42 protein-coding genes are annotated in these 47,713 nt (G+C 62.9%); 30 read left to right on the top strand and 12 right to left on the bottom strand.

Annotated features, from left to right (window positions below; all coding sequences use genetic code 11):
- The 4 genes from JOZ06_RS15900 to JOZ06_RS15915 all read left to right on the top strand — a co-directional run.
- Positions 1-151 (top strand): ATP synthase delta/epsilon chain alpha-helix domain-containing protein (locus JOZ06_RS15900; RefSeq protein ID WP_293234245.1); only part of this gene is annotated, 151 nt, incomplete at its 5' end.
- Positions 152-268: 117 nt separating this feature from the next.
- Entirely contained in the window at positions 269-1,951 is a 1,683-nt protein-coding gene (locus JOZ06_RS15905) for a sensor histidine kinase (protein ID WP_293234165.1), read from the top strand.
- Positions 1,948-2,673 (top strand): LytTR family DNA-binding domain-containing protein, encoded by a 726-nt coding sequence (locus JOZ06_RS15910; protein ID WP_293234167.1) that lies wholly within the window; start codon positions 1,948-1,950, stop codon positions 2,671-2,673. Before JOZ06_RS15905 ends, JOZ06_RS15910 begins: the two co-directional genes overlap by 4 nt.
- A gap of 103 nt (positions 2,674-2,776) precedes the next feature.
- Positions 2,777-3,961: an MFS transporter gene (locus JOZ06_RS15915; protein WP_293234169.1), complete on the top strand. Its 1,185-nt coding sequence runs from the start codon at positions 2,777-2,779 to the stop codon at positions 3,959-3,961.
- A 286-nt stretch (positions 3,962-4,247) separates the two neighbouring features.
- Here JOZ06_RS15915 and JOZ06_RS15920 read toward each other — a convergent pair whose 3' ends face one another.
- Positions 4,248-6,023, bottom strand: a complete 1,776-nt coding sequence (locus tag JOZ06_RS15920; protein ID WP_293234171.1) for a LysM peptidoglycan-binding domain-containing protein — start codon at positions 6,021-6,023, stop codon at positions 4,248-4,250.
- 412 nt (positions 6,024-6,435) lie between these two features.
- Positions 6,436-7,206: a hydroxyacylglutathione hydrolase gene (gloB, locus tag JOZ06_RS15925; RefSeq protein WP_293234173.1), complete on the bottom strand. Its 771-nt coding sequence runs from the start codon at positions 7,204-7,206 to the stop codon at positions 6,436-6,438.
- Positions 7,207-7,227: 21 nt separating this feature from the next.
- Here gloB and JOZ06_RS15930 point away from each other — a divergent pair, with 21 nt between their 5' ends.
- The 13 genes from JOZ06_RS15930 to JOZ06_RS15990 all read left to right on the top strand — a co-directional run bounded on the left by JOZ06_RS15930 (position 7,228) and on the right by JOZ06_RS15990 (position 18,434).
- Entirely contained in the window at positions 7,228-7,959 is a 732-nt protein-coding gene (locus tag JOZ06_RS15930) for a methyltransferase domain-containing protein (protein ID WP_293234175.1), read from the top strand.
- On the top strand, positions 7,956-8,396 hold the full coding sequence (rnhA, locus tag JOZ06_RS15935) for a ribonuclease HI (RefSeq protein ID WP_293234177.1): 441 nt from the start codon (positions 7,956-7,958) through the stop codon (positions 8,394-8,396). Before JOZ06_RS15930 ends, rnhA begins: the two co-directional genes overlap by 4 nt.
- A gap of 106 nt (positions 8,397-8,502) precedes the next feature.
- On the top strand, positions 8,503-9,744 hold the full coding sequence (locus tag JOZ06_RS15940; RefSeq protein ID WP_293234179.1) for a molybdopterin-dependent oxidoreductase: 1,242 nt from the start codon (positions 8,503-8,505) through the stop codon (positions 9,742-9,744).
- 10 nt (positions 9,745-9,754) lie between these two features.
- Positions 9,755-10,375 carry a c-type cytochrome gene (locus JOZ06_RS15945; RefSeq protein WP_293234181.1) on the top strand — a complete coding sequence of 207 codons (621 nt, stop codon included), beginning with the start codon at positions 9,755-9,757 and terminating at the stop codon, positions 10,373-10,375.
- A gap of 108 nt (positions 10,376-10,483) precedes the next feature.
- The gene (gene dnaQ / locus JOZ06_RS15950; protein WP_293234183.1) at positions 10,484-11,209 is read left to right on the top strand and encodes a DNA polymerase III subunit epsilon; all 726 of its coding nucleotides are present in this window, start codon (positions 10,484-10,486) and stop codon (positions 11,207-11,209) included.
- A complete protein-coding gene (gene ispD, locus JOZ06_RS15955; protein ID WP_293234185.1) occupies positions 11,206-11,889 on the top strand; it encodes a 2-C-methyl-D-erythritol 4-phosphate cytidylyltransferase in 684 nt (227 codons plus the stop codon). The genes dnaQ and ispD overlap by 4 nt, the downstream gene beginning before the upstream one ends.
- On the top strand, positions 11,886-12,368 hold the full coding sequence (gene ispF, locus JOZ06_RS15960; RefSeq protein WP_293234187.1) for a 2-C-methyl-D-erythritol 2,4-cyclodiphosphate synthase: 483 nt from the start codon (positions 11,886-11,888) through the stop codon (positions 12,366-12,368). The genes ispD and ispF overlap by 4 nt, the downstream gene beginning before the upstream one ends.
- Before the next feature lie 103 nt (positions 12,369-12,471).
- Positions 12,472-13,131: a ribose-5-phosphate isomerase RpiA gene (gene rpiA / locus JOZ06_RS15965; protein ID WP_293234189.1), complete on the top strand. Its 660-nt coding sequence runs from the start codon at positions 12,472-12,474 to the stop codon at positions 13,129-13,131.
- Positions 13,132-13,221: 90 nt separating this feature from the next.
- Positions 13,222-13,926, top strand: coding sequence for a phosphate signaling complex protein PhoU (gene phoU, locus JOZ06_RS15970; RefSeq protein WP_293234191.1), 705 nt, complete (start codon positions 13,222-13,224; stop codon positions 13,924-13,926).
- Positions 13,927-14,021: 95 nt separating this feature from the next.
- The gene (gene ppx / locus JOZ06_RS15975; RefSeq protein ID WP_293234193.1) at positions 14,022-15,563 is read left to right on the top strand and encodes an exopolyphosphatase; all 1,542 of its coding nucleotides are present in this window, start codon (positions 14,022-14,024) and stop codon (positions 15,561-15,563) included.
- A gap of 363 nt (positions 15,564-15,926) precedes the next feature.
- On the top strand, positions 15,927-16,751 hold the full coding sequence (locus tag JOZ06_RS15980) for a formate/nitrite transporter family protein (RefSeq protein ID WP_293234195.1): 825 nt from the start codon (positions 15,927-15,929) through the stop codon (positions 16,749-16,751).
- A gap of 66 nt (positions 16,752-16,817) precedes the next feature.
- Entirely contained in the window at positions 16,818-17,846 is a 1,029-nt protein-coding gene (locus tag JOZ06_RS15985) for a patatin-like phospholipase family protein (protein ID WP_293234197.1), read from the top strand.
- A 117-nt stretch (positions 17,847-17,963) separates the two neighbouring features.
- On the top strand, positions 17,964-18,434 hold the full coding sequence (locus JOZ06_RS15990) for a heme-degrading domain-containing protein (RefSeq protein WP_293234199.1): 471 nt from the start codon (positions 17,964-17,966) through the stop codon (positions 18,432-18,434).
- A 16-nt stretch (positions 18,435-18,450) separates the two neighbouring features.
- Here the strand turns inward: JOZ06_RS15990 and hemG are convergent, their stop codons facing one another.
- Positions 18,451-19,017, bottom strand: a complete 567-nt coding sequence (hemG, locus tag JOZ06_RS15995; RefSeq protein WP_293234201.1) for a menaquinone-dependent protoporphyrinogen IX dehydrogenase — start codon at positions 19,015-19,017, stop codon at positions 18,451-18,453.
- Between the two features lie 44 nt (positions 19,018-19,061).
- Between hemG and JOZ06_RS16000 the strand changes: the two genes are divergently transcribed.
- Entirely contained in the window at positions 19,062-19,757 is a 696-nt protein-coding gene (locus JOZ06_RS16000; protein WP_293234203.1) for a dienelactone hydrolase family protein, read from the top strand.
- Between the two features lie 38 nt (positions 19,758-19,795).
- On the opposite strand, the gene JOZ06_RS16005 is transcribed toward JOZ06_RS16000, so the two are convergent.
- Together JOZ06_RS16005 and JOZ06_RS16010 are read right to left on the bottom strand one after the other, a co-directional pair.
- Positions 19,796-20,140: a hypothetical protein gene (locus JOZ06_RS16005; RefSeq protein WP_293234205.1), complete on the bottom strand. Its 345-nt coding sequence runs from the start codon at positions 20,138-20,140 to the stop codon at positions 19,796-19,798.
- Between the two features lie 109 nt (positions 20,141-20,249).
- Positions 20,250-21,719, bottom strand: coding sequence for a TolC family outer membrane protein (locus JOZ06_RS16010; RefSeq protein WP_293234207.1), 1,470 nt, complete (start codon positions 21,717-21,719; stop codon positions 20,250-20,252).
- 101 nt (positions 21,720-21,820) lie between these two features.
- Here JOZ06_RS16010 and JOZ06_RS16015 point away from each other — a divergent pair, with 101 nt between their 5' ends.
- Together JOZ06_RS16015 and JOZ06_RS16020 are read left to right on the top strand one after the other, a co-directional pair.
- Complete coding sequence (locus JOZ06_RS16015) at positions 21,821-22,525, top strand: transglutaminase-like cysteine peptidase (protein WP_293234209.1); 705 nt, start codon at positions 21,821-21,823, stop codon at positions 22,523-22,525.
- Positions 22,526-22,536: 11 nt separating this feature from the next.
- Entirely contained in the window at positions 22,537-24,456 is a 1,920-nt protein-coding gene (locus tag JOZ06_RS16020; RefSeq protein WP_293234211.1) for a LapD/MoxY N-terminal periplasmic domain-containing protein, read from the top strand.
- A gap of 39 nt (positions 24,457-24,495) precedes the next feature.
- Here JOZ06_RS16020 and JOZ06_RS16025 read toward each other — a convergent pair whose 3' ends face one another.
- The 5 genes from JOZ06_RS16025 to JOZ06_RS16045 form a co-directional block, all read right to left on the bottom strand.
- Positions 24,496-29,253, bottom strand: a complete 4,758-nt coding sequence (locus JOZ06_RS16025; protein WP_293234213.1) for a retention module-containing protein — start codon at positions 29,251-29,253, stop codon at positions 24,496-24,498.
- A 110-nt stretch (positions 29,254-29,363) separates the two neighbouring features.
- Complete coding sequence (locus JOZ06_RS16030; RefSeq protein WP_293234215.1) at positions 29,364-30,773, bottom strand: HlyD family type I secretion periplasmic adaptor subunit; 1,410 nt, start codon at positions 30,771-30,773, stop codon at positions 29,364-29,366.
- On the bottom strand, positions 30,770-32,959 hold the full coding sequence (locus JOZ06_RS16035) for a type I secretion system permease/ATPase (protein ID WP_293234217.1): 2,190 nt from the start codon (positions 32,957-32,959) through the stop codon (positions 30,770-30,772). The genes JOZ06_RS16030 and JOZ06_RS16035 overlap by 4 nt, the downstream gene beginning before the upstream one ends.
- 226 nt (positions 32,960-33,185) lie before the next feature.
- Positions 33,186-33,956, bottom strand: a complete 771-nt coding sequence (locus JOZ06_RS16040) for an MBL fold metallo-hydrolase (RefSeq protein WP_293234219.1) — start codon at positions 33,954-33,956, stop codon at positions 33,186-33,188.
- Positions 33,957-34,119: 163 nt separating this feature from the next.
- Positions 34,120-36,021 carry a M14 family metallopeptidase gene (locus JOZ06_RS16045; protein WP_293234221.1) on the bottom strand — a complete coding sequence of 634 codons (1,902 nt, stop codon included), beginning with the start codon at positions 36,019-36,021 and terminating at the stop codon, positions 34,120-34,122.
- Positions 36,022-36,212: 191 nt separating this feature from the next.
- On the opposite strand from JOZ06_RS16045, the gene JOZ06_RS20715 reads away from it, so the two are divergent.
- Entirely contained in the window at positions 36,213-36,446 is a 234-nt protein-coding gene (locus JOZ06_RS20715) for a BrnT family toxin (protein WP_366515101.1), read from the top strand.
- The gene (locus tag JOZ06_RS16050; RefSeq protein WP_293234223.1) at positions 36,430-36,717 is read left to right on the top strand and encodes a BrnA antitoxin family protein; all 288 of its coding nucleotides are present in this window, start codon (positions 36,430-36,432) and stop codon (positions 36,715-36,717) included. Before JOZ06_RS20715 ends, JOZ06_RS16050 begins: the two co-directional genes overlap by 17 nt.
- Before the next feature lie 132 nt (positions 36,718-36,849).
- Here the strand turns inward: JOZ06_RS16050 and lgt are convergent, their stop codons facing one another.
- A complete protein-coding gene (gene lgt, locus JOZ06_RS16055; RefSeq protein ID WP_293234225.1) occupies positions 36,850-37,704 on the bottom strand; it encodes a prolipoprotein diacylglyceryl transferase in 855 nt (284 codons plus the stop codon).
- Positions 37,705-37,914: 210 nt separating this feature from the next.
- On the opposite strand from lgt, the gene ilvD reads away from it, so the two are divergent.
- From ilvD to JOZ06_RS16095, 8 genes are all read left to right on the top strand, one after another.
- Positions 37,915-39,762 (top strand): dihydroxy-acid dehydratase, encoded by a 1,848-nt coding sequence (gene ilvD, locus JOZ06_RS16060; protein WP_293234227.1) that lies wholly within the window; start codon positions 37,915-37,917, stop codon positions 39,760-39,762.
- Between the two features lie 81 nt (positions 39,763-39,843).
- On the top strand, positions 39,844-40,566 hold the full coding sequence (locus tag JOZ06_RS16065) for a transporter substrate-binding domain-containing protein (protein WP_293234229.1): 723 nt from the start codon (positions 39,844-39,846) through the stop codon (positions 40,564-40,566).
- A gap of 541 nt (positions 40,567-41,107) precedes the next feature.
- Positions 41,108-42,151 (top strand): hypothetical protein, encoded by a 1,044-nt coding sequence (locus tag JOZ06_RS16070; RefSeq protein WP_293234231.1) that lies wholly within the window; start codon positions 41,108-41,110, stop codon positions 42,149-42,151.
- A 109-nt stretch (positions 42,152-42,260) separates the two neighbouring features.
- Positions 42,261-43,511 carry a serine hydroxymethyltransferase gene (glyA, locus tag JOZ06_RS16075; RefSeq protein WP_293234233.1) on the top strand — a complete coding sequence of 417 codons (1,251 nt, stop codon included), beginning with the start codon at positions 42,261-42,263 and terminating at the stop codon, positions 43,509-43,511.
- A 180-nt stretch (positions 43,512-43,691) separates the two neighbouring features.
- Complete coding sequence (gene nrdR / locus JOZ06_RS16080; protein WP_293234235.1) at positions 43,692-44,156, top strand: transcriptional regulator NrdR; 465 nt, start codon at positions 43,692-43,694, stop codon at positions 44,154-44,156.
- Positions 44,153-44,707, top strand: a complete 555-nt coding sequence (locus JOZ06_RS16085) for a GNAT family protein (RefSeq protein ID WP_293234237.1) — start codon at positions 44,153-44,155, stop codon at positions 44,705-44,707. The genes nrdR and JOZ06_RS16085 overlap by 4 nt, the downstream gene beginning before the upstream one ends.
- Before the next feature lie 22 nt (positions 44,708-44,729).
- A complete protein-coding gene (gene ribD / locus JOZ06_RS16090) occupies positions 44,730-45,836 on the top strand; it encodes a bifunctional diaminohydroxyphosphoribosylaminopyrimidine deaminase/5-amino-6-(5-phosphoribosylamino)uracil reductase RibD (RefSeq protein WP_293234239.1) in 1,107 nt (368 codons plus the stop codon).
- 24 nt (positions 45,837-45,860) lie between these two features.
- Positions 45,861-46,712, top strand: a complete 852-nt coding sequence (locus JOZ06_RS16095) for a GyrI-like domain-containing protein (protein WP_293234241.1) — start codon at positions 45,861-45,863, stop codon at positions 46,710-46,712.
- A gap of 54 nt (positions 46,713-46,766) precedes the next feature.
- On the opposite strand, the gene JOZ06_RS16100 is transcribed toward JOZ06_RS16095, so the two are convergent.
- The gene (locus tag JOZ06_RS16100; RefSeq protein ID WP_293234243.1) at positions 46,767-47,642 is read right to left on the bottom strand and encodes an alpha/beta hydrolase; all 876 of its coding nucleotides are present in this window, start codon (positions 47,640-47,642) and stop codon (positions 46,767-46,769) included.
- Positions 47,643-47,713: the final 71 nt, after the last annotated feature.

A 47,713-nucleotide genomic window follows, 5' to 3' on the forward strand; every position in this document is an offset into this window, starting at 1 on the left:
TGAAGCGCGCGCCAACGAGGCCAAGCGCAACGCCGAGGACGCGCTGAAAAAAGCCAGCGACGATCAGGACACCGCGCGCGCACACGCCGCGCTGGCGACCGCGATTGCCGAGCTCAAGGCGCTGGACTACCTCCGCAAGCGCCGTCATTGAGCTGTCTGCAGGGCCCTCGGGCTCGACGGATGTAAAGATAAATTGCAGTCACATGGGGCTATCCTTGTTATGGATAGCCCCATCCTGTTTCTCGTTTTCAGTCAGTGGAGCACCGTCATGAAGTCCTCAAATCTACTGCTGCTTGCCGTATTCGAACGAGCGGCGCTCATGTTGATGGTGCTGTTTTTTCTTACACGCCTCCGTCCATTCAGGAATCTGCTCAGCAAACATGAGCATAGTGCCGTGGAGCTGGCAGGGGTTTCCCTGTTGTTCTGCCTGTTTGCCATTTTCAGCACCTATACGGGGATCCCCGTTGCCGGATCGCTGGTAAACGTCCGTACGATCGCCATCATGTCGGGCGGCATCCTGTTCGGCCCATGGGTCGGCATCCTCGCGGGGATCACGTCGGGCCTCCACCGCTACCTGATAGACGTGCATGGCAACACAGCCATACCTTGCCTGATTTCCAGCATATGCGCCGGGCTCTTGTCCTCATACATTTACCTTCATGGCGGCAAATATCGTGGCGGCAAAAAACTGCTTTGGCTCTATGGCATCCTGGCGGGCATGTTTTGCGAAACGCTTACCATGGGGCTCATCCTGCTCCTGACGCCCGCGGGAGTTGGCTGGGATATCGTGTCACAGATCGCCTGGCCGATGATTGCCGGCTCGGTGTGCACCGGTTTGATCATCAAGCGGGTACAGGATCTCGACGACGAGAAAGAGCTGATCGCAGCAAAACAGGCGCGTCTTGCGCTCATCATCGCCTATCGCACACTGCCCTATTTTCAGGACATCAAACACGATGGGTTAAGCAAAGCCTGCGGGGTTATCCGGGAGTTTCTCGGAGCGGATGCGGTGGCCATCACGGACCGTCAAGATGTGTTGGCCTATGTCGGCAAGGGTTTGGAGTATTTCGAAAAAGAAGGACATTACAAAATCGGCGCACTGACGGCCAGCGCCATCGAAAACGAGCAGATCATCGTAGAGAACGACTTGCCGCACTACCATACCGCAGACTTCCGTTCAGTCGCCATTATCCCGCTACTCGAACATGGGCGTGTCAGCGGCACGCTGAAGATCTTCTTCTGCCGCCGCGAGGGTATCAGCAGCTCCATGCGGGAACTGGCGGTTGGCCTGTCGCACCTGATTTCGACCCAGATGGAAGTTTCCCGAGTCAAGCACTTGCAGGAAATGGCGCGCAAAGCCGAATTCAGCGCTCTGCAAAGCAAAATCAATCCCCATTTTTTGTTCAATGCGCTCAATGCGATTTCATCATTGATCCGCCACAACCCCTCGGAAGCCCGCCAGTTGATAGCACGGCTGGCGGACTATCTACGCTACAACCTATCGTTGCATGACGGAATGATCGATATGCAGGATGAACTGAACCAAGTTCAGGACTATATCGCCATCGAGCAGGCGCGCTTCGGCAAAAAGCTGACCGTCACCTATGAAATCGACAAGGTGAACATCCGCATTCCCAGCCTGTTGCTGCAGCCTCTGGTAGAAAACGCCATCATTCACGGCATTCAGCCCCAGCCGGGTCCCGGCGAAGTCCATATAGAGGTCAAACGTATGGCTGACCGGATATATGTCTGCGTTCGAGACAGCGGCCGCGGAATAGATCAAGAGATTATCGACCAGATCGGCAGCAATCACCTGGCCACAACGGGCATCGGCCTTGCAAACGTCCACGAACGATTGAAGCTGTTGTTCGGACAAGGATTGAAAATTCAACGACTCAATCCGGGAACATTGGTCAGTTTTGAACTCCCTTTAACGGAGCCGTCAACATGAGGGCATTGATTGTCGAGGATGAATACCTGGCACGGGACGAGCTTGTCTGGCTGATCCAGACCCATAGCCAGATCGATGTCGTGGCCACGGTGGATGATGGACTCGCTGCGCTCGAGTTCCTACAGCGAGAGGAAATCGATGTCATATTTTTAGACATCAATATTCCATCGATCAACGGCATGCTGCTAGCCAAAAGCTTGGCCAAGCAATCGTCCCCGCCGCGTATCGTGTTCGTGACCGCTTACAAGGAATTTGCCGCGGAAGCATTCGAACTGGAGGTATTCGACTACATCCTCAAGCCCTATAACGAGCAGCGTATCCTGAATGTTCTACACAAAATAGAACACAGTCTTGCCGTGAACGCCCCGGCAGCGCCTGAGGCTCGGGTCAGCCCACGCACGGTCAATCTCGTCAAGGGCGAAAGCTTGATCGTCATGCCTTGCGACCGGATTTATTACGCTGAGGCAGATGAAAAAGTGACTTGCGTGTATACCGAGAGCGAGCGGTTCATCATGTCGATGACGCTGAGTGAATTTATTGCCCGGTTGCCAGCGACGCACTTCTTCCGCTGCCATCGCTCCTGGTGCGTCAATCTCGACAAGATCCGCGAAATCGCCCCGTGGCTCAATGGCACCTACCTGATCAAGCTTCACGATCTGAAAGTAGAGATCCCCGTCAGCCGTTCACACGCCAGAGCATTCAGGCAGTTGATGAAGTTTTGACGGCAACTCATTCCACCGCCACTGCATCTCACGCTTTCGATAAACACATCCGTCGGCACATCGCATAAATTTTCTTTTTTTATAATGTGTTGCGAGGTGTTTGATGGCTACCGACTCTCCCCTTGATCCAATACGTTTCCGGACACTGGTAGGCACGATGATTTGCCAGTTTGGTCTGGGATCGGTTTATACCTGGAGCCTGTTCAATGCGCCACTGTCCCACAAATTGGCCGAGCCCGTGACGAAAGTCGCGCTGACTTTTGGCCTGCTGAGCCTGGCGTTGGCCATTGCCTCCTCGCTCTCCGGCAAGATGCAGGAACGTTTTGGCGTCCGGCGCGTGGCGATCGGCGCGGGCATCGGTCTCGGTATCGGCTTTTTACTGACTTCAATGGCTAACAACCTGGTCACGCTGTATCTGTCCGCCGGTTTGATCATTGGCGTGGCAGACGGCGCGGGCTATTTATTGACACTGTCAAATTGCGTTAGGTGGTTTCCGGAGCGTAAGGGGATGGCCTCCGCCTTGTCTTTAGGCTGCTACGGCCTGGGCAGTCTCGGTTTCAAGTTCATTGACCTGGCACTGTTGTCCCGACTCAGCCTGGAGGGAACCTTTTGCGCTCTTGCGGCCATCATCATGGCGATGGTGCTTATCGGCGCCATATTCCTTGCCGATGCGCCAGCCCAGTCGCCCTCGACAACGAGAGGCGCCAGCCGCAAAGACTACACGCTCGCCGAAGCCGTGCGCAAACCGCAATATTGGGGACTGGCACTGATGTTCCTCACTGCCTGCATGAGCGGTTTGTACGTAATTGGCGTAGCCAAGGACATTGGAGAACGGTATGCACATCTGCCGATCATGGTAGCCGCCAATGCCGTTGCCGTCATCGCAGTCGCCAATCTGCTTGGTCGGCTCGTATTGGGCCTGCTTTCCGACAAACTGCCACGTGGCCGCGTGATCAGCCTCGCCTTACTCTGTGCGCTTGTCGGTATCGCCATTCTGTTGTTCGTTCCGCTCAACGCCACGTTGTTTTTCGCTGCGGTCGCTTGCATTGCATTCAGCTTCGGCGGATCGATCACGGTATACCCGGCACTGGTCAGCGATTTCTTCGGGCTGAGCAATCTTGCGCGCAACTACGGCTTGATCTATCTGGGCTTCGGATTCGGCAGCGTGATTGGTTCGATCGTTTCGTCGGTATTCGGCGGGTTTCTTACCACTTTCTACATGATCCTGGCGCTGCTGGTGGTCTCTCTGCTGTGCTCTATTTCCGTCCGCTCTCATTCCTTGGCCTGACGGGCATGGCCTATATCATCATTCCTCGCTGATGCGGCCAATACGGTAATGAGCCTCGCAAGATATAAAAAACCGGCGATATTCGCCGGTTTGAGGGTGTTGACAAACTCTTGCTCGCGAAGCGAGCGCCCCCTCTCAGGGGGAGAGGGAATCGATGGGCAGGCTGCGAAATCAGTCAGTTGCCACTGAGGCCCGGCTTTGCCGGGCCCTCCGCAACCGCCGCAAACCACTAAATCAACAGCCTGAGGACTGCCGTGGCAGTCCTCGTTGGCGCGCGCCGAAACGCTTATAGATTGTTGATCACCACCACTTGTCCCGGGTGCAGCGAGGCCAATTGCTCGGGGCTGTTAAGCCGCTGGATTTGGCTGCGATCGATGCCGAAGCGACGCGCGATGCTGAAGACCGTATCGCCGCGCTGCACCACGTATTGCGCCGGCAGAGTCGCGGCGGGCGCCGGCGTGGCGACAACGGCGGGCGCATCGCCGCCGGCATCGCTGACTTGCTGCGTGGCGCGGGCTTTAAGCAGCAAGACTTGGCCAACGCGCACGTTGTTGCCGGTCAGGCCGTTGAGCTGTTTAAGCTCGGACACCGAGAGATTATAGCGGCGGGCGATGTTGTACAGCGTATCGCCCTGGGCGACCACGTGCTGTGTGGCCGACGCTTGCGCCATCTGCGGCACCGGATCGGCCATGGCGACCTTGACCACCGCCGGCGCGGCGCTCGCTTTGACGGTATCGTCATTGCCGGCCGGTCGGGGCTGCTGCGCGGCGAGCGAGGCGATCGGGTCGATTTCCGCCGGCGATGCAGGCTGGACGTCGACGGCCTGGGCCGGAACGGCGTTCGCTGCTACCTGCAGTACGGCCTTGCCGGTATCGGGCGCGTCGGCCGCCACCACCTGGGTGTCTGCCGTGGTCAACGGCTTGACGTCGTCAACGCCATTCTTCATCGCCACCAGCACCGGCCGTCCGGCCGGCAGCATGCTGCTGTTGATGTGATTGACGGCGAGTAGTTGCGTGCGCGACATGCCGGTCCGGTTCGCCAAGTCGTCGACCGTTTCTTCTCCGTTCGGCGTATAGACCTGCCAAGTCAACAACGGCTTGTCCCATTTCGCCAGGTTGGCCTGGAAGCGGTCAACCGATTTGACCGGCAGCAGCATCTGGCGACCGGCTTTATAGGCGTAGACGGGCAGGTTGTAGGCAGGATTGAGCGCGGTGAACTCATCCACCGAGATGCCGGCGAGCTTGGCGGCCAGCGCGATATCCATGTGCCGTCCCGGCGAGACCGAGACGAAATAAGGCCGGTTGGGGAATTTGTCGAGCCGCACGCCGAAGTTTGCCGGATCGGCCAGCAGGTCGCGGATGGCGAGAAGCTTCGGCACATAGCTGCGCGTCTCCGCCGGCATGCGCACGTTTTCATAGGTGACCGGCAATCCGGCCGCCTGGGTGCGGGCGATCGAGCGCGACAGGTTGCCCTCGCCCCAATTGTAGGCGGCGAGCGCCAGGCTCCAGTCGCCGAATTGGGCGTACAGGGTTTGCAGATAATCCAGCGCCGCGTTAGTGGCGGCGGTGACGTCGCGACGGCCGTCATACCACCAGGTCTGCTCCAGGCCGTATTGCCGGCCGGTCGTCGGCATGAATTGCCACAAGCCGGCGGCGCCCACCGGCGAGGTGGCCGTCGGAACGAAAGCGCTTTCGACCATCGGCAGTAGCGCGATTTCGGTCGGCATGCCACGGCGCTCTACTTCATTCAAGATATAGAACAGGTATTTGTGGCCACGGGAGAGCGTACGCTTGAAGACATCGGGGTGGCTGGCGTAATAGCGGGTCTGGCGCTGCACCAGATCGTCATTGACGTTCGACATTTGGAAGCCCTGGCGCAAACGCTCCCAGACATTGTCGCCATTACGCAGCAGATTGGCGTTCTGCAGCATCATTTCCAGCCCGGCGGCGAGCCCTTGATCGGCATTGGCAACAAACGTCGGCGCGTCATTAGACGCCTTCGCCGCACCGGAGGCGGCGAAGAGCAATGACAGCGCAAGTGCCAATGGTTTGAATCTTTTCATTTGGCGGGCCCAGAATTCTGATTTTCGGCCGATGCTAACCACCGAAATAGGGTGTGTCAACCCAAAAAACACAAACAATTTCATAAGGTTTTAGCATCTACCGGCGCAATAGCAAGCTAGGCGGGCCTCCTGACTGAAATATTTGTGTATTAAATGGTCAATCAGGTCGTTGCGCGCGGCGCTAATTCGATGACGCGTAGCGAGAATTATTCCGTAAGAGGGGTAATTTACGGTTAGCGAATGCGGAAGGGGGATATGCCATTAATTTGTCCGTTGCCGCTCGGCACACAAAACGGGCGCGCTCAGTGCCGAGTGCGAGGTTCTGCGGGAGGTGGGCCTTGCCTAGCGCGGCTTTGCGGCGATGGCGGCGGCAATGTCAACCACGCCGGCTTGTGCTGGCCCGGCGGGGAGATCAAATATCTTGCGCTTTGAAACCATCTTTCCAACGACGCAGGGCAGCGAATATTTCCACCTCGCTGGAAAAAATCCTTTTCTCTTTTTGCTCAATGACTTGGCGGATAGCCGGTTGATTGCAGCGCAAAAAGGGATTGGTGGCCAATTCCAATGAAAGTTTGCAAGGCAGCGTCGGGTAATGATGAGCCCGCCGGGTTTTGTCGTGTTCAAATCGTTGTTTTATATCGTGATTGAATGGCTCAGCTTGCTGAGCGAATTGCAAATTAGCCAGCGTATATTCATGCGCTGGGCAAACTTGCGTGTCCGGCGGCAAGGTGGCAAGCGCTTGTAGCGAAGCCAGCATTTGTGCCGGGGTGCCTTCGAACAACCGCCCGCAGCCGGCGCCGAACAAGGTATCGCCGCAGAACAGCCACGGCGTGGCGTAGTAAGCTAGATGGTCGAGCGTGTGACCGGGCACGGCCGAGACCGCGAAGTCGAGCCCAAGCGCCGAGACGGTCTGACCGTTGCCGACCGGTTCGGTGGCGATCTCCAGCGTGCTCGGGCCGACGATGCGTAGATGCGGCTGCTGCTGCAACAAGGCGGGCAGACCGCCGACGTGGTCGGCATGGCAGTGGGTAATCAGCACCGCGCGCAAGCGCAGCCGATGAGCATCGAGATACGCGAGAAGCGGCGCGGCGTCGCCCGGGTCGACTGCGAGCGCATCCGACTGATCGTGCAAAACCCAGATATAATTATCAGAAAATGCCGGGATAGGAGTGAGCGTGAGCATGGTGTCGAGAGACCTTCCAAGATGATCGAGTCTTTTTCCCAGTGGCTGACGCAGAGCGCGCTGGGGCAGTATCTGCTGGTGCGCGAACAGGCGTATTTCGATCGCGCCGTGGCCGACGTGTTCGGCTATCATGCCGTTCAGGTCGGGATGCCTCAAATCGATTTTTTACGCGAAAATCGCATCCCTTGGCAATGCCATGCCGGCCGAGGTCCCGGCGCGCAGGTTTACTGCGACCCCCGGCAATTGCCGTTCGCCAGCGCCAGCCTCGATCTGTTGGCGCTGCCGCATGTGCTTGATTTCACCGAGCATCCGCACGTGGTGCTGCGCGAGGCGGAGCGGGTGCTGATGCCGGAGGGACGGCTCGTGTTGACCGGGTTCAACCCGGTATCGCTGTGGGGTGTGCGGCGCATGGTCCAAGGGCGTTTCCGGGCGCCGTGGAGCGGCAATTTTCTGCCGTTGCCGCGGATCAAGGATTGGTTGGCGTTGCTGGAGCTTGAGCCGGACGGCGGGGCCTTTCTGGCTTATGCGCCACCGTTCGAGCGCAGCGATTGGCTGGAAAATTGCCGCTTCATGGAAGCGGCCGGCGATCGCTGGTGGCCGCTGGCCGCCGGCGTTTACGGCATCGAGGCCGTCAAGCGGCGGCGCGGCATGCGCCTGATCATGCCAAAGTGGCGCAAAGCCAAGGCGGGGCTGATCGTGGGCAATAAGGACCACCATCAGCCGGTATCCAAGCAATCTGACAAGACCGCATGACTGAACATCTAGTAGTGGAGATTTACACCGACGGCGCCTGCAAGGGAAACCCAGGGCCGGGCGGATGGGGCGCGCTGTTGCGTTACAACGGCAAAGAAAAAGAACTGTTCGGCGGCGCCGCCGACACCACCAACAACCGCATGGAGCTGCAGGCGGTCATCGCCGGCTTGCAGGCGCTGAATCGGCCTTGCCGCGTCGTCGTCTATACCGACTCGCAGTACGTGAAGAACGGCATCAGCGAGTGGATTCACAATTGGAAGAAGCGTGGCTGGAAAACCGCCAGCAAAGAACCGGTGAAGAACGCCGATTTATGGCAACAGCTCGATCAATGCCGCGAAATGCACGAAGTCGAATGGCGTTGGGTCAAGGGGCACGCCGGACATGAGTTCAATGAGCGCGCCGACCAGTTGGCCAACCGCGGGGTGGCCTCCTTGTAGTCCTTTAGGTCTACGTTTTACTACGTAAGTCATTGACTATCTTGGTTTTTATGCAATAAACATGAAATGCGCCGCCAGCCGGCCTGTTCATTGCAGGAGATCCACGATGCGTGACGATGCCATTCCAAGCCGACGGCGTTTCCTGCGAGACGCCGCGCTGGCTGCGCTGGCCGTTTCCCCCCTGGCGAGATGGGCTGGCGCGGCCGAGTCCGGCGCGGAGGATGCCGGTGAAGGCGTGACCTTCGCGGCCGGGCCCAGGCCGTTGGTGCAGTACCCGCAAAAGCGGCCGCTTTATCTGGTGACCACGCGTCCCCCGCATTTGGAAACGCCTTTCTCGGTGTTCAACGAGGGCCCGATCACGCCGAACGACGCTTTTTTCGTTCGCTACCACCTGGCCGGCCTGCCGACCGCCATCGATCCCGAGACGTATCGGCTGACGGTGAAGGGGCTGGTGAATACCCCACTGTCCTTGTCATTGTCGGCGTTGAAGTCGATGGCCGAGCCGGCCGACATCGTGGCCGTCAATCAATGTTCCGGCAATAGCCGCGGGTTTTCGACGCCGCGCGTGTTCGGCGCGCAGCTGGCCAACGGCGCCATGGGCAACGCGCGCTGGGTCGGGGTGCCGCTCAGCGCGGTGCTGGCGCGCGCGGGAGTGAAGGCGGGCGCCAAGCAAGTCACGTTCCGCGGTCTGGATCAACCCGTCCTGCCGGCGACCCCGCCGTTCATCAAGGCGTTGGATATCGCGCACGCGCTGAGCCCGGAACCGCTGCTTGCCTGGTCGATGAACGGCGCCGATCTGCCGTTTTTGAATGGCTATCCGCTCAAGCTGATCGTGCCGGGCTATTTCGGCACTTATTGGGTCAAGCACTTGAGCGAGATCGAGGTGATCGACCACACCTTTGACGGTTACTTCATGTCCACGGCGTACCGGGTGCCGGACAACGATTGCTTCTGCGTCGAGCCGGGCTCGACCATGGCCCAGTCCCGCCCGATTTCTTCCTTGCCGGTGCGCAGTTTCATCACCAGCCCTCGCGACGGCGACGTGCTGCCTATTGCGCGCACCATCATGCTCAAAGGCATCGCCTTTGATGACGGCGCCGGCGTGAGCCGGGTAGAGGTTTCGCTCGACGGCGGGCAAAGCTGGCGTGGCGCGGTATTGGGGCAGAACCTGGGGCGTTACGCGTTTCGCGAGTGGACGTTGCCGGTGCGCTTCGCCGCCAAGGGGCCGGCCTTGTTGCTGGTGCGCGCGAGCAACCGGGCGGGGGAGACGCAGCCGATGCGCGCGTTGTGGAACCCGGGCGGTTATCGCCGCCATGCTGTCGAATCCTACCGTGTGACCATTGCCTGAGGAGTGCGCCATGAAGCCTCTGACGACGCTGTGGTGCGGCGGTGCGCTGGCGGGCATGGCCATGCTGTCTCAGGCCGCGCAGGTGGCGATCGCGTTGCCGCCCGAGACGGCGGCGCTGCGGCCGTCGCCGTTGCCGGGATATCAGGTGGCGGCACAAAAATGCGCGACCTGCCATTCGGCCGACTATATCAACTACCAACCGCCGGGCATGAACCAGGCGCAATGGACGTCGGAGGCGGCGAAGATGCAGCACGCTTATGGCGCGCCCATTACCGATCAGGATGTGAAGGTCATCGGCGCTTACCTGGCAGTGGCCTATGGCAGCGCTCAAGCCACGGATGCGGATGTGCTGGCCGCCGGCCCCGTCGTTGCTGCGCAGGGGGCGGACGTCATGGCGTTGCTCAATACCCATGGCTGTCTGGCCTGTCACGCGATAGACAAGAAGGTGGTGGGGCCCGCGTATCGCGATGTGGCGGGCAAATACGCGCATGACGCGGAAGGGTTGTCGAAGGTCATGGCCAGCATCCGCCTGGGCGGCAGCGGCAAATGGGGCGAGGTGCCCATGCCGCCGTTTCCCCAGCTCAGCAACGAAGACGTACAGGCTTTGGCGGCCTTCGTGCTGCGTCAATAGTGCCCCGGTTGTCGGCCAGCCATGCAAACCCGTTCTGAGGATTGAGGCGTTGCGGTGGTAGAATGTCCGCCGTGCCACCGCTTAGAGATTCACGGGAAACGACACTTCATGGCTAACCGATCCATTATCCTCGATACCGAAACCACCGGTCTCGAGCCCTCGCAGGGTCACCGCATCATCGAATTCGCCGGCTTGGAGATGATCAACCGCAAGCTGACCGGTCGACACCTCCACCTGTATTTCCATCCCGATCGCGCCATCGACCCGGATGCCGAACGGGTGCATGGCATCTCCCTCGATTTTCTGGCCGACAAGCCGCGCTTCGCCTCCGCCGGGCACGAGCTGATCGAGTTCATCCGCGGCGCCGAGCTGATCATCCACAACGCGCCCTTCGACGTCGGCTTCCTCAATGCCGAATTCGAGCGTATCGGCGCCGAGCCGGTGGCGCGGCTGTGCGACGGCGTCATCGACACGCTGGCGATGGCGCGCGACCAGTTCCCCGGCAAACGCAATAATTTGGACGCTTTGTGCGACCGCTTCGACATCGACCGTTCCAATCGTACGCTGCACGGCGCGCTGATCGACTGCGAACTGCTGGCGGAAGTGTATCTGTCGATGACGCGCGGCCAGGAAAGCCTGGCCATGGACATCGACTTGGACGACGGCCCGGTCGACCTGCAGCAGAGCGCGGGTTTCGAGCGCAAGCCGCTGACCGTGCTCGCGGCCAGCGACGCTGATCTGGACGCGCATCAGCACTACCTGGACGATCTGGACAAGGCCGTCAAGGGAACCTGCCTGTGGCGCAGCCTGGAGAGCGAGGAGGGTGTGGCATGACGCGTCATGTCGCGCTGGTTCCCGCCGCCGGCAGCGGCGCGCGTTTCGGCGCCGCCTGCCCCAAGCAATATCTGCAGCTGTCCGGCCGGCCGTTGATGTGGCATACGCTGTCGACCTTGTGCCAGGTGGCGGCCATCGACGAAGTGGCACTGGTTTTGTCGCCGGGCGACGAGTGGTTTGACGATTATGACTGGACGCTGCCCAAGCTGACGGTGCACCGGGTCGGCGGCGCGACGCGGGCGGAAACGGTGAAGAACGGCATTGCCGCGTTGGGGCTCTCGTCCGAGGACTGGTTGCTGGTGCACGACGCGGCGCGCTGCTGTTTGTCGGTGGCCATGGTCGAGCGTTTGCTGACCGAGGTGGCCGACGATCCGGTCGGCGGCCTGCTGGCCCTGCCGGTGCCGGATACCGTCAAGCGCGCCGACCGCGACGGCCGCGTCTCGATCACCTTGCCGCGCCAGGGCATGTGGCTGGCGCAGACGCCGCAGATGTTCCGTGCCGGCGTGCTGTCTCAGGCGCTGGCTGGCGATTTGACCGACGGCGTCACCGATGAGGCCTCCGCCATTGAACGGCTTGGCCTCAAGCCGCGGCTGGTCGAGGGCGACGCCAGCAATTTCAAGGTGACCTGGCCGCGCGATCTGCCGCTGGCGCGGGCGATTCTGGAGGCAAGACAATCATGACGCAATGGCGGGTAGGCCAAGGTTACGACGTGCATCGATTGGTCGAGGGCCGTCCGTTGATCCTTGGCGGCGTACACATCGCGCATCCCTTGGGCCTATTGGGGCATTCCGATGCCGACGCGCTGTTGCACGCCATCACCGACGCGGTGCTGGGCGCGGCTGGCCTAGGCGACATCGGTCGGCATTTTCCCGATACCGACGCGCGCTTTCATGGCGCCGACAGCGCGGTGTTGTTGGCCCAGGCCTATGCGAGCGTGCGCGCCGCCGGTTGGCAACTGGTCAATGTCGATGCCACGGTGATCGCGCAAGCGCCGAAGCTGGCCGGACACATCGACGCCATGCGCCGGCGCATCGCCGAGATTTTGGCGCTCGATCCCGATTGCGTGAACATCAAGGGCAAAACCAACGAAAAGCTGGGTTATCTGGGGCGGCAGGAAGCCATCGAAACGCAGGCGGTTTGCCTGTTGACCAGGCTCTAATACGGGCTCGGTCGGTCCCGAAGAGTTCTGGGCCTTATTTCATCTATATGGGATAATGAAATCAGGCTCTACACACTATGATCGCAACAGGGGAGATTGTCGTATGTTGACGCAAGACCAGCTCAAGCGGGCAGTGGCCAAGAAGGCCCTCGAATTCGTTCCGGACGATGCCATCATCGGCGTCGGCACCGGCAGCACCGTCAATTTGTTCATCGAGGAGCTGGCGACCATCAAGGGGCGCGTCAAGGGCGCCGTGTCCAGCTCCAACGCCAGCACCGAGCGCCTTAAGGCGATCGGTATTCCGGTGTTCGACCTCAATACCGTCGACCTACTGCCGGTGTACATCGATGGCGCCGACGAAATCAATCATTACCTGCACATGGTCAAAGGCGGCGGCGGCGCGCTGACGCGCGAGAAGATCGTGGCCGCGGCGGCCGACCAATACGTCTGCATCGCCGATGAAAACAAATATGTCGAGATGCTGGGCGAGTTTCCGCTGCCGATCGAGGTCGTGCCGATGGCGCGCAGTTTCGTCGCGCGCGAGCTCGTGCGTCTCGGCGGCCATCCGGAACTGCGCGAGGGATTTGTCACCGACAACGGCAACATCATCCTGGACGTGCATGGTCTGAAGATCGCCAAGCCGGTCGAATTGGAGGAGACGCTCAATCAGATCGCCGGCGTGGTGACCAACGGCTTGTTCGCCAAGCGCCGCGCGGACGTGCTGCTGCTGGGCCGTCAAAACGGCGTCGATGTGCTGAAGTGAACGCGTGCCGGCCAGGATGACTTGTCATCGGACTGTCATCTGGCCGGTTTAACATGCGACTTTTCCCGTTTTACCGTGCAAGAGGCGTAAATGGCAGAACATACTTCCAAGCAGTTTGATCTCGAACTCGAAGGCATCCGCACGCGCGTGCTGCAGATGGGCGGCCTGGTTGAGCAGCAAATCCGCTCCGCCACCGAGGCGCTGATGGCGGGCGATATCGAGAGACTGCAGAAGGTGGTGGATCAGGATGCTCAGGTCAATGCCATGGAAGTGTCCATCGACGACGACTGCACTCATATCATCGCGCGCCGCCAGCCGGCGGCGGGCGACCTGCGCATGATCATGGCGGTCATCAAGACCATCACCGACTTGGAGCGCATCGGCGACGAGGCGCAGAAGATCGCGCGCATGGGCAAGACCATCTATCAGACCGAGCGCTATCAGGTGCCGCGCTTCCGTGAAATCCGCAAGATGGCCGAGGTGGCGCTCGGCATGGTGCGGCGCGCGCTCGACGCGTTCGCGCGGCTGGACGTTTCCGCCGCCGAGGAGCTGGAGCGGGAGGACCGCCGCCTGGACGACGACTTCAATGCCGAATTGCGCCAGCTGATCACCTTCATGATGGAAGACCCGCGCACCATCAGCATGTCGATCGACACGCTGTTGATGGCCAAGGCCATCGAGCGTATCGGCGATCATGCCACCAATATTTCGGAGTATGTGGTGTATCTGGTCAAAGGGACGGATATCCGCCATCTGACGCCTGAAGCGAAGATGAGCGCCGCCAGCGGTTCCTGAGCCGGCTGGCCGATAAGCCGGGAGATGACGTCCCCGGCCAAAGAGCGGTAACATTCTGTTGCCGCTTTTTTTATGCTTATTCGATTTCGATGACCATGCCCGCCACATCGGCGCCGGCCTTCTCCGCCGCCAAAGAGACGATATTGACGACCGAATCCTTGTCCTATGACGTTCTGGCCACTGTCGACCTAGGGTCCAACAGTTTCCGGCTACAGATTTCCCGCCTGGTCGACGATCAGCTCTATACCCTCGATGCCTTGAAGGAGACCGTGCGGCTTGGCGCGGGGCTCGGCGTAGAGAAAGTGCTCGATACCGATACCCAGGAACGCGCATTGGCGTGTCTCGCGCGCTTTGGCGAGCGGTTGCGCGGCTTTTCGCCGGCGCAGGTGCGGGTGGTCGGCACCAACACGCTGCGCGTGGCCAAAAACGCGCCGGCGTTCATCGAGCGCGCCGAATCGCTGCTGGGTTTTCCGATCGAAATCATCGCCGGCCGTGAAGAAGCCCGTTTGATCTATTTGGGGGCGGCGCATTCGTTGCCGGCCACGCGCGAGCGCCGCTTGGTGGTCGATATCGGCGGCGGATCCACCGAATTCATCATCGGCAGCCAGTACCGCGCGCTGGTGACGGAAAGCCTGCCGCTCGGCTGTGTCAGCTACAGTCTGCGCTTTTTCCCCGACGGCAAGCTGGGCAAGAACCAGTTCCGCGACGCCACGCTGGCCGCGCGCAACGAAATTCAGCGCATCCGCACGGCATTCCGGCCGGAGGAGTGGCAATTGGCGGTCGGCACTTCCGGCACCGCGCGCTCGCTGCGCGACATCCTGGAGATCAACGACTATTCGGCGGCGGACATTACGCTTGAGGGCATGATGCAACTGCGGCAGGAGATGGTGCGCCGCGGCCACGTGAAAAACGTGGCGCTCAACGGCCTCAAGACGGACCGCGCGCCGGTGCTGCCGGGCGGACTCGCCATCATGATCGGCATTTTCGAGGAGCTGGAAGTTTCCAAAATGACCGTGGCGGAGGGCGCGCTGCGCGACGGGGTGTTGTACGACCTGCTTGGCCGTCAACGCGAGCACGATATGCGCGAAACCACCGTCAGCCAGTTCTGCCGCCGCTACCATGTCGACCTCGACCAGACCAAGCGGGTGACCGTGCTGGCGGAAAGCCTGTTTCGCAAGGCCTGCGGCGAAGACTTGGACCAGGATTGGCTCAAGCTGTTGATCTGGAGCGCGCGCCTGCACGAAATCGGCCTGTCCATCGCGCATACCGCCTACCACAAGCACTCGGCCTATATTCTGCAGTACGCCGACATGCCGGGCTTTTCCAAGCGCGAGCAAGCCGCGCTGGGGCAGATCGTGCTCGGCCATCGCGGCGACATGGCCAAGCTGCTGCCTTATGTGGCGGAGCAGGCGCTGTGGCGCGCCATCGTTTGCCTGCGTATCGCCGTGTTGTTCTATCGCAGCCGCAACGACGTGACGCTGCCGCCCGCGCTCGACCTGGCGGCTCAGGCGCACGGCTTTACACTGACGGTCAACAGCGGTTGGCTCGGCGCCAATCCGCTGACCGCCAGCGCCTTGCGCCAGGAAGTCAGCCAATGGAAAAACATTGGCTATGCCTTGACGCTTCAGCAAGTGTGAGCCGCCGCGGCGCGCGCGCCGCTTCCTCCCGTGCCCGGCAAACCCAGGATTGTCTACCGATCCTGATCTGCCGGGCCGATTGCCATACCTCCCCCCTTTGTCGACGCGCCTCCCTGACCGCGTGCATTCGCGCAAACGGATGTTCTTATACGAAAAAAATGTTTGAAAACGAACGTCATTTTTGTCGAATGTCAAACTGACAGCGTCCGCTCTCCGTTAATCTTGCATCTTAAAATCTTGTGTGCAGGCCGTTTTGCCTGCGGTTCGACATTTTTGTTCATCGAGCGTGCTCATCGAGCTATTTTTTCGTTTCCGCTCTTTCGCGAGCACGCTTCGTTGGATCTTCACGTTAAACGGGTGATCATGGCTGCCAGCAATCCTCTTCCCTATGTTGTCTCGGAATCCGCGCGCAAGCGCCACATCATGAATACCGCGCCGCTGCGCTATTTCCTGAGCGCGGTCATGGCCGGCGGCCTGATTGCCGTGGTGTTGGTCGTCAGCCTGCTATTGGGGCAGGCGCTGCATCTGGCGGGTTCGCCGATGTATTACGCCGCGAGCGCGGGCTTCTTCGGCACGGCGCTGTGCACGATTATCGTCAGCAAGACGGAGCTCTTTACCAGTAACGTCATGTATATGGCCGTGGGGGTGTTGTCGCGCCGCGTGAGCTGGAAAGAACTGGGCAAGAGCTGGCTCTTGGTGTACGCCGGCAACTTCATCGGCGCACTGCTGTTGGCCTTGATGTACGCGCAGACCGGCGCCTTGGCGCACCTGCCCGCCGATCACCTGCTGTTCGACGTGATCGCGCATAAGACCCATGCCGACAGCTGGGCGATCTTCTGGAAAGGGGCGCTGTGCAACTGGATCATCTGCCTGGCTGTTTGGGTGCCGCTGCGCCTCTCCAACGACATGGCCAAGCTGGCGATGACCATGCTGCTGGTGTTCGTATTCTTCTTTAGCGGCTACGAACACAGTATTGCCAATATGGCCTTCTTTAGCCTGAGCTGGTTTGCCTCGTCCGGCGTGACTCCCGATTGGGCGGCGACGCTGCATAACCTGATTCCGGCGACGCTCGGCAACATCGTCGGCGGCGCGATCGGCGTGGCGGCGCTCAACTTCTATCTGGAACGCGACACGCTGGCGGAAGAGAGCACGGCGGTGCAAGGCGAGGTGGCGCTCGCCCGCTCTTAAGCGGAAGGTTGTGAGGCGGCGGATGATGTGCCATGCTTGTTGCGGTGCAACAATTTGGAGCTGCCCATGTTTGGACGATCCGCCTCACCCCCGTTGCTCAGTTTGGCCCTGCAAGGCGGGGGCGCTCATGGCGCCTTCACTTGGGGGGTCCTCGACGCCCTGCTCGAAGCGGGGTGTTTTCATTTTGACGGGTTAAGCGGCTCCAGTGCCGGCGCCATGAACGCAGTGGCGGTGGCGCATGGACTCGCCTGTGGCGGGCCGGACCAGGCCCGCGCCACCCTGGCGGATTTTTGGCAGCGTGTCGGCGTCAGCCTGCCGCCGGAGATGGTGCAACCGCTGCGCGCGCCGGACGATGTGTCGATGCCGCCTGGGTTGCAATTGGCGCTGCAGTTCACCCGCTGGTTTTCGCCTTACCAGCTCAATCCCCTCGACTACAATCCATTGCGCGCCATCATCGACGATCTGTTCGATTTCGAGCGCATCCGGGCCAGCTCCCCGGTGAAGGTCTTCGTCGCCGCCACGCGCGCCAACAGCGGACGGCTTCGCCTATTCGACAATCGCACTTTGTCGGCCGACGCGTTGTTGGCCTCCGCCTGCTTGCCCAGCCTGCAACAGGCGGTGACCATTGACGGCGAGGATTATTGGGACGGCGGATTTTCCGCCAACCCGGCCATTTTTCCTTTGATCCGTTTTTGCCGGACCAAGGATATCCTGCTGGTGCTGCTTGCCCCCATGGAGCATGGCGAAACGCCGAGGAGTGCCGAGGATATCCGCCAGCGCGTGCTTAATCTCAGTTTCAACAGCGCTTTCTTGCGCGAGATGCGCTTATTCGCGCTCTTGCGCGATATGGCCGGCGAGTCTCGTTTCTTGCGCGGCCGGCTGGAGCGGCGTCTGCTTGCCACCCGCTTTCATATGATCGAGGCGGAGGACTTGCTCTCCGAGCTCGACGCATCGAGCCAAGCGCTGGCGCATGCGCCTTTTTTGCATTGGTTGCGCGATGCTGGTCGCGGCCGCGCGCAGGCTTGGCTTGTCCGACATGGCGTGAAAGTCGGTCAATCGTCCAGCGTGGATATTCGCGCGCTGTTTTTCGCCTAGCGTGAGATGGCGCGCGGGCGCGTCATCGCGGCACGTTATTGCTGTCTATTAGACGTGCATGATATTCTTTTTGCATTTGCAAGCGCATGTGGCGCGCACGCGTGCCCGGAGAGTGAAATGGGACTGGATCAAGAACTACAGCAGATTTTGCGGCAGGAAGTCGAACTGGTTTTTCCGCGTTTTGACGCCGCCGCCGCGTGGGAATTGGGCGTGGCGTTGCGGTCGGCTGCGCAAAAGCGCGGCGCCGCCGTGGTGATCGATATTCGCCGTGGCGATGAGATTTTGTTCTACCACGCGATGCCCGGCACCACGCCGGCCAACGCCGATTGGGCTCGCCGCAAGCGCAACGTGGTCGAGATGATGCACCGTAGTTCGTATGCGGTCGGTCTGCAATGCCGTATCTCCGGCCAGACCTTGGAGCAAAAAATGGGTTTGCCGACGCGCGACTACGCTTGCCACGGCGGCGGTTTTCCGATCACGGTATCCCATACCGGCTATCTGGGGTCGATCGTGGTGTCGGGCATGCAGGAACGCGACGATCACAACATGATCGTCGAGGTGTTGTCGGAGCAGTTGGGCCGCGCCTGATTTTTCGGTTTTGCGCTCACGGCGCCGCCTCCGTCACGGAGGCGGCGCCGTTTTCCGTATTTGGCACGCGCTGCGCAAGTGCCAGCGCGAATGCCGTGACCGCTTGCCAGTCGGTGTAGTCGCGTACCGTGTCGGGGTGGGTCGGCCCGCCGGTCAGCGCCATGATAAGGCGGATGACTTGGCGGTCGAGCCAGCGGCAACGCGGGTAATCCAACTTGCCGGCGAAAGCCGTCACCTGATCGGGGCGCCAACCGATGTCATCGAGCAGGCGGCGCAGATAGGGGTTGCGCGCGGCGTCGGCGCGCTCCGGTTTCCGCGCGGTCAGATTGACGGAGAATAGCCCGCAGGGCCGTTGCTGCAGCCAGTGCTGGTGCTGGCGTAGAAAGGCGGCCACTTCAGGCCGGTGACGGCCATAACGAATGCTGGCGCCGATCAGCACCGCTGACTGCGTGGTGAGCGCCGGCGGCGCCGTCAGATCTGCCATCACGACCCTGTAACCCTTGCCGGTCAGAATCTGGCTCACATAATGACAAATAGCTTTAGTATGACCGTCAGTGGTCGAGTACAAAATGAGAATATCCATCGTTGAGCCTATTGTATGCCGGCTTGACCCATCAAGGAGCGTCTATGAACAGCAATTGGATCGACATCCGCGCCGCGCACGGCGATACCTTTTCCGCCCACTTGGCTTTGCCGCCGCTGGGCCGGGGACCCGGCATCGTGCTGGTGCAGGAAATCTGGGGAGTGAACGCGCATATTCGCGCCGTGGCGCAGCAGTACGCTTTGGCGGGCTACGTCGTGCTGGCGCCGGATATCTTCTGGCGCATCGAGCCGCATATCGAATTGAATTATGACCAGGCCGGATCGGCCCGGGCCTTCGAGTTGTACGGCCAGGTCGACACCGCGTTGGCGGCGGCGGATGTGGCGGCAACCATCGCGCATTTGCATGCCATGCCTGAGCTTGACGGCAAGGTGGCGACGCTCGGTTTCTGCCTGGGAGGGCAGCTCGCCTATCGCGGCGGCGCAGAGGGCGGCGCAGACGCCATCGTCTCCTATTATGGTGGCGGCATCGCCGAGCATTTGGACATTGCCGCCAGCATCGCTCAGCCCGCGCTGTTCCATCATGGCAGCCGCGACGCGCATATCACGCCCGAGCAGGTCGCCGCCATCAAGGCCGCCTTCGCCGGCAAAAGCAATGCCCAGTTCTTCGATTACGCCGAAGGCGAGCATGGGTTCAATTGCTGGGGGCGCCCCGCCTATCGGCAGCGCGAGGCGGCGCTGGCGCAAGGCCGGACGCTGCAGTTTTTGGCGCAACATCTCTAGGGTCTGTCCACCAAATGTTCGCGGACAGGCCCTAGTCCCTAATAAGGATCGATGGAGGGGCCGAGCCAAATGGGGTCCTGCCTGGCTGGCGCGGCGGACGATTTATCCTGTTGCGTGTTGTCCTGAAGCTTCTTCTTGATGCGCCAGACTGTCCGCAGTTTCGACACCATTTTGACAGTGCTTTGCACATGAAACGAGCAGATGAGCGTGACGGCCGGGGCGGCGGCGGGCGGTGCGTCGCTGTCTGGCATGTTCGGCTCCTGCACGCTCAAGTGCGAGACCGGGCGGTTGAGGTGCATGGCTCTGACCGGGGGGCTGGCCGGCGACATCAGCACCAGCCCCAAGGAAACCGGTAGAGCCAAATGGGATTGCAGGCGACGCATGAGGCACTCCTCGACGGATTGTCCGACGTGGGACTCGCGCGCCTGGTAATAGATTTCTGCTGGCCATGGATTTTCGGTCCGAACTGTCCTTATGGCCAGCGGGGGATATTTACCGGGGTAAGGGAACTGTCGGAACGTTGGACGGTAACGTATCGTCCAGCTCATCCGAGGTGATCAGCCGCGCCGGGATGGTGCGCACGTCAACCATGGCCGGCGTGTGAAAGTCGCTGGCGCAGGCGTCGATGTCCGCCGCCGTCGCCGCCTTGCCCGGCATGGCGTCATCCAACGGCTGTAGTTTCAGCGCCGAGAGCAACAGGCCGCCGTCGCTCAGCACGGTTGCCTGTGCCGTCGCGTAGGCGGACTGCGCGATTAAATAGTCTCGCTGCGCGCTAAAGAGCTCGTTTTCACTGTCGAGTACGTCCAGCAGCGTGCGTTGACCGATGTCGAACTGCTTACGGTAGGCATTGCGGGCTTTCTCCGTCGATAGCTGGTGTTGCAACAGCGATGTCATCTGCGCCTTGTACTTGAGTACGCTGTCCCAGGCTTGACTGATGTTTTGGCGCAGATTGCGGCAAGCCTGATCGCGCAGGTCGAATGCGGCGTTGCGCTTTTCCGCCGCCGAGCCGAGGCGCGCTTTGTCGGCCCCGCCGCGAAAGAGATTGACGGCGAAGATCACCGCCGCCGAGGAGATGTTGGTGCGTCCGGCATAGCCGTCGTAATTGTCGGTGGGGGCCTTGGACAACTGCAGGTTGACGGTCGGCGCGAAGGCGCCGCGGCGCACGTCGACCTCGGCCTGCGCCGAGTGCAGCGTAGCGATCGCGCCCAGATAGGACGGATTGTGATACACGGCGGTGCGCATCAAGGCGTCTTCCGTCGGCATCATGGCGGTCATGTCCGGCACGGTGGCCATGTCGTCCGGCGGCGCCGATCCGGTGATCCGGGTATAGCGCGCCGTGACGTCCTGCAGATTGGTGTTGTCGGTGATCAAATTGGTCTCGGCCAGCGCCAACCGACCGGCGGCCTGCTCCAGATCGACGCGGCGACCGACGCCGGCCCGAACCCGCTCCACGATCTGCCCGAGTATCCCTTTATGGATCGCGTAGTTGTTCTTGGCGATTTGTACCAATTGCCGGTAGAGCAGCACGTCCTGATAGGCTTGCACGGCCTGCAGCGCCAGACTCTCGCTGGTGTCTAGCACGCTGAAATAGCGCGCCTGGCTGTCAGCGTCGAGTTGGCGCACTTGATTGACCGTTTGCAGCCCCTGGAACAGGTTCTGCGTCACACTCGCCGTCCAGCCCCGCGTGGTGTAATGCTGCGGCACGATGCCGGATTCTGACGAGTAATCGTATTTTTGCCGATTGGACTGATAGCTGAGATCCACGCTGGGATAAAAGTCGGCGCGGCCGACGTCGGTGTCGTGTTCCGTACTGCGAAATTCGTGCAGTTTCTGCAGCACTTCCGGATTATGGGCAATCGTGCTTTCCACCGCATCGTTCACAGTCGCCGCGTGGGCGAACGGCGCCGAGAGCGCGAGCCCCACGGAGAGGGATAGCGTCAAGCGTCGGGGCAGGGTAGTCATAAGCGATTCTCTCCGTATCTAAATGTCATTTATGGTTGCGCATGATATGCGCTAATACTGGAGTAGCACCCTGTTGACCCTTTCGCTGCGGATCCATCCCAATGACCAGCTGGCCGGAGTTTTCGTCGCCCCCGCGCACCGCATGGCGCGGCCGCTACCGGCTGCCGCGCCTGGTGGCCGTGTCGCTGCTGCTATGCGGCGGGCTCTGCCTGGCGGCGATGGCCAGCACCTTGCCGTCCGCGGCGACCGTGGCGCGCTTCGGCCCCCAGGCGGAGCGGCTGTTTGTACAGTGGCGCGATCTGCTCGCCACGCTGGCCGGCCGGCCCGAGGGCGAGGCGCTCAAACGCGTCAATCTGTTCTTTAATCGCCGCATTCTGTTCGCGGAAAACAGCAATATCTGGAACCAGGCCGATTATTGGGCCACGCCGCTGGAAACCTTCGGTAAGGGGGCCGGCGACTGCAAAAGCTACGCCATCGGCAAATACGTGTCTTTGCGCCTGTTGGGCATGGCGCCGGAGAAGCTGCGGCTCGTCTACGTCAAGGCGGAAATGGGCGGACCGGCCAGCGGCCTGTTCGAGGCGCATATGGTATTGACGTACTACCCGGCGCCGACCGCCGAGCCGCTGGTGCTCGACAATCTGGTCGACAGTATTCTGCCGGCCTCGCAACGTCCCGATCTGACGCCGGTGTTCAGTTTCAATATGGAAAACATCCGTGTCGGCAATGTGCAGAGCGAGAACGTCAATCAATTGGCCCGGTGGAAACAGTTGTTGGATAAACTGAAAGCGGAAGGTTTTTCATTCTGAGAAAGCGGGCCGTGAGCACGACGAAATTTTCCCTGATCCAACGCTTGTGGATCTTGCTGCTGTTGGTGGCGACCCTGTCGATCGGCGGGGCGCTGGTTGCCAATCTGCTCAACGCGCGCCAGTACCTGGAACAGCAGCTGAGCGCGCAAAGCGCCGATACCGCGCATTCGCTGGCGCTGACGTTGACCCAATACCACGCCGACCCGGTGATGGCGCAGGCGCTGCTCAATGCCACCTTCGACCTTGGGCATTTCGCCGAGGTGCGTTGGGAGGCGGTCGACGGCCACGACGCCATCCGTCTGCGAACGCCGGCGCCGGCCGTCAGGGTGCCGGGCTGGTTCATTCGGCTCTTGCCGATCTCGCCGACGCCGGGTAGCGCGCAGGTGTTGCGCGGCTGGCTGCAAGCCGGCCACATCGTCGTGGTGGCCCAACCGACCTATGCGTACCTGTCTCTGTGGCAGGGCGCCACGCAAACGGTGCTGTGGCTCGCCGTCGTCGGCCTCTTGGCCGCCGGCCTCGGCGCCGTCGACATCCGCCGCGTGCGGCGGCAGCTGGCCGCCGTGGTGGCACAGGCGAGCGCCATCAGCGAGCAGCGCTTCTACAAGATTCCCATGCCCGGCATTCCCGAATTGGCCCAAGTGGCCGACGCCATGAATCAGATGGTCGACCGTCTGCAATCGTACCTGGAAGGTCTGCGCGACGAATTGGACCGGCTGCGGCAAAGCGTGTTGACCGACCGTAGCACGGGGCTGCCTAACCGCGAGGCGTTCGAGCAGGCCTTCAAGGCGTTGCTCGCCGGCAGCGAGGATCCGGTGAACGGGTCTTTGCTGCTCTTGCGCGTGGCCGGTCTTGCCGAGCTCAATCAGCGGCTAGGCGGCCGCCGGGTCGACGCGCTGCTCAAGCGTGTCGCCGACGACCTGCAGGCGTGTTGTCAAACGCACCAGGGATGGCTGGCCACGCGGCTGCGCGGCGCCGACTTCGCCATCCTCTGCCCCGAGTTGGCTTACGGCGCGGCGTGCGGACTGGCCGACGAATTGTGCGCGGCCTGGAATATCTATCCGGACATGGGCCTGACCGATCAGCCTGGGGTGGGACATATCGGCCTGGTCGACTTTCAAAGCGGCGACGATCCGGCGCAGACGCTGCAACGCGCCAGTCAAGCGCTGACGCTGGCCGAGGCCGGCGCGCTCGACAGCTGGCGCGCGGATACCCGTTCGAACGCGCCCGATGCCGTGGCCAACGACCACGATTGGCAGCAATTGCTGGATCTGATCTGCTGCGACGGCTCGTTGCAGCTGCGCTGGTATCCGGTGTGCCATCCCGACGGCGGCCTCAAGTGGCAGGAGGGGATGCTGTATCGGCCCGCGCGCGGCGCTTTGCCACAGCTCTCGGCGTTGCGCATCGTCTCGCATGCCCTGCGGCTGGGGCGGGTGTACCAGATTGACCTTCACACGCTGGAATTGGCCTTGAGCCTCGGCCCGCACGGACGTCTCGCCATCAACGTGTCGCCCGCCTCGCTCGCGCACGACGATTTTCTGCCTGGCGTGCTGGCGTTGTTGCGCGCGCACCCGGCGCGGCAAATCCACTTCGAATTCCATGAGACCGGCTTGGAAGAGCATTGGGACGCTTTCGTCCATTTTTGTCTCGCCGTCCGCCCGGCGGGCCATCGCGTCGCGGTGGAAATTCTGGGACACGACATGGGACTCGTGGCCAAGACGCATGAGGCCGGCATTGCCTATCTGGTGCTGGATAACGCGCTGACGCAAGGCATTCACGCCGACGAGGGGCGCGCGGCGCTGGTGCGCGGGCTCCTGCAGATGGCGTCGCTCATGGCGATGGAAATCGAGGCCAAAGGCGTCGACAGCAATGCCGACCTTGAAGCCTTGGTGGCGATCGGCGTGCATTGCCTGACGGGACCGGCCGTGCGCTGAGCGCGACGGCCGCAGCCGCAAAGAGTTTGCAGACAGGCCCTAATGTACTGTCAGTGTGTCATGACCGAGCATCTGCTGCAGCAAGGCATGATCGCTCAACGTCATCGCGCCGAGTTGAGCGAGATCGGCGTGGGATGCCGCCGGCGTTGTTGCGCCGCCTGCGCTCGGACCGAGCACCTCTCCAAGCGTCAACGCACTGTGCTGCGCCAGCGCCCCTATGGGCGGCAAGCTGGCCACCGCGGTGCTGCTGCCGTTGCCCGACGTATTGCCATAGAGGTCGGTAATGGTGGCGCCGACCGTCAGGGGGGCGCCGTTGGCAGGGGCTGTCACGGAGAAATCCGCCAAGCCGGCGCCGAGGTCGCCGCTGGTGACGACATGACTGACCGGCTGGCCGGTATTGCTCGTCAGCGTGACGGTGTCGCCCGCTTGCACGCTCGCATCCAGCGCGACCTGCACGGTGACGTGGCCATTGGGCGCGTCGGATGGTTGGATGACGCCATTGTGATCGACGATGACCACCTGAGGCGTGTGCGGCGCCTGGGTGTCCACCTGCGCCGAGGTCGATGCCGTCACCGAGGTGTTGCCCGCCGTATCGGTCAGTGTGCCGGTGACGGTCAGCGTGCCGCCGCTTGCTGGCGCGGCGACACTGACCGTTACCAGTCCCGCCAGGATTTCCGTAGCCGACACCGCGTGTGCGATCGTGCCGCCCGCGCTGGAGGTCAGCGTCAAGGTGTCGCCGGCAACGACGCTGGCGTCCAGCCCAACGTTGACCTGCGCCAGGCCGTTATGCTCGTCCGGCGTCCCGATGGTGCCGCCATGGTCGACGATGGTCAGTAGCGGCGCATCCGGCGCCACCGTATTGACCAGCGCGCTGGCGGCGGCTGGCGTCGAAACGTTGCCCGCCGCGTCGGTCACGGTGGCGGAAACCGTTAGCGTCTGGCCGGTGGCCGGCGCGGCGACGTTGAATGTGACGTGGCCGGCGGTCAGATCGGCTGCCTGGACGGTGACGCTGAGCGGGACGCCGCCGCTATTGGCCAGGGTGACGACGTCGCCCGCCCGGACCGAGCCGTCGAGCCCGACCTGCACTTGCACCTGCCCGTTATGCTCATCGCCGCTGCCGATGCCGCCAGGATGATCGAGGATGATCACGTCGGGCGTGTTCGGCGGCAGCGTCTCGACCAGCGCACTTGCCGCGCCGGGTTGCGACGTGTTGCCGGCGGCGTCGGTGATGGTGGCGGAGACGGCCAGCGTTTGGCCGTTGGCGGGGGCGGTGACGTTGAACGCGATGTGCCCGGCAACCAGATCGGCCGCTTGCACGGCATAGCTGACGGGGACGCCGGTGCTGGCCGACAAGGTGACGATGTCGCCGGCCTGAACCGAATTGTCCAGCGCCACCTGCACCACGACCTGCCCGTTATGCTCATCCGCCGCGCTGATGGCGCCGTTATGGTCGACGATGGTCACGCTGGGCGCGTTGGGCGGTACGGTGTTCACCAGCGCGCTATCGACGCCGGGCGCCGAGGTGTTGCCCAGCGCATTGGTCAGCGTGGCGGTGACCGTCAGCGTCTGCCCGGAGGGCGGGGCGGCGACCTGCATGATCACCTCGCCCGCGGCGATGTCGGCGGCCTGGACGACATAGGTGACCGGCGCGCCGTTGCCGCTGGCGAGCGTGAGGACGTCGCCGGCCACCACCGACCCATCCAGCGCCACCAGTACCCGAACTTGGCCATTGTGTTCGTTGCCGAGGCCGATTTCGCCATGGTGATCGACGATGCTGACGTCCGGCAGGTTGGGCGCGGTGGTGTTGACCACCCCCGAGGCAGCGCCAGACTGCGACTGATTGCCCAGCGCATCGGTCAGCGAGGCCGACACGGTCAGCGTTTGGCCGTTGAGCGGCGCGGTGACGGCGACGGTGGCGAGACCGGCACCGATCTCGGCTGCCGTGATGACATGGCTGAACACGTCCCCGCTGGAGCTCGTCACCGTCAGCACATCGCCGGCGCGCACCGTGCTATCCAGCGAGGCCTGCAGTTGCACCTGGCCGTTGTGCTCGTCCGCGGCGCTGATGATGCCGTTGTGGTCGACCAGCGTCAGCGTCGGCGTGTCGGGCGGCGTGGTGTTGACCACGGCGGTGGCGCCGCCTGGTAGCGAGACGTTGCCAAGTTGGTTGGTGACGGTGGCCGATACGGTCAGCGTCTGGCCGTTGGCCGGCGCGGCGACATTGAAGGTCGCCTGTCCGGCGGCGAGGTCGGACGCCTGTACGGTGTAGTTGACCGGACTGCCGGTACTGCTCGTCAGGGTGAGGGTATCGCCGGCATGCACCGAGCTATCCAGCGAAACCTGTACCTGCACCTGGCCATTATGTTCGTCGGGCGAGCTGATGACGCCGGCGTGATCGGCGATGGTGACCGTGGGCGTGGTCGGCGGTGTGGTGTTGACCACGCCTGTGCCGGATCCCGGCTGCGAGACGTTGCCAAGCTGGTTGGTGACGGTGGCCGAGATGGTCAGCGTCTGGCCGTTGGCGGGTGCTGCGACGTTGAAGGAGGCGTGGCCGGCGGTTAAATCGCCCGCCTGCACCGTGTAGCTGACCGTGCCGCCGGTGCTGGTCGTCAGGGTGAGTCTGTCGCCGGCGTGCACCGAGCCATCCAGTGAAATCTGCACTTGTACCTGGCCGTTGTGCTCGTCCGGCGAGCTGATGATGCCGCCATGGTCGACAAGGGTGACTGTCGGCGTCGTAGGCGGCGTGGTGTTGACCAGCGCGGAGGCGGTACCGGTGGAGGATGTGTTGCCGGCGGCGTCGGTCAGGGCTGCGGTAACGGTTAGGCTCTGGCCGTTGGGCGGCGCGGTGACGTTGAGGCTGACCTGACCCGCCTGAAGATCGCCGGCGGTGACGGTGTGCGTCAGATTGAGTCCGGTGTTGCTCTGCACGGTCAGCACGTCGCCGGCTTTGACCGAGCCGTCCAGCGCGACGACGACGGCTACTTGGCCATTGTGCTCGTCCGGTGTGCTGATGGTGCCGCCATGATCGGCGATGCCGATCACCGGCGTGTCGGGCGGAGTGAGATCCACCAGCGCGCTGGCGCTGCCGGCGCCGGAGGGCGTGCCGGCGGCGTTGGTGATGGTGGCGGATACCGTCAGCGTCTGACCGTCGGGCGGCGCGGTGACGCCGAGGGTCACATGGCCGGCGGCGAGGTCGGCCGCTTGAACGGTGTAATTGATCGGGCTGCCGTTACTGCTGGTTAACGTGAGGGTGTCGCCGGCATGCACCGAGCCGTCCAGCGCGACTTGCACCTGAACCTGTCCGTTGCGCTCGTCCGATTGGCCGATCAGGCCGTTATGATCGGCGATGCTGACCGTCGGGGGGTTGGGGACGCTGAGGTTGACCAAGGCGCTGGCGCTGCCGGGGCTCGATATATTGCCGGCCGCGTCGGCGACCGTGGCGGTCACGGTGAGTGTCTGGCCGTCGGGGGGCGCGGCGACGCTAAAGCCGACGTGGCCGGCGGTCAGATCGGCCGCCCGCACGGTGTAGCTGACCGGTGCGCCGGTCGTGCTCGTCAGGGTCAGAATATCCCCGGCCTTGACCGAGCTGTCGAGCGCGACCAGGACTTGCACCTGGCCGTTGTTTTCGTTGGCCGGGCCGATCTCGCCGTTGTGGTCGACGATCGTGACCGCCGGCGTGTCGGGCGGGGTGAGGACGACCAGCGCGCTGGCGCTGCCGGGGCCGGAGACGTTGCCGGCCAGGTCGGTGATGGTGGCGGACACGGTCATGGTCTGGCCGTTGGGCGGCGCGGTCACATTGAAGGCGACGTGTCCGGCGGTGAGATCGCTGGCGAGCACCGTGTGCGTCAGCGTGATGCCGCCGCTGGTCAAGGTAATGACGTCGCCGGCTTGCACCGTGCCGTCGAAAGCGACCTGCACCTGAACCTTACCGTTGGTTTCGTCGTTGGCGCCGATCTCGCCGTGGTGGTCGGTGATGGAAACCGCTGGGGTGTCGGGTGGGATGGAGTCGACCGTCACCGTGGCGCTGGCATGCGCGGTTTGCCCGGTGGCATTGGTGGACGTGGCGGTCAGGGTGTTGCTGCCTTGCGCGAGCGGCACTGTCGGCGTCAGGTGCCATGTGCCGTCGCCGGCGACGGTGGTGGCGCCGAGCACCGTGCCGGCGCTGTTGGTGACCACCACGGTCAAGCCCGGCTCGCCGGTGCCCGACAGCGTGGGTTCGGTATTGTTGGTCAAGGCGATGCCGGCGATGCTGATGCTGATGGGCGCTGGGGCCGTGGCCGGCGTGGTCGTCAGACCGTTGTCCGGCAGTTGGCCGCCGTTGTCGAGCCCGGCCAGGCCCGCGCCGTTGACGGCGCCGAGCTGATCGAGTGAATTGCCGGGCAGCGTGACGAAGGTGTGATACTGATTCTCGGCGCCGTTGCCGCCCGCCGCGAGGCCGGCGCCGGCCGGCGCCAATTGGGCGGTGGGGTCTTGACCCTGTGCCATGTTGCTCAGTACTTGCTGAATGATGGCATTGTCGTTGGCGTTCTGCTCGGCCGGCGCCGCCAGCGTGGCGCCGTCATGCGCGACCGCGTCGGCGCGCGCCGGGGCGCCGACGCGGCCTTGATCGCCGAACAGCGCGATGGTGCTGCCGTCGTCCTGCCGCAGCGTCAGCGCGGCGCTGGGGTCGAGCTGGAGTTGTTCGTCGGGACGGAGGGTATCGCCGACCTTGAGCGCGCGCACGTGCCCTTGTGCATCAATGGCATGGGCCACCCCTTGGAGAGTGACGATTTGCCCGGAGAAAGCGGTGGTTGCCATGGTCGGCTCCTGGGAGGAAAGAGATGAAATTAAATAATCGGCTACAACTGTGTTAAGTATAGATATCGCATAGTACGTGTTTTGAAATTATGCGATTTAAATTGTAAAAACTAACGCTCGCTCAATGCTTCCGCCTTGGCCCGCAAAACAGGCTTGAGCAAGTAGGACAGGATGCTTTTCTTGCCGGTCATAATGTCGACCTGCGCCACCATGCCGGGAATGATCGGTAGATGTTTGTCGCCCAGTGATCCTTGCCGGGTGCGGACCTTGACGATGTAGAACGTGTTGCCTCGCTCGTCGGCTTCGGTGTCGGCGCCGAGCGTTTCGACCACGCCGTCCATGCCGCCGTAGATGGTGTAGTCGTAGGCAGTGAATTTCACCTTGGCGGTCTGGCCGGGGCGCAGAAAAGCGATGTCGCGCGGCGAGACGCGTGTCTCGACCAGGAGCGAATCGCCGATCGGCACGATTTCCATCACATCCTTGCCAGGCTGTACCACGCCGCCGACGGTGTTGGCGTAGAGTTGCTTGATCTCGCCGCGCACCGGCGAGCGCAACTCGGATAGCTTGACCTTGTTGGCCAGTCCCTTGCTGTCGGCCGATAGACTGTCGAGCTTGGCCAGGGTGTCGGACAGCTCCGCGCTGGCCAGATTGCGGAAGCTCAGATCGACTTCGCGGATCTTGCGATTGGCTTCGACCACCGCGGCCTGCAGCCGGGCGATCTGCGCATCGGCCATATTGCGGTCGCCTTGGAAGCGCGCGACGTCGCGTTGCAGCCGCAACAGATCGACCGCCGAGACCGCGCCGCTGTCAAGCAAGGGGCGCGTCTGTTCCAGTTCGCGGTTGGTCAGCTGGTAGCTTTGTTCCGCCTGCTGGCGCCGGGCGCGCATTTCGTCCAGCTCCTGTGCGCGTTGGCTCAACTCCTGGCGGGCGATTTGCACTGTTTCGTCGTATTCCTGTTTCTTGGCGCGATACAGGCCGGTTTCCTGTTCGGCGATGTCCGGCGCCTGTTGCAAGACTTCGGCGGGCATCTCGAACGCGGTGTTTTGCGCGATGGCGCGCAAACGCGCCGCCTTGCCCAATAGCGCCAGATATTCGGCCCGGCTCGCCTGCAACGACGACACGAAGCGGGTATTGTCGATGCTCAGCAGTAATTGGCCTTTTTGTACGATTTGGCCTTCATGTACCCGTATCGTGGCCACCACGCCGCCGTCCAGACTTTGGATGTGCTGGTTTTGGCTCGACGCCACCACCTTGCCTTGACCCTTGGTCACCTCGTCGATCTGTGCCAGTGCCGACCACAAGAAGGCGACCAGGCCGAATGCGCCCATGCTCCAGACGAACAGGCGCGGCCGGGCCGGGTGCTGCTCTAGGATGATCCAGTCGGCGTCGGCGGCGAAATCGAGCGGCTCCTGCAGGTCGCGCGCGGCGGCCCAGTCCATCAATCTGTCCCACAGCGGGGCGGTTTTAGCCTGGCCGCGCGTCAGCCAAGTCCGCCAGGGAAGTAGGGCGTGCCGGCTCATGTCGGCTGCCCCTGGCCGACCTGGCCGTGCTGCAAGGCATGAATCACCTCGTCGCGCGGCCCGTCGGCCATCACGCGGCCGTTATCGACCACGATCAGGCGCTCGGCCAGTTCCAACAGCGCGGCGTGGTGTGTGGTCAGGATCAAGGTTTTTCCCGGCAGAATTTGACGCAAACTCTGTTTGATGCGCGCTTCGGCGGCGCTGTCCATGCCGCTCGTCGGTTCGTCCAGCAGCAGTATGGGCGGCGCGTTGAGGAGCGCGCGGGCGATGGTCACCGCTTTGCGCTGGCCGCCTGACAACGATTCGCCGCGTTCGCCGATGAGCATGTCGAAGCCTTGCGGGTGGCTGTTGACGAACTCGGTCAAGCCGGCCAGCTCCGCGGCCGCCTCGATGCTGGCGTCGTGACTGAAGGGGGCGCCCATGGCGATGTTCTGGCGCAAGCTGCCGTAGAACAGCATTGCTTCTTGCGGCACATAGCCGATGTGGCGCCGAAGCTCGGTCGGGTCGATTTGCTGCAGATCGATGCCGTCGATGCGCACCGCACCCTCGCTTGGCCGGTACAGTCCGAGCATCAGCCGCTGCAGCGTGGATTTGCCCGAGCCGACGCGGCCGATGATGGCGACACGCTCGCCGGCGCGGATCGTGAGCGACACGTGCTGCAGCGCCCGCGCCGGATTGTCCGGATAACTGAAACTGACTTGGCTGAACGCGATGTCGCCCTTGAAATGGGTGCGGTGAAAAAACGGCGCGCCGGGTTCGCGCTCGACCGGCAGCTTCATGAAAGTGTCGAGCGAGCCGAGTGAGATTTTGGCGTTGTGGTATTGCGTCAAGAGGGCGACCGACTGTCCCAGGGGGGCCATGGCGCGGCCGCATAGCATGACGGCGGCGATGACGCCCCCTTGGGTGACGTCGCCGCTCATGATGAGGTAGACGCCGATCACCAGCACGGCGACGCCCGCGAGCTGCTGCGCAAAACCGGCGAAATGGCAGGCCGAGGCGGCCAAGAGCTTGAGCCGGGCGCCGATCTGCGCCAGGTACTGTGTCGCTTGCTCCCAGCGGCCTTGTTGCCGGCCCTCGGCCGCCAGGATCTTGATGGTTTCCAACGCCGCCAGATTTTCCACCAGTTGCGCGTTGCGCTGCGCCGCGGCGCGTAGCGTGGCTTCGGTCAACGTTTTCATTTTCTCCTGGATCAAGAGCGCGAACAGCAGCATGACGCCGGCGCCGATCACGATCGGCAGCGCCAACAGCGGCGAAATCCACAACACCACCAACAGGAAAATCAGCACGAACGGCAGGTCGATCAGCGCGGTGATCGAGGCGGAGGCGATGAAGTCGCGGATGGTTTCGAACGCGCGCAAGTTGGCGGCGAAGGCGCCGACCGAATCGGGCTTGGCCTCCAGGCGCACGCCCAACACCCGTTCCATGATCCGAGCCGACAAGGCGACGTCGATGCGCTTGCTGGCGAGATCGAGCAGGTGGCCGCGCGCGGTTTTCATCAGCAGGTCGAAGATCAGCACCAGCGCGGTGCCGATGGCGAGCACCCACAAGGTGGCTAGCGCCAGATTCGGCACCACCCGGTCGTAGACGTTCATCGACACCAAGGGCACGGCGAGCGCGAACACATTGATCAACAGCGAGGCCAACAGCGCGTCGCGGTAAAGCGGCAGGCCGCCGTATACCGCGTGCCAGAACCAGTGGCGGCCTCGGATATCGTCCATTTCCGGCGCGCGGCGGTCGTAGTGGAAACGGGGGCGAACGAAAATGGCGATGCCGAGGTAGTGGTCGGCCAGTTGCGCGAACGACAGGGTTTCCTCGGCTTCCGGCAATTCGGAATGACTCAGACGCACGGTGCCCGTCTGGCGATCGATGGCGCGCAGGATACAGGCTCGGTCGTTCTTCAGCAGCATCACCGCCGGCAACAAGGCCTCGCGCAACATGTCCAGCGGGCAGCGCGCCACGCGCGAGGTCAAACCGATGCGCCGTGCCGAGCGGGAAAACATCGACGGCGTCAGCTGGCCTTCGCGCAGAGGAATGCCCGCCAGCAGCGATTCGCGCGTGGCGGGGATATCGAATTGCCGCGCCAGGGCGAACAGGCAGTCCAGCAACGGATCGAGCCGCGTCGCGTGCGGGGGCGGCGCGCTGAACGCTTCCTGGACGATGGGCTGAAAATGGGCCTCGGGACGCATGCTGGCGTTGCTCCTTGCGTGGAAGGATTCAATACCGCCAGTCTAGTGAAGTGTGTCTTGTGGCGAGCGCGCCTTTTGGCCGGTCATTGCGGGGGCGCGGCCGGGAGATTTTCTGCTAACGCGTAGGGGAAAAAGCCGTGCATTGCCTGCGGCGAATGCACGCTACGGGATTGGGCGGTAGTGTGCGTTCGCGAAGCAACGCACGGACATGGCGTGAGCGGATGCGTCAGAGGTCGATGACCGTGCCTGGCTTCAATTCGGCAATGTTCAGGTTCGCCGGGGCGATGCGTTTGATCTCGGACAGCGCCTGCTCGCGCTGGGCGCTACTCAGATGACTGATCCAGATCTGCACGTTGGGTGGGATGACTTCCAACAGGCCAAGCAGCACGCCGGGCGTCATATGGCCTTCGGCCTTGGCGCGTTCGGCATCGGAACTGGCGTAGGTTAGTTCGCAGATGATGTCCGAGAGCGAGGGCACATTGGCGGCCCAATGCCAGAAGGCGGGGCAGGGGCCGGAGTCGCCGGTGTAGGCCAGCGCGCGCCAGGGGCCTTCGATCACCCAGCCGATGGCGGGCGAGCGGTGTTGCGCCGGCAGCGCGGTCGCCATGCCGTCGGGCAACGGAATCGTGTCGCCGACCTCGAGACTTTGGAAGCGCAGCAGCGGCAAGCCGCCGGCGCCCGGCGTGGTCAGGTAGCCGGTCAGCGGTACGTCGGCCAACAGTCCGCTCGTCAGCTCATCGACGGTTTCCTGCTGCGTGTGCACAGTCACCCCTTGACCGCCATGCTGGGCGTGGCAAGCCAATAGCGCGGCCAAGCCGCCGACATGATCGACGTGCGCATGGGTGAGCAACACGCGCTCGATGGCGAGCAGGCTTTCCGTGGGCAGGGTTTCCACCCCGGTGCCGCAGTCGAGCAAGGTGTTGTTGTCGACCAAGTAACTGGAGGTGGCGGCCAATGTATCGGTGCCGGCCGCCGTGCCGAGTACGGAAACGATCATAGGGGATCCTGTTGTGGTGCGTGCCGTGGTTATTGTAGCCGAGTTGTGCGTGTGCCGCATGACAAAGACTTAGAAAATCCTGATTGATGCTGGCTTATGTCATGGTTTACATAAAAAACGGCGGGAGAGCCTCCCGCCGTCGGAGCGCGTATCGCCGGTAGCGTTACTCGATCTTACCCACCGGATACATATAGCGGTTGCTGTCGGCAAACGGCGTCTGGTTGTAGAACCAATTCAGCCGCGCGTTGCGGTCCTTGGCGAAGGCCTTGTCCGTCTTCAGCTTGTCGGCGAAGGCTTTGCGCAGCGCCGGGCTCTCGGCCAGCATGGCGCGGGCCATCGGCTCCATCACGTAGGCTTCGGGCGCTTCGGCCGAGGTCAGGTTGGCGTTGAAGAAGCCCCAGCTCAAGAAGGAGTCCGGGCTCGCCGGTTCCAGCAGGTCCATCGCCAGCACGCCCAGGCGCTGGTTCGGGTCGATCACCACCGAGCCCGCCGGGTAGGTCACCTTGCGGTGCTCCGGCACCGGTTTGCCGGTGATCAGCAGATGGCCTTCGTAGCCCGGAATCTTGTCTGCCGACTCGCGGTCCGGCTCGAACGGGGTGCCGAGCTTGACGTCTTCCAGACGGTAGACGGTGACGTCGTAGGTGGCCGGCGCATTCAGCGTGGTCATTTGGATGCCGTGCACCTTGAGGCGGTCGATGACTTCATGCCATTGCGCCGGCACCACGTAGCCCTTCGGGCGCGCCACCACCAGATCCGGCACGGTCTGCGGCGTGTAGGGGATCTGGTAATCCTGCGGCTGGTTGGTCCAGTGCACGATCTTGTCGCCGGTGATCGGCGACAGCGTCTTGGTGTACTTCACGCCCTTGAAGTCGACCAATTGCGGCTTGCCGTCCGGGTTTTTCCAGGTCAGCGTCACTTGCTGGTCGCGCACGGCGCGGTCCTTGGCGATGGCGGCGGCCAGGCTGTCCTTGTTGTCGCCCACGGCCTCGAAGATCGACTTGTACAGCGTGTAGTTGGCCAGCACTTGCTGACGGTACGGCTTGAGCGCGTGCAACTCGACCAGGATGCCGGGGATGCCGCGGATGTCGGCGTACTGGTTGGAGAAGCGCGCGTAATCGCTGTAGTACGGATAGTAGCCCTGGGTGATGTCCTCGTTGTCGTTCATGCTGATGCAGTCATTGGGCAAATGACCGTAATCCTTCAGCTCGGCGAACACCCGCGGCGTCATGACGTTGTTCATCCACAGCGTGCTGTTCTTGGCCCAGCCCATACCGTTGTTGCAGTAGGTGACGTCGTATTGGTAGATCACGCCGTCGGTGGAGTGGGTGTCGATGAAGAAGTCGGGGTCGTACTCGCCCAGAATGCGCGCCACGTTGCGGATTTCCGGGCTGTCGAGCTTGGTGAAGTCGCGGTTGAGGTTCAAGTTGCGCGAATCGACGCGCCAGCCGGTGTTGTCCGGGCCGTTCTGGTTGATGCGGCCGTATTTGCCGTTGCGCAGATCGCCGTCGATGTTGACCACCGGCACGAAGATCAGATTGACCTTGTCGAGCAGCGCGCTTTCGCTGCCGCCGACGGTCATGTCTCGGATCATCATCAGGCCGGCGTCCTTGCCGTTGGCTTCGCCCGGATGGATCTCGGCTTCGACGTACACGGTCGGCCGGCCGGTGGCCTTGAGGCCGGCGGCCGATTTATCCGACGACTTCGACACGATCACCATGGTGAACGGCGTGCCGGCGTCGGTGTTTTCGCCGTAGCTCGTCACCTTGATCAGGTCGGGCTTGGCGTCCTGCAGCTTATGCAGGTAAGCGAGCGTTTCGGTGTAGGTCGGCGTGTGCTGAAAGTCCGACGCCTCGATCGGCGTGACGAACGGGTCGGTCTTGGCGGCGACGAATTGTTCGCTCTTGCCGCTCCACGGAATGTCCGGCGGCAGAATGTGCTTGCGCGCCGCCGCCAGATAGGCGTTGTCGTCGACGTAGTCGGGGGCGGTGGGGACGGCGAAGGCGGGCAGACTGGCCATGAGCGAGGCCAACATGGTCAGTTGCAGGCAAACGGGTAACTTTTTCATTCCTGACTCCCTGTTTTTGTGATGTGTGGCCCAGGCGGATCGCGCCTCGGGCCGCTGGGCGGGGCGGGGGTCGCCCGCGCGCCGCATCCAGGCCGCCCAGGGTAACGCGCGGCACGATATATCAGCATGTGCTAAATAACTGAATTTTGATGGCGGTCAAATGGTGATAGTGCGAAGGATGTTTTAAAAATCTGGTTGAATGTGGAATTTACTTTTACCGCGTCGCCTTGCTTCTATTGTGGGATACTGCGCTGATTACACAAGATGGCCGGAGGGATTATGGTGAAGCGCGCTCGATTGCCTATGCGATCTGGGGGGCTCGGCTTTATTGTGTGGTGTACACGGATCGAGGGCGTAGCAGACGTATTATCAGCCTGCGGAAGGCCAATAAACGCGAGGCAGCTTTTTATGCCGCAAACAATTAAGACCCGTGGCGGGCGGATACTCATCGTTCCTCCGCCGGAGGAGGATGCCGTCATCAATGCCGGTATTGCCGCCGATCCAGACACCTTTGAGCCGACTGACGAGGAGCTGAAGACGTTACGGCCGGTGCGCGGCAGGCCGAAATCGGCCCATCCCAAACGCACCGTCACTATTCGGCTCGATGCCGATATTGCCGAAGCGTTTCAACGCGGCGGCAGCGGTTGGCAGACACGCATCAACCAAGTGCTGAAGGATTACATGCACAAGCGCTAAACGCGCGCCATCAAGCGCCGTGCCTGACGTTGCGCCGGCAGGGCGAGCGCCTGGCTGCCTTGTTGTAAGCGAATAGGCATAAAAAACCGACGCGGGTTTAGGCCCGCGCCGGTTTTTTGCATTACGGGGCGATCAGTCGCCGATCGGCTGGCGGCGCGACCAGGCCCACAGCGCCAGGCCGGCGATGATCATCGGCAGGCTCAGCCATTGGCCCATGCTGAGGTTGGCGGCCAACAGGCCCAAGAAGTCGTCCGGCTCGCGGGTGAACTCGACCAGGAAGCGGAAAGCGCCGTAACCGATCAGGAACAGCGCCGACACCGAGGCACGCGGGCGCGGCTTGCTGCTGTAGCCCCACAGGATACAGAACAGCGTCAGCCCCTCGAGCGCGAATTCGTACAGCTGCGACGGGTGGCGCGCGAGGCCGCCGTATTGGACGTAGGTGCCGACCCACTCCGGATGGGTGGCGGCCAACGCGCGGTCGGCCTGCTGCGCCTGCGGGAACAGCATGGCCCACGGCGCGTCCGGCCGGGTGACACGGCCCCACAGCTCGCCGTTGATGAAGTTGCCGACGCGGCCGGCGGCGAGGCCCAGCGGCACCAGCGGCGCGACGAAGTCGGCGATGGTCCAGAAGCTCTGCTTGTGGCGGCGGGCGAACAGCCACATCGCCAACAGCACGCCGAGGAAGCCGCCGTGGAACGACATGCCGCCTTCCCAGACGCGCAGAATGTCGAGCGGATGGCTCAGGTATTCACCTGGTTTATAAAACAGCACATAACCCAGGCGGCCGCCCAGCACCACGCCCAGCACGCCATAGAACAGCAGATCATCGAGCATTTTGCTGGTCATGAAACTGCGACCGGCGCGGATGCGGTAGTTGCCGAGCAATACGAACAACAGGAAGCCGGCCATGTACATCAGACCGTACCAATGCACGGCCAACGGACCGAGGTGGACGGCGACGGGATCGTATTGCGGATGAATGATCATTTGTCAGTTGCAGGCGTTTGCGGTAAAAGTGATGAGACTGGATTATACGGAAAGCGTTGCACAACGTCGCGTGCGATTACCCTTGCATGCGGCCTCGGGACCCGTTGCATGACCATGGCCCCGGACGCCCACCGGCGCGCGGCCCACTCGCCGCCCGTCGGTGGGCCTGATGAACGCCGTTGTCGTCGTTGAATACTGCAAGGATGCGTCATGCCCGAATATCGTTCCCGGACTTCCACCGCCGGCCGCAACATGGCCGGTGCCCGCGCGCTGTGGCGCGCCACCGGCATGAAGGATGAAGACTTTCACAAGCCGATCATCGCCATTGCCAATTCGTTTACCCAATTCGTTCCCGGCCACGTCCACCTGCATGGCATGGGCCAGCTGGTGGCGCGCGAGATCGAGCGCGCCGGCGGCGTTGCCAAGGAATTCAACACCATCGCCGTCGACGACGGCATCGCCATGGGCCATGGCGGCATGCTCTACAGCCTGCCGTCGCGCGACCTGATCGCCGATTCGGTCGAGTACATGGTCAACGCCCATTGCGCCGACGCGCTGGTGTGTATTTCCAATTGCGACAAGATCACCCCGGGCATGCTGATGGCGGCCCTGCGGCTGAACATTCCGGTGGTGTTCGTCTCCGGCGGGCCGATGGAGGCCGGCAAGGTCAACTGGCACGGCGCTTCGCGCGCGCTCGACCTGGTCGATGCGATGGTCGAGGCCGCCAATCCGGCGGTGTCGGATGAGGAAGTGGCCGAGTTGGAACGCTCCGCCTGTCCGACTTGCGGCTCCTGCTCCGGCATGTTCACCGCCAACTCGATGAACTGCCTGACCGAGGCGCTAGGGCTGTCGCTGCCGGGCAACGGTTCGCTGGTGGCGACCCATGCCGACCGCAAGGAGCTGTTCCTGCGCGCCGGGCGGCAGATTGTCGAACTTGCCAAACGCTATTATGAAAACGACGACGCGAGCGTGCTGCCGCGCGCCATCGCCTCGCGTCAGGCCTTTGCCAACGCGATGTCGCTCGACGTCGCCATGGGCGGCTCGACCAACACCGTGCTGCACCTGCTGGCGGCGGCGCACGAGGCTGGCCTCGACTTCAGCATGGCCGATATCGACGCCATCTCGCGCAAAGTGCCGTGCCTGTGCAAGGTGGCGCCGGCAACGCAGAAATACCATATGGAAGACGTGCACCGCGCCGGCGGCGTGATGGCGATCTTGGGCGAACTCGACCGCGCCGGCCTGATCGCGCGCGAGGTGCCGACCGTGCATAGCGCGACGCTGGGCGCCGCGCTCGATCTGTGGGACGTGGCGCGCGACAGCGCCGACGAGGCCGCCGGGCGCTTCTATCGCGCGGCGCCGGGCGGCATCGCCACCACGGTGGCGTTTTCACAGAGCATGCGTTACCCCGATCTTGACCTCGACCGGGCAGCGGGCTGCATCCGTCGCCGTGCCGACGCCTATAGTCAGGACGGCGGCTTGGCGGTGTTGTTCGGCAATCTGGCGCCGGACGGCTGCATCGTCAAAACCGCGGGCGTGGACGACAGTATCTTGCGTTTCGAGGGCCGCGCCCGCGTGTTCGAAAGCCAAGAAGCGGCGGTGGAAAGTATTTTGAGCGATCGCGTCGTCGCCGGCGACGTGGTGGTGATCCGTTACGAGGGTCCGAAGGGCGGGCCGGGCATGCAGGAGATGCTGTACCCGACCTCGTATCTGAAATCGAAAGGCTTGGGTAAGGCGTGCGCGCTGTTGACCGACGGCCGCTTCTCGGGCGGTACCTCGGGCTTGAGCATCGGCCACGTATCGCCGGAAGCCGCCGAGGGCGGCGCTATCGGCTTGGTCGAGGAGGGCGATCGGATCCGCATCGATATTCCGGCGCGGCGTATCGACCTGGCGGTGGACGAAGCCGTGCTCGCCGAGCGGCGGCGCGGGCGCGATGCGGCGGGCTGGCGTCCCGCGGCGCGCGAACGGGCGGTCAGCCCGGCGTTGCGCGCCTACGCGGCCATGACCACTTCGGCGTCGACGGGCGCGGTACGGGATGTCAGCCAAGTGGAAAAGCGTTAAAGTACGCCCGTCGCGCGCAGAGCCAACCGGTCCGAGCTCACGCGGGCCGGTTTTTTATTGTTGGCGTGGCGGGGGAAAACGATGAAAGCGATCAAATGGCTGCTCTTGAGCGGGCTCTTGTGTCTATCGACCGCGTGGGCCGGCACGGTGGTGCGGGTGGGCATCAATGCCAGCTATGCGCCGTTCGAGTCGGTCGACGACCATGGACGTCTTTCCGGTTTCGATATCGACGTGGTGACGGCCTGGGCGAAAACCCAAGGGGTGACCATCAAGCTCGTCAACCTGCCTTGGCCGCAACTGCTCGATGGCCTATCCGCCGGCCGCGTCGATATGGTGGTGTCTGCGATCGCGGACACGCCGGCGCGCGCAGCGCGTTTCGAACTCTCCCGCCCCTACTATGAAGAACCGCAAGTGCTGCTGGTGCCGGCGCGCGGCGGTCAGGACGATCCACGCGCCATGGCCCGCATCGGTGTGTTGGACGACAGCAGCGCCATCGATTGGCTCGCGCGGCTGAAGGTGCCGCCTTCGGCGCTGCGGCGTTACAGCGGCCTGCCGCCGATGCTGGCCGATTTGGCCTCGGGCGATTTGCAGGCGGTATTCGGCGATTTGCACGTGCTGCGCCGCGCCCAGGCCGGCGATGCGTCGCTGCGGCTGGTATCGCAGCCCGCGTTCGGCCGCGATGCCTACGTGTTCGTGATACGCAAGGGCGACCGGGCGTTGCTTGCCCAGGCCAATCAAGGACTGGCGCGCATGGCGGCGGACGGTTCGCTGGCGCGCCTGCGTCAGGCGTGGCCGGGGCTTTAACGCCGCGCGCCGGCCGCTTCTCAGCATTTTTCTGCTTTTTTGCTACCCCAGCGACATTCAATTAAGAAAAAATGTTCGTTTTTCATCGATTCGAACCGTGGATGTTGCCCTGTTGTCCATAAATGAACTGTATACAATATTCTATTTTGATAGAGAGAAACGCGTGGCACGCGGTGAGAGACTGCTGCTTAAGGAGGGGGGCTTGTCGAAGCGGAACGCGGCGGACTAGTCGGACGCCGTAACGCTAACTTTTTGAAAAAAGGCAAAAAAAATGCGCGGGCCAATGGTCCGCGCTAAGTCTACAAAGGAGAAATAGAGGAGAAACTATCAAGAAGCAATTGCTGCATCTCAACGTGGAGGGATTATCCTGAGCCGCTCCGGCAGTGTCAATCGCCGATGTTCAATGACGCACTAAAATGTAAAAAACTGTCGCTTATCACGTAATGCTTATGTTTGAAAACGAAAATAACCACCCTATTGTCATGGTATAACCGGGATGGTGATATGCGACAATAGCATTTTGGTATGACCGCAGGATGACATGATGACCCCCAAGCATTTGCCCGACCCACGCCTCTATCCCCTCGCCAACGTCAGCAACCGGCTGATTCATCAGGCCATGGCGGTGCAGGGCGCCGTCGACGACGGCGCGCGCGATCTGGAGCGTGCCGCGCTGGCCGACACCATGGCGGAGTATTTGGCGCGTGACGAGGTGCTGCTGATCTCGGTGGCGCTCAACATGGCGCCGTCGCGCGCGGCTTATCAGGTGTTGTGGCAGGCGCTGCGTCAGGCGGTCGAGGCGGCGCCGGGCCGCCGGGCCGAGGTCTTCGCGCTGCCGCTGGTGTTGGTGGCGGGTTCGAAGCGCCGCGCGACGCTGCCGGATCACATCGCCGATGTCGACGGCTTGAATGCCATCCTGCGTCAGCATGGCGTGTTTGCCGACGGCGCCGAGGTGTTTCTGTCCGGCAAGCTGCTGCACCCGGACGCCGTGGTCGCCATCTCGCCGGCGCAGCTTTATCGCTACACGCGGCAATTGGCCGACGCCGCGCGCGGTTTGCCGCTGCCGCTCGAAGCGAGCGCGGTGACGGTGCAGGAGGAGGGGGTATTTCTGCGTTACCTGCTTGGCGTGGCGATCCGCGAGGACGGCGCGCCGGCCCCGGTTGACTATGCGGCGCGCATCGGCGCTTGGGGCACGGCGATGATGACCTTCCTTGGCGAGGCGCTGAAAACCGACGGCGTGACCCTCTTCCCGATTTTCCGTGCGCCGGCGCCGCTGATGCAGGCCTTGGTGGCGGGCAATCAGGCGCGGCTGGAAGTGGCGATGCAGGTGTTCGCCAGTTCCTTGCTGCGCAAGCTGCGCACCGAGGGGCGCGAGCCGACGGTGACCCTGTCGGCGCACGAGGGCGGCGAGCTCAATGTCGTCATCGGCGCGGCCGACGCGCCGGGCGAGACGGAGCGCTTCGTCTGGCCGCTGTCGCCGCTTGACCGGGTGGAACGCATCGAAGCCGACTTCCTGCAGCTGATGCACGAGTGCCAAGTGGAAATGGTTCGAGTTGAAGAGACCGTGCAGCCCGCGCAGTCTTGATTTTTATGCGTTTTTTGCCTGAAAAAATGCCCCGATGTCATACCGCGTCGCCGGGCAAATCATGTAAAATCGCCGCTATCGTTAACCCTACCGATGGGATGTGCCCAAGATGTTTGCAGCCGATTTGACGATTGCCAAGTTTGACCCGGAATTGTCCGCCGCGATGGAGGACGAGTACCGCCGTCAAGAAGATCACGTGGAGCTGATCGCCTCCGAGAACTATGTCAGTCCGGCGGTGATGGAAGCGCAGGGCTCGGTGCTGACCAACAAGTACGCCGAGGGCTATCCCGGCAAGCGTTACTATGGCGGCTGCGAACACGTCGACAAGGTGGAAGCGCTGGCCATCGAGCGCTTGAAGGCGCTGTTCGGCGCGGAATACGCCAACGTGCAGCCGCATTCCGGCTCGCAAGCCAACCAGGCGGTGTACGTGTCGGTGCTCAAGCCGGGCGACACCATTTTGGGCATGAGCCTGGCGCATGGCGGTCACTTGACCCATGGCGCCTCGGTCAACATCTCCGGCAAACTGTATAACGCCATTACCTACGGCCTGGACGAAAACGAAGTGCTCAACTACGCCGAGGTCGAGCAACTGGCGCGCGAGCATAAGCCGAAAATGATCGTGGCCGGCGCCTCGGCCTACGCGCTGAAGATCGATTGGGCGCGCATGCGTCAGATTGCCGATTCGGTCGGCGCTTATCTGTTCGTCGACATGGCGCACTATGCCGGTCTGGTTGCCGCGGGCGAGTATCCGAACCCGGTGCCGCACGCCGACTTCGTCACCACCACCACGCACAAGACGCTGCGCGGCCCGCGCGGCGGCGTGATCCTGTCGCGCGCCGAGCATGAAAAGATTCTGAATTCGGCCATCTTCCCCTGCCTGCAAGGCGGCCCGTTGATGCATGTCATCGCCGCCAAGGCCGTGGCGTTCAAAGAAGCCGCGAGCCCGGCGTTCAAGACCTATCAGCAACAGGTGAAGAAAAACGCTCAGATCATGGCGCAAACGCTGATCGAGCGCGGCCTGCGCATCGTGTCGGGCAAGACCGAGAGCCATGTATTCCTGCTCGACCTGCGCGCCAAGCACATCACCGGCAAGGACGCCGAGGCGGCGCTCGGCCGTGCGCACATCACCGTCAACAAGAACGCCATTCCGAACGATCCGGAAAAACCGTTCGTGACCTCGGGCATCCGCATCGGCACGCCGGCCATGACCACGCGCGGTTTCGGCGACAATGAGGCGCGCGAATTGGCCAACCTGATCGCCGATGTGCTGGACGCGCCGCAGGATGAGGCCGTGCTCGCACGCGTGGCCGAGTCGGTCAAGGCGATGTGCCAACGCTTCCCGGTATACGGCCGCAAGTAACACTGCCGCGAGGCAGGAAAAAGAGCGGGGTGTCGCGCGTTTTTTTGCGCGACATCCCGTTTTTGCTATTTTTCCCCCTAATTGCGACACATTTTACGCATTTCATGGTGATCTCATTAACTTGGCATATCATTGCTGTTAAGATGGGCTTTTCCGAACTGTTACCAGGGGTTTAAAGCCATGAAATGCCCGTTCTGCGGCCACGCCGATACCCAGGTGATCGATTCACGCGTCAATGAGGACGGCTCCAGCATTCGCCGCCGGCGCCGCTGCCTGAAGTGCGAGAAGCGGTTTACGACTTTTGAGAATGCCGACGTGCGCATGCCGCAAGTGGTGAAAACCGGCGGGCATCGGGCGGAGTTCGACCCGGAAAAAGTTCGTGTCAGTTTCATGCGCGCGCTGCATAAGCGCCCGGTGCCGACGGCCCTGGTGGATGAAGCCATCGATCGCATCAGCCATCGGCTGCTGCAGTTGGGCGAACGCGAGGTCAGTTCGCGTCAGATCGGCGAAATGGTGATGAACGAGCTCGCGCGCATGGACAAGGTGGCTTATGTGCGTTTTGCCTCGGTCTACCGCAGCTTCGAGGATGTGGCGGAGTTCAGCGAAGCCATCGAGGAAATCAAGAAAACCGGCCATCCGGAATGATCGAGATTGCCGTCGGCGACGGCATCGTGCTGCGCGAACCGCGCGAGGACGATGCCGATCGCCTTTTTGCTCTCATCGACGCCAACCGCGTGCTGCTCGGGCGCTGGATGCCTTGGCTCGACTACATGCGCCATGACGGCGACAGCCTCACCTATATCCGTTACTCGCAAGAAGGCAATCGCGAAGGGCGGTTTCTCAATTTACTGATCTGGGTGGACGACGAGCCCGCCGGCGTCTTGTGTTATTTTGCGCTGGAGCCGGCGCAGCGCCGCAGCGAAATCGGCTACTGGCTCGGGCAGCGCTGGCACGGGCGCGGCATCATGAGCCGCGCCTGTCAGGCGCTGATCGATTACGGCTTCGGTCACCTCAATCTTTACCGTATCCAGATCGCCTGCGCGGTCGACAATCTACCTAGCCGGGCCTTGCCCGAGCGCCTCGGCTTTACGTTCGAAGGGGTGCTGCACGGCCGCGAGTGGGTCGGCGAACGCGTGTTGGATCACGCGATCTACGCCTTGCTGCTGCCGGCGTGGCGCGCGCGCCGGCCGGCCTGATTTCTTGCCCGGGAGGGCCACGATGTTTACTGCCGAAGATCACCGATACATGCAACAAGCGTTGCGGTTTGCCGAGGCCGCCACGCGCCGCGCCGCGCCCAATCCCGGCGTCGGCTGCGTGCTCGTGCGCGACGGCCAGGTGATCGGCGCCGGCGCCACGTTGGCGGCCGGCAGCGATCATGCCGAGATTCAAGCGCTGAAAGATTGCGCCGCGCGCGGCGAGTCGCCGGCCGGCGCGACCGCCTACGTCACCTTGGAGCCGTGCAGCCATCACGGCCGCACGCCGCCATGCGCCGAAGCGCTGATCCGCCACGGCCTGGCGCGGGTGGTGGCGGCGATGAGCGATCCCTATCACGAGGTGGCCGGCCGGGGGCTGGCGATGCTCTCGGCCGCCGGCATCCGCACCGAGTGCGGGCTGATGGAATCGGAGGCGCGCCGCGTGCATCGCGGCTTTCTGTCGCGCGTCGGCCGCGCCTTGCCGTGGGTGACGCTCAAGGCGGCGGCGACGCTGGATGGCAAAACCGCGCTGCTCAACGGCAAAAGCCAGTGGATCACCGGCGCCGCGGCGCGCAGCGACGTGCAGCGGCTCAGGGCGTTTCACGATGCCATCCTGACCGGCAGCGGCACGGTGCTGGCCGACAACCCGCGCTTGACCGTGCGCGAGATCGCCGGCGCGGCGCAGCCTTTGCGCGTGGTGCTGGACAGCCGGCTCGTCACCGCCCCATCGAGCCTGATCTATCAAGGCGGCAATACCTTGTTGGCCACCGGGGTGACCGATGCGGCGCGGCTCGCGCCGTTTCTGGCCGGCGGCGCCGAGGCGCTGCCCGTGCGCCCGCGCGACGGTCACGCCGATTTGACCGCGCTTTTGGCCGAGTTGGCGCGTCGCGGCGTCAACCATTTGATGGTCGAGGCGGGGGCCGGGCTCAACGGGGCTTTGTTGCAGGCAGGGCTCGTGGACGAGATCGTGCTGTATCTGGCGCCGGCGCTGGCCGGCGACGCGGCGCGCGGTCTGTTCGCCTGGCCGCCGCTGCAGGATCTGGCCGACAAGCGGCCATTGGTGATCGACGACGCGCGCCTGGTCGGCGCCGACCTGCGCCTGCGTCTGCGCCCCGCCGATTCGCAACAATAATCAACGGTCGATGGTTAATCTGCGATGAGAACACCGTACCGGCGCGCGGATACCGACGCGCGTTATGTCGAGCGTATCCGCCGCGCCGTGGCGTACATCTGGACGCACCTGGATCGCGATGTGCCGTTGGAGCGGTTGGCCGAGATCGCTTGTTTCTCGCCCTATCACTTTCATCGCATCTACCGTGCCTTGTTGGGCGAGACGGTGTTCGACACCGTGCAACGCGGACGGCTGCATCAGGCGGCCCGGCGCTTGTCCGCCAGCGATCAGCCGCTCGCGCAGATCGCCCGGCGGGCGGGCTACGGCAGCCTGGCCGCTTTCGTGCGCGGATTTGGCCGCCACTACGGCACCACGCCGGGTCGTTACCGGGCAGGAGTGGCGCATCGTCTAACGAGCGAGCGGGAGAGTTATATGCAATCAGTACAAGTGCGGGAGCAGCCGGCGTTGCTGCTGCTGTTGCGACGCCATCGCGGCAGCTATATGAATATCGGCGAGGCGTTCGACGATCTGTTGCTGCGGGCGATGCCGGTTTGCCCGGACCCGGCGCCGGTACGGGCGTTCGGGCTGTATTACGATGACCCGGACGGCGTGCCGGAAAGCGCGCTACGTTCCGCCGCGGCATTCACCTGGTCGGCCGACTGGCCGGTGCCGGACGGTCTGGAATTGTTGACGCTCCCCGCAGGCCGCTACGCGGTGGCGCGCCATACAGGCCCCTATAGCGAACTGCAGGCGGCCTGGCGGCGGCTTTACGTCGATTGGCTGCCGCAAAGCGGCTTCGAACCGGCCGATCAGCCCTGTCTGGAAGAGTATCTGAATAACCCGCGCGACACGGCGCCGATGGCGCTGCAGACCGATCTGATGACGCCGCTGAAATAAGGTTGGGCGGGGAGTGGGCGTAGCGTGTTAGCGCAGCGACGCACGGCCACGGCCTTACGCACCGGCGAAGAAGGTTTCCAGCACCCGCGCCAGCGCCTCGGGCTGCTCCCACTGGACCATATGGCCGGCGCCCGCCACCGTGGCTTCGCTGAGTCGGGCGAAGCAGGCGCGCCGGCTTTCCAGCGTATCGAACACACCCTTGGCCATCGGGTGATCCCACATGTCACCACCCATCACCCATTGCACCGGACAGGCGATGCGGCGCCAACAGGCCTGCGCCTCGCGTAGCCGGTAGAGCACCGGGTTGACCATTTTGTGGCGCGGATCGGCACGGTAAACCCACTGACCGCTGCCGGCGTCGAAACGGGTCAACGCTTCGGCGAGCCAGGCGGCGCGCGCGGGCGCTAGCCGCGGATTACGCTCGATCAGTTTGGCCGCCACCAAGTCGAGCGACGCCAGCGGCAGAAAAGCCGGCGGCTGACGCAGCTCCTTCAGCCAGCGCGCGTAGCGCCCCGGCGCTTCGTCCGGTTTGCTCTCCGGTAGCCCAAACCCCTCGATCAGCGCCAAGGCGCGCACGCGTTCCGGACGGATGCCGGCGTAAAGCCCGGCGACCATGGCGCCCATGCTGTGGCCGGCGAGCAGGACCGGGGCATCGGGGCTTTCGTGGTCCAGCAGCGCGTCCAAATCGGCGAGGTAATCGGCCGAGTAATAGCTGCCCTGATTCCAATCGCTGTCGCCAAAGCCGCGCCAATCCGGCGCCACCACCCGCCAGTCGCCTTGCAACGATTCAACCAGGAATTGGAAGGTGGCCGAGCTGTCCATCCAGCCGTGCAACAGCACCATGAGCGGCGAGCGCTCGTTACCCCAGCTGCGCAAATGGTGGCGGTGCTGGCGCAGCGTGATGAAGGTTTTTTGGCATGATGCCAGCATCAATCATTCCCTAGTCTTAAATAATGTTTGGCTTCGATCTTAACAAAATTCACTGAGTCCACATGGTTTTT

Source organism: Paludibacterium sp. (assembly GCF_019232825.1).
GTDB lineage: Bacteria > Pseudomonadota > Gammaproteobacteria > Burkholderiales > Chromobacteriaceae > Paludibacterium.

Coding starts and splice junctions, on each gene's coding strand:
- JOZ06_RS15905 (WP_293234165.1), top strand. CDS start 269: ATGAAGTCCTCAAATCTACTGCTGCTTGCCGTATTCGAACGAGCGGCG.
- JOZ06_RS15910 (WP_293234167.1), top strand. CDS start 1,948: ATGAGGGCATTGATTGTCGAGGATGAATACCTGGCACGGGACGAGCTT.
- JOZ06_RS15915 (WP_293234169.1), top strand. CDS start 2,777: ATGGCTACCGACTCTCCCCTTGATCCAATACGTTTCCGGACACTGGTA.
- JOZ06_RS15920 (WP_293234171.1), bottom strand. CDS start 6,023: ATGAAAAGATTCAAACCATTGGCACTTGCGCTGTCATTGCTCTTCGCC.
- gloB (WP_293234173.1), bottom strand. CDS start 7,206: ATGCTCACGCTCACTCCTATCCCGGCATTTTCTGATAATTATATCTGG.
- JOZ06_RS15930 (WP_293234175.1), top strand. CDS start 7,228: ATGATCGAGTCTTTTTCCCAGTGGCTGACGCAGAGCGCGCTGGGGCAG.
- rnhA (WP_293234177.1), top strand. CDS start 7,956: ATGACTGAACATCTAGTAGTGGAGATTTACACCGACGGCGCCTGCAAG.
- JOZ06_RS15940 (WP_293234179.1), top strand. CDS start 8,503: ATGCGTGACGATGCCATTCCAAGCCGACGGCGTTTCCTGCGAGACGCC.
- JOZ06_RS15945 (WP_293234181.1), top strand. CDS start 9,755: ATGAAGCCTCTGACGACGCTGTGGTGCGGCGGTGCGCTGGCGGGCATG.
- dnaQ (WP_293234183.1), top strand. CDS start 10,484: ATGGCTAACCGATCCATTATCCTCGATACCGAAACCACCGGTCTCGAG.
- ispD (WP_293234185.1), top strand. CDS start 11,206: ATGACGCGTCATGTCGCGCTGGTTCCCGCCGCCGGCAGCGGCGCGCGT.
- ispF (WP_293234187.1), top strand. CDS start 11,886: ATGACGCAATGGCGGGTAGGCCAAGGTTACGACGTGCATCGATTGGTC.
- rpiA (WP_293234189.1), top strand. CDS start 12,472: ATGTTGACGCAAGACCAGCTCAAGCGGGCAGTGGCCAAGAAGGCCCTC.
- phoU (WP_293234191.1), top strand. CDS start 13,222: ATGGCAGAACATACTTCCAAGCAGTTTGATCTCGAACTCGAAGGCATC.
- ppx (WP_293234193.1), top strand. CDS start 14,022: ATGCCCGCCACATCGGCGCCGGCCTTCTCCGCCGCCAAAGAGACGATA.
- JOZ06_RS15980 (WP_293234195.1), top strand. CDS start 15,927: ATGGCTGCCAGCAATCCTCTTCCCTATGTTGTCTCGGAATCCGCGCGC.
- JOZ06_RS15985 (WP_293234197.1), top strand. CDS start 16,818: ATGTTTGGACGATCCGCCTCACCCCCGTTGCTCAGTTTGGCCCTGCAA.
- JOZ06_RS15990 (WP_293234199.1), top strand. CDS start 17,964: ATGGGACTGGATCAAGAACTACAGCAGATTTTGCGGCAGGAAGTCGAA.
- hemG (WP_293234201.1), bottom strand. CDS start 19,017: ATGGATATTCTCATTTTGTACTCGACCACTGACGGTCATACTAAAGCT.
- JOZ06_RS16000 (WP_293234203.1), top strand. CDS start 19,062: ATGAACAGCAATTGGATCGACATCCGCGCCGCGCACGGCGATACCTTT.
- JOZ06_RS16005 (WP_293234205.1), bottom strand. CDS start 20,140: ATGCGTCGCCTGCAATCCCATTTGGCTCTACCGGTTTCCTTGGGGCTG.
- JOZ06_RS16010 (WP_293234207.1), bottom strand. CDS start 21,719: ATGACTACCCTGCCCCGACGCTTGACGCTATCCCTCTCCGTGGGGCTC.
- JOZ06_RS16015 (WP_293234209.1), top strand. CDS start 21,821: ATGACCAGCTGGCCGGAGTTTTCGTCGCCCCCGCGCACCGCATGGCGC.
- JOZ06_RS16025 (WP_293234213.1), bottom strand. CDS start 29,253: ATGGCAACCACCGCTTTCTCCGGGCAAATCGTCACTCTCCAAGGGGTG.
- JOZ06_RS16030 (WP_293234215.1), bottom strand. CDS start 30,773: ATGAGCCGGCACGCCCTACTTCCCTGGCGGACTTGGCTGACGCGCGGC.
- JOZ06_RS16035 (WP_293234217.1), bottom strand. CDS start 32,959: ATGCGTCCCGAGGCCCATTTTCAGCCCATCGTCCAGGAAGCGTTCAGC.
- JOZ06_RS16040 (WP_293234219.1), bottom strand. CDS start 33,956: ATGATCGTTTCCGTACTCGGCACGGCGGCCGGCACCGATACATTGGCC.
- JOZ06_RS16045 (WP_293234221.1), bottom strand. CDS start 36,021: ATGAAAAAGTTACCCGTTTGCCTGCAACTGACCATGTTGGCCTCGCTC.
- JOZ06_RS16050 (WP_293234223.1), top strand. CDS start 36,430: ATGCCGCAAACAATTAAGACCCGTGGCGGGCGGATACTCATCGTTCCT.
- lgt (WP_293234225.1), bottom strand. CDS start 37,704: ATGATCATTCATCCGCAATACGATCCCGTCGCCGTCCACCTCGGTCCG.
- ilvD (WP_293234227.1), top strand. CDS start 37,915: ATGCCCGAATATCGTTCCCGGACTTCCACCGCCGGCCGCAACATGGCC.
- JOZ06_RS16065 (WP_293234229.1), top strand. CDS start 39,844: ATGAAAGCGATCAAATGGCTGCTCTTGAGCGGGCTCTTGTGTCTATCG.
- JOZ06_RS16070 (WP_293234231.1), top strand. CDS start 41,108: ATGATGACCCCCAAGCATTTGCCCGACCCACGCCTCTATCCCCTCGCC.
- glyA (WP_293234233.1), top strand. CDS start 42,261: ATGTTTGCAGCCGATTTGACGATTGCCAAGTTTGACCCGGAATTGTCC.
- nrdR (WP_293234235.1), top strand. CDS start 43,692: ATGAAATGCCCGTTCTGCGGCCACGCCGATACCCAGGTGATCGATTCA.
- JOZ06_RS16085 (WP_293234237.1), top strand. CDS start 44,153: ATGATCGAGATTGCCGTCGGCGACGGCATCGTGCTGCGCGAACCGCGC.
- ribD (WP_293234239.1), top strand. CDS start 44,730: ATGTTTACTGCCGAAGATCACCGATACATGCAACAAGCGTTGCGGTTT.
- JOZ06_RS16095 (WP_293234241.1), top strand. CDS start 45,861: ATGAGAACACCGTACCGGCGCGCGGATACCGACGCGCGTTATGTCGAG.
- JOZ06_RS16100 (WP_293234243.1), bottom strand. CDS start 47,642: ATGCTGGCATCATGCCAAAAAACCTTCATCACGCTGCGCCAGCACCGC.